At 46.9% G+C, this 57,123-nt stretch carries 58 protein-coding genes and 1 riboswitch; of the genes, 13 read left to right on the plus strand and 45 right to left on the minus strand.

From position 1 onward, the window contains the following. Positions 1–475: 475 nt before the first annotated feature. The gene (locus AC3WQ3_RS16195) at positions 476–1,348 is read right to left on the minus strand and encodes a nucleotidyltransferase-like protein (RefSeq protein WP_246058551.1); all 873 of its coding nucleotides are present in this window, start codon (positions 1,346–1,348) and stop codon (positions 476–478) included. A 131-nt stretch (positions 1,349–1,479) separates the two neighbouring features. On the opposite strand from AC3WQ3_RS16195, the gene AC3WQ3_RS16200 reads away from it, so the two are divergent. Beyond that, positions 1,480–1,878 (plus strand): DUF2614 family zinc ribbon-containing protein, encoded by a 399-nt coding sequence (locus tag AC3WQ3_RS16200; RefSeq protein WP_095292538.1) that lies wholly within the window; start codon positions 1,480–1,482, stop codon positions 1,876–1,878. Positions 1,879–2,022: 144 nt separating this feature from the next. Here AC3WQ3_RS16200 and AC3WQ3_RS16205 read toward each other — a convergent pair whose 3' ends face one another. The 17 genes from AC3WQ3_RS16205 to uptA all read right to left on the minus strand — a co-directional run bounded on the left by AC3WQ3_RS16205 (position 2,023) and on the right by uptA (position 15,599). After that, positions 2,023–3,771, minus strand: a complete 1,749-nt coding sequence (locus AC3WQ3_RS16205) for a glycosyl hydrolase family 18 protein (protein ID WP_492472794.1) — start codon at positions 3,769–3,771, stop codon at positions 2,023–2,025. A 120-nt stretch (positions 3,772–3,891) separates the two neighbouring features. Continuing rightward, positions 3,892–4,314 (minus strand): peroxide-responsive transcriptional repressor PerR, encoded by a 423-nt coding sequence (gene perR, locus AC3WQ3_RS16210; protein ID WP_024631328.1) that lies wholly within the window; start codon positions 4,312–4,314, stop codon positions 3,892–3,894. Positions 4,315–4,485: 171 nt separating this feature from the next. Continuing rightward, positions 4,486–5,889 (minus strand): DUF4097 family beta strand repeat-containing protein, encoded by a 1,404-nt coding sequence (locus tag AC3WQ3_RS16215; RefSeq protein WP_492472795.1) that lies wholly within the window; start codon positions 5,887–5,889, stop codon positions 4,486–4,488. Positions 5,890–5,915: 26 nt separating this feature from the next. Next, positions 5,916–6,509, minus strand: a complete 594-nt coding sequence (locus tag AC3WQ3_RS16220; RefSeq protein WP_154896731.1) for a hypothetical protein — start codon at positions 6,507–6,509, stop codon at positions 5,916–5,918. A 146-nt stretch (positions 6,510–6,655) separates the two neighbouring features. Next, on the minus strand, positions 6,656–7,366 hold the full coding sequence (locus AC3WQ3_RS16225) for an MgtC/SapB family protein (RefSeq protein WP_127539905.1): 711 nt from the start codon (positions 7,364–7,366) through the stop codon (positions 6,656–6,658). Positions 7,367–7,399: 33 nt separating this feature from the next. Further along, positions 7,400–7,864: a GNAT family N-acetyltransferase gene (locus AC3WQ3_RS16230; protein WP_492472796.1), complete on the minus strand. Its 465-nt coding sequence runs from the start codon at positions 7,862–7,864 to the stop codon at positions 7,400–7,402. 143 nt (positions 7,865–8,007) lie between these two features. After that, positions 8,008–9,447 carry an Asp-tRNA(Asn)/Glu-tRNA(Gln) amidotransferase subunit GatB gene (gatB, locus tag AC3WQ3_RS16235; RefSeq protein WP_095292521.1) on the minus strand — a complete coding sequence of 480 codons (1,440 nt, stop codon included), beginning with the start codon at positions 9,445–9,447 and terminating at the stop codon, positions 8,008–8,010. Positions 9,448–9,473: 26 nt separating this feature from the next. Further along, entirely contained in the window at positions 9,474–10,931 is a 1,458-nt protein-coding gene (gene gatA / locus AC3WQ3_RS16240) for an Asp-tRNA(Asn)/Glu-tRNA(Gln) amidotransferase subunit GatA (RefSeq protein ID WP_336783985.1), read from the minus strand. 28 nt (positions 10,932–10,959) lie between these two features. Next, positions 10,960–11,247, minus strand: a complete 288-nt coding sequence (gene gatC / locus AC3WQ3_RS16245; protein WP_095292515.1) for an Asp-tRNA(Asn)/Glu-tRNA(Gln) amidotransferase subunit GatC — start codon at positions 11,245–11,247, stop codon at positions 10,960–10,962. A 220-nt stretch (positions 11,248–11,467) separates the two neighbouring features. After that, complete coding sequence (locus AC3WQ3_RS16250; RefSeq protein ID WP_095292512.1) at positions 11,468–11,851, minus strand: ATPase; 384 nt, start codon at positions 11,849–11,851, stop codon at positions 11,468–11,470. 146 nt (positions 11,852–11,997) lie between these two features. After that, positions 11,998–12,213 carry a hypothetical protein gene (locus AC3WQ3_RS16255; RefSeq protein WP_261780157.1) on the minus strand — a complete coding sequence of 72 codons (216 nt, stop codon included), beginning with the start codon at positions 12,211–12,213 and terminating at the stop codon, positions 11,998–12,000. Continuing rightward, the gene (locus tag AC3WQ3_RS16260) at positions 12,206–12,544 is read right to left on the minus strand and encodes a DUF5345 family protein (protein ID WP_127539900.1); all 339 of its coding nucleotides are present in this window, start codon (positions 12,542–12,544) and stop codon (positions 12,206–12,208) included. The genes AC3WQ3_RS16255 and AC3WQ3_RS16260 overlap by 8 nt, the downstream gene beginning before the upstream one ends. 2 nt (positions 12,545–12,546) lie before the next feature. Then, positions 12,547–13,074, minus strand: a complete 528-nt coding sequence (gene sigY / locus AC3WQ3_RS16265; RefSeq protein ID WP_492472797.1) for an RNA polymerase sigma factor SigY — start codon at positions 13,072–13,074, stop codon at positions 12,547–12,549. 109 nt (positions 13,075–13,183) lie between these two features. Beyond that, a complete protein-coding gene (locus tag AC3WQ3_RS16270) occupies positions 13,184–13,438 on the minus strand; it encodes a hypothetical protein (protein ID WP_336783983.1) in 255 nt (84 codons plus the stop codon). Between the two features lie 335 nt (positions 13,439–13,773). Further along, the gene (locus AC3WQ3_RS16275) at positions 13,774–14,406 is read right to left on the minus strand and encodes an MBL fold metallo-hydrolase (RefSeq protein WP_336783982.1); all 633 of its coding nucleotides are present in this window, start codon (positions 14,404–14,406) and stop codon (positions 13,774–13,776) included. A gap of 6 nt (positions 14,407–14,412) precedes the next feature. Continuing rightward, positions 14,413–14,982: a thioredoxin family protein gene (locus tag AC3WQ3_RS16280; RefSeq protein WP_336783981.1), complete on the minus strand. Its 570-nt coding sequence runs from the start codon at positions 14,980–14,982 to the stop codon at positions 14,413–14,415. A gap of 2 nt (positions 14,983–14,984) precedes the next feature. Then, the gene (gene uptA / locus AC3WQ3_RS16285) at positions 14,985–15,599 is read right to left on the minus strand and encodes an undecaprenyl phosphate transporter UptA (RefSeq protein WP_153979936.1); all 615 of its coding nucleotides are present in this window, start codon (positions 15,597–15,599) and stop codon (positions 14,985–14,987) included. A 161-nt stretch (positions 15,600–15,760) separates the two neighbouring features. On the opposite strand from uptA, the gene AC3WQ3_RS16290 reads away from it, so the two are divergent. Beyond that, complete coding sequence (locus AC3WQ3_RS16290; RefSeq protein ID WP_095292492.1) at positions 15,761–16,108, plus strand: dehydrogenase; 348 nt, start codon at positions 15,761–15,763, stop codon at positions 16,106–16,108. 112 nt (positions 16,109–16,220) lie between these two features. Here the strand turns inward: AC3WQ3_RS16290 and AC3WQ3_RS16295 are convergent, their stop codons facing one another. The 5 genes from AC3WQ3_RS16295 to yyaC form a co-directional block, all read right to left on the minus strand. Continuing rightward, positions 16,221–18,554: an O-antigen ligase family protein gene (locus tag AC3WQ3_RS16295; RefSeq protein ID WP_492472799.1), complete on the minus strand. Its 2,334-nt coding sequence runs from the start codon at positions 18,552–18,554 to the stop codon at positions 16,221–16,223. A gap of 331 nt (positions 18,555–18,885) precedes the next feature. Then, complete coding sequence (locus AC3WQ3_RS16300) at positions 18,886–20,160, minus strand: class I SAM-dependent methyltransferase (protein ID WP_492472800.1); 1,275 nt, start codon at positions 20,158–20,160, stop codon at positions 18,886–18,888. 110 nt (positions 20,161–20,270) lie between these two features. Continuing rightward, a complete protein-coding gene (locus tag AC3WQ3_RS16305; protein WP_492472801.1) occupies positions 20,271–20,960 on the minus strand; it encodes a DUF6483 family protein in 690 nt (229 codons plus the stop codon). 209 nt (positions 20,961–21,169) lie between these two features. After that, positions 21,170–21,964, minus strand: a complete 795-nt coding sequence (locus AC3WQ3_RS16310) for an alpha/beta fold hydrolase (protein ID WP_492472802.1) — start codon at positions 21,962–21,964, stop codon at positions 21,170–21,172. A 109-nt stretch (positions 21,965–22,073) separates the two neighbouring features. Beyond that, entirely contained in the window at positions 22,074–22,616 is a 543-nt protein-coding gene (gene yyaC / locus AC3WQ3_RS16315; RefSeq protein ID WP_492472804.1) for a spore protease YyaC, read from the minus strand. Positions 22,617–22,774: 158 nt separating this feature from the next. Between yyaC and AC3WQ3_RS16320 the strand changes: the two genes are divergently transcribed. Further along, complete coding sequence (locus AC3WQ3_RS16320; protein ID WP_492472805.1) at positions 22,775–22,999, plus strand: DUF1128 domain-containing protein; 225 nt, start codon at positions 22,775–22,777, stop codon at positions 22,997–22,999. Between the two features lie 122 nt (positions 23,000–23,121). Here AC3WQ3_RS16320 and AC3WQ3_RS16325 read toward each other — a convergent pair whose 3' ends face one another. Further along, the gene (locus AC3WQ3_RS16325) at positions 23,122–23,847 is read right to left on the minus strand and encodes a pirin family protein (protein ID WP_492472807.1); all 726 of its coding nucleotides are present in this window, start codon (positions 23,845–23,847) and stop codon (positions 23,122–23,124) included. A 142-nt stretch (positions 23,848–23,989) separates the two neighbouring features. Beyond that, on the minus strand, positions 23,990–25,009 hold the full coding sequence (locus tag AC3WQ3_RS16330; RefSeq protein WP_492472808.1) for an asparaginase: 1,020 nt from the start codon (positions 25,007–25,009) through the stop codon (positions 23,990–23,992). A gap of 179 nt (positions 25,010–25,188) precedes the next feature. On the opposite strand from AC3WQ3_RS16330, the gene AC3WQ3_RS16335 reads away from it, so the two are divergent. From AC3WQ3_RS16335 to AC3WQ3_RS16350, 4 genes are all read left to right on the plus strand, one after another. After that, positions 25,189–25,884: a phosphatase PAP2 family protein gene (locus tag AC3WQ3_RS16335; RefSeq protein ID WP_492472809.1), complete on the plus strand. Its 696-nt coding sequence runs from the start codon at positions 25,189–25,191 to the stop codon at positions 25,882–25,884. A 128-nt stretch (positions 25,885–26,012) separates the two neighbouring features. Beyond that, entirely contained in the window at positions 26,013–26,270 is a 258-nt protein-coding gene (locus AC3WQ3_RS16340) for a GlsB/YeaQ/YmgE family stress response membrane protein (protein ID WP_127539878.1), read from the plus strand. A 63-nt stretch (positions 26,271–26,333) separates the two neighbouring features. After that, entirely contained in the window at positions 26,334–26,741 is a 408-nt protein-coding gene (locus AC3WQ3_RS16345; RefSeq protein WP_154896718.1) for a YtxH domain-containing protein, read from the plus strand. Positions 26,742–26,818: 77 nt separating this feature from the next. Further along, positions 26,819–27,184, plus strand: a complete 366-nt coding sequence (locus AC3WQ3_RS16350; protein ID WP_095292464.1) for a DUF5665 domain-containing protein — start codon at positions 26,819–26,821, stop codon at positions 27,182–27,184. Positions 27,185–27,196: 12 nt separating this feature from the next. Here the strand turns inward: AC3WQ3_RS16350 and AC3WQ3_RS16355 are convergent, their stop codons facing one another. The 11 genes from AC3WQ3_RS16355 to AC3WQ3_RS16405 all read right to left on the minus strand — a co-directional run bounded on the left by AC3WQ3_RS16355 (position 27,197) and on the right by AC3WQ3_RS16405 (position 39,437). Further along, positions 27,197–28,246, minus strand: coding sequence for a magnesium transporter CorA family protein (locus AC3WQ3_RS16355; protein ID WP_492472810.1), 1,050 nt, complete (start codon positions 28,244–28,246; stop codon positions 27,197–27,199). Positions 28,247–28,352: 106 nt separating this feature from the next. Continuing rightward, positions 28,353–29,126 carry a sigma-70 family RNA polymerase sigma factor gene (locus AC3WQ3_RS16360; RefSeq protein WP_095292462.1) on the minus strand — a complete coding sequence of 258 codons (774 nt, stop codon included), beginning with the start codon at positions 29,124–29,126 and terminating at the stop codon, positions 28,353–28,355. Further along, positions 29,123–29,575, minus strand: a complete 453-nt coding sequence (rsbW, locus tag AC3WQ3_RS16365; protein WP_095361786.1) for an anti-sigma B factor RsbW — start codon at positions 29,573–29,575, stop codon at positions 29,123–29,125. Before rsbW ends, AC3WQ3_RS16360 begins: the two co-directional genes overlap by 4 nt. A gap of 18 nt (positions 29,576–29,593) precedes the next feature. Beyond that, positions 29,594–29,932 (minus strand): STAS domain-containing protein, encoded by a 339-nt coding sequence (locus AC3WQ3_RS16370; RefSeq protein ID WP_095361785.1) that lies wholly within the window; start codon positions 29,930–29,932, stop codon positions 29,594–29,596. Between the two features lie 86 nt (positions 29,933–30,018). Further along, positions 30,019–31,692, minus strand: a complete 1,674-nt coding sequence (locus AC3WQ3_RS16375; protein WP_492472811.1) for a response regulator — start codon at positions 31,690–31,692, stop codon at positions 30,019–30,021. A 16-nt stretch (positions 31,693–31,708) separates the two neighbouring features. Next, the gene (locus AC3WQ3_RS16380) at positions 31,709–32,581 is read right to left on the minus strand and encodes a CheR family methyltransferase (protein ID WP_127539871.1); all 873 of its coding nucleotides are present in this window, start codon (positions 32,579–32,581) and stop codon (positions 31,709–31,711) included. 71 nt (positions 32,582–32,652) lie between these two features. Beyond that, positions 32,653–36,372 (minus strand): response regulator, encoded by a 3,720-nt coding sequence (locus AC3WQ3_RS16385; RefSeq protein ID WP_492472812.1) that lies wholly within the window; start codon positions 36,370–36,372, stop codon positions 32,653–32,655. Further along, positions 36,369–37,538 carry a PP2C family protein-serine/threonine phosphatase gene (locus tag AC3WQ3_RS16390; RefSeq protein ID WP_336783970.1) on the minus strand — a complete coding sequence of 390 codons (1,170 nt, stop codon included), beginning with the start codon at positions 37,536–37,538 and terminating at the stop codon, positions 36,369–36,371. The genes AC3WQ3_RS16385 and AC3WQ3_RS16390 overlap by 4 nt, the downstream gene beginning before the upstream one ends. A 334-nt stretch (positions 37,539–37,872) precedes the next feature. After that, a complete protein-coding gene (locus tag AC3WQ3_RS16395; RefSeq protein WP_095292442.1) occupies positions 37,873–38,217 on the minus strand; it encodes a YflT domain-containing protein in 345 nt (114 codons plus the stop codon). A 102-nt stretch (positions 38,218–38,319) separates the two neighbouring features. Further along, positions 38,320–38,853, minus strand: a complete 534-nt coding sequence (locus tag AC3WQ3_RS16400; protein ID WP_336783969.1) for a hypothetical protein — start codon at positions 38,851–38,853, stop codon at positions 38,320–38,322. A gap of 71 nt (positions 38,854–38,924) precedes the next feature. Further along, a complete protein-coding gene (locus AC3WQ3_RS16405; protein WP_492472813.1) occupies positions 38,925–39,437 on the minus strand; it encodes a DUF948 domain-containing protein in 513 nt (170 codons plus the stop codon). A 217-nt stretch (positions 39,438–39,654) separates the two neighbouring features. Between AC3WQ3_RS16405 and AC3WQ3_RS16410 the strand changes: the two genes are divergently transcribed. Both AC3WQ3_RS16410 and AC3WQ3_RS16415 read left to right on the plus strand, forming a co-directional pair. Further along, entirely contained in the window at positions 39,655–39,819 is a 165-nt protein-coding gene (locus AC3WQ3_RS16410) for a DUF1328 domain-containing protein (protein ID WP_082704249.1), read from the plus strand. 409 nt (positions 39,820–40,228) lie between these two features. After that, entirely contained in the window at positions 40,229–40,693 is a 465-nt protein-coding gene (locus tag AC3WQ3_RS16415; protein WP_154896712.1) for a hypothetical protein, read from the plus strand. Between the two features lie 90 nt (positions 40,694–40,783). On the opposite strand, the gene AC3WQ3_RS16420 is transcribed toward AC3WQ3_RS16415, so the two are convergent. Continuing rightward, positions 40,784–41,671, minus strand: coding sequence for a cation diffusion facilitator family transporter (locus tag AC3WQ3_RS16420; RefSeq protein ID WP_127539862.1), 888 nt, complete (start codon positions 41,669–41,671; stop codon positions 40,784–40,786). A gap of 291 nt (positions 41,672–41,962) precedes the next feature. Between AC3WQ3_RS16420 and AC3WQ3_RS16425 the strand changes: the two genes are divergently transcribed. Continuing rightward, complete coding sequence (locus tag AC3WQ3_RS16425; RefSeq protein ID WP_095292429.1) at positions 41,963–42,151, plus strand: hypothetical protein; 189 nt, start codon at positions 41,963–41,965, stop codon at positions 42,149–42,151. A gap of 110 nt (positions 42,152–42,261) precedes the next feature. Here the strand turns inward: AC3WQ3_RS16425 and AC3WQ3_RS16430 are convergent, their stop codons facing one another. From AC3WQ3_RS16430 to AC3WQ3_RS16455, 6 genes are all read right to left on the minus strand, one after another. Next, entirely contained in the window at positions 42,262–43,887 is a 1,626-nt protein-coding gene (locus AC3WQ3_RS16430) for an ABC-F family ATP-binding cassette domain-containing protein (RefSeq protein ID WP_336783967.1), read from the minus strand. A 205-nt stretch (positions 43,888–44,092) separates the two neighbouring features. Continuing rightward, entirely contained in the window at positions 44,093–45,133 is a 1,041-nt protein-coding gene (locus AC3WQ3_RS16435; RefSeq protein WP_492472814.1) for an MBL fold metallo-hydrolase, read from the minus strand. A gap of 67 nt (positions 45,134–45,200) precedes the next feature. Beyond that, positions 45,201–45,353 (minus strand): cytochrome bd oxidase small subunit CydS family protein, encoded by a 153-nt coding sequence (gene cydS / locus AC3WQ3_RS16440; protein ID WP_170948273.1) that lies wholly within the window; start codon positions 45,351–45,353, stop codon positions 45,201–45,203. A gap of 5 nt (positions 45,354–45,358) precedes the next feature. Then, on the minus strand, positions 45,359–46,393 hold the full coding sequence (locus tag AC3WQ3_RS16445) for a cytochrome d ubiquinol oxidase subunit II (protein WP_336783964.1): 1,035 nt from the start codon (positions 46,391–46,393) through the stop codon (positions 45,359–45,361). Further along, positions 46,390–47,736 (minus strand): cytochrome ubiquinol oxidase subunit I, encoded by a 1,347-nt coding sequence (locus AC3WQ3_RS16450; protein ID WP_492472815.1) that lies wholly within the window; start codon positions 47,734–47,736, stop codon positions 46,390–46,392. Before AC3WQ3_RS16450 ends, AC3WQ3_RS16445 begins: the two co-directional genes overlap by 4 nt. Positions 47,737–48,097: 361 nt before the next feature. Next, entirely contained in the window at positions 48,098–50,944 is a 2,847-nt protein-coding gene (locus AC3WQ3_RS16455) for an ATP-binding protein (RefSeq protein WP_492472816.1), read from the minus strand. Between the two features lie 341 nt (positions 50,945–51,285). On the opposite strand from AC3WQ3_RS16455, the gene AC3WQ3_RS16460 reads away from it, so the two are divergent. Continuing rightward, the gene (locus tag AC3WQ3_RS16460; protein ID WP_127539850.1) at positions 51,286–51,984 is read left to right on the plus strand and encodes a response regulator transcription factor; all 699 of its coding nucleotides are present in this window, start codon (positions 51,286–51,288) and stop codon (positions 51,982–51,984) included. A gap of 15 nt (positions 51,985–51,999) precedes the next feature. Here the strand turns inward: AC3WQ3_RS16460 and AC3WQ3_RS16465 are convergent, their stop codons facing one another. After that, positions 52,000–52,464: a hypothetical protein gene (locus AC3WQ3_RS16465; RefSeq protein WP_492472817.1), complete on the minus strand. Its 465-nt coding sequence runs from the start codon at positions 52,462–52,464 to the stop codon at positions 52,000–52,002. A gap of 225 nt (positions 52,465–52,689) precedes the next feature. Here AC3WQ3_RS16465 and AC3WQ3_RS16470 point away from each other — a divergent pair, with 225 nt between their 5' ends. Together AC3WQ3_RS16470 and AC3WQ3_RS16475 are read left to right on the plus strand one after the other, a co-directional pair. Beyond that, entirely contained in the window at positions 52,690–53,832 is a 1,143-nt protein-coding gene (locus AC3WQ3_RS16470; protein WP_492472818.1) for a virulence factor, read from the plus strand. A 145-nt stretch (positions 53,833–53,977) separates the two neighbouring features. Beyond that, positions 53,978–54,199: riboswitch (Lysine riboswitch) on the plus strand. A 117-nt stretch (positions 54,200–54,316) separates the two neighbouring features. Beyond that, on the plus strand, positions 54,317–55,795 hold the full coding sequence (locus AC3WQ3_RS16475) for an amino acid permease (RefSeq protein ID WP_492472819.1): 1,479 nt from the start codon (positions 54,317–54,319) through the stop codon (positions 55,793–55,795). A gap of 99 nt (positions 55,796–55,894) precedes the next feature. Here the strand turns inward: AC3WQ3_RS16475 and AC3WQ3_RS16480 are convergent, their stop codons facing one another. Then, positions 55,895–57,022, minus strand: a complete 1,128-nt coding sequence (locus AC3WQ3_RS16480) for a transglutaminase domain-containing protein (RefSeq protein WP_336783959.1) — start codon at positions 57,020–57,022, stop codon at positions 55,895–55,897. Between the last annotated feature and the right edge of the window lie 101 nt (positions 57,023–57,123).

The raw sequence follows: 57,123 nt of genomic DNA on the forward strand, positions 1-57,123 counted from the left end.
AGGATCAAACTCTCCAATAAAGTATTGAAAAGAGCGATTAGCTCATTTTGAATCTGACGAGATTAAAAATCTCATTTTTGCTTCGAAATCATACAGTCAGATGACTTGTACCAATTTCTCAGCTTTTCGATCTTGCAAGCAAGATCGTTACTCACTCGTTGTTCAGTTTTCAAAGATCAAACATTGTTTGTGATTCTTCTTTTTGTCAACCGCGTTTTCGGCGGCGACTTAAATAATGTATCACATTCAGTATCTTTTCGTCAAGAACTTTTTTTGATTCTTTTTTTTCAAATCATTAAGTTCTCAACTTGTCCCTCACAAGTCTTTTTTCAAAAAGCCCGTTTGGGGAACGAAATATAATGTATCACATTCCATAAGTACGAGTCAACCTGTTTTTATTAATTTTTATTACAAACAAAAAAGGAAGGTTTCCCCTCCTTTTGCCAAACCAAATCATTGAACTATACGGCCTTGTTCAGGCTTCAATCCAATATCGTATCTCCCGCCCTTCGCCTCCTATTAAGGATGGCCAGCCGGCCGATTCCTTTACAATAGAACGAAGAACTAGTTTGCGTAGAATTAAAGGGAGATCTTCTCCTACAAATCTTAATTGAGGATGATGGACCAGTTCGTCCACGCTCCATGCTTCTTTTCGACTTCTAATTACCCGCAGAAGCAATTCCGAGCAATCACCCATTTTGGACATGACCGAAAATTCACAGGCAAGAAGAACAAGTTCCACCCGCTGTTCCAACGTCTCCGAGCTTACCGTAAGCTCCTGATAGAGCTTCCAAAGTGCCCGATCCATACTCTGCACATGTGTCCAAACAGCATGGTCAGGGTATACTCCATGTTCTATCAATACAATCCTGGCCCAGTTACCCAAAGCCTCCAGTACACTGTAATAAGCATCAACTACGTGTCCTTCCTGAATGTGCCGCTTGGCCTCCACATACATTCTCAGAAAGCTTGCGAATTCATGCAGCAGCTTTTGTTCCCGCATCTCCAATCCAAAGGCGGATAGCTCTTCCCTCAGGGCACTCAAGGCGCCTTCTGATTCCCATATGATCTCGCCCTCAATCAAGCATTGCATGAGATTGTTATTATCACCCGTAATTACACTGCTCTGCAGTTGATTACGCCCCGCATAGATGATTTGATAGCGCAAGTCCCCATAACGGTAATGACCAACGTCCGACATACTTTGATCCGTATCACAGACAATGAGAACAAGCAATTCGAAATCCTGAATCAGGGAGCCGTGGAATCGCTCACCCGGATGGGAATAAGCGATAGCCCCAACTGCCCCCGACTCTTCCGACTGTCCGGATAAAAAAGCTAGGTTCATTAATTCCACGATTCCCTCCATACATTTCATGGCAGTTAAACGCCAAGTCAGTTATAATGTAATTCTACATGCAGACTAAAGTTTCCTTCTTTTCCAGGTCCAATACTACTCATACGATAGGAGCATTTTTCATGATTTTTAAATCAGCTAAAATTAATGCTTTTCGCACTTGGGGATTGTTACTCACCATGCTAGGCATGGGGCTAATGGTACTGGGAACTGCCGGAATCGTGTTTTGGGGACATGCAGGCAAAGTGTTTGCAGCCGTGGGACTTGTCATCGGACTCGTTGCCATGATGGCTAGTCTGGCCATCTACTTCTGGGCTGGAATGTTGTCTACAAGTGCTGTTCAAGTGGATTGCCCTGAATGCGGTAAAATGACCAAAATGCTCGGCAAAACGGATCGTTGTATGTTCTGCCATACCATCCTCACTCTGGATCCTAATCAAGCGAACACAAACCGTCCTCATCTGAAAGCGCCTTCTCCATCTATTTCTGATACGGATCACCGTATTAGTCCAAAAGGCTAGTATCACTCATTCACTTCACATCTAAGATCAACGAGTAAACAACAAAAAAGGCCCGGTATCTAGACCGAGCCTTTTTTGCGTTTTTTTCAAACAATGAATGGATTCGAATCATATAAAAAAGATAAGTTCAGTAACCGTTTATCTCTAACGACTTACCTGTTGCAACGTCTTCCATGCTGATGCGTTAGCAAAACTGCGATTCCAGGCAGCTACACCACCCAGTTTGAGTGATTCAATGAGTTCTACACGGGCCTGTAAAGAAACGGCATCTTCTATCCAGATTTTCTTGGTCGCCCCATCCTCAGTAAATTCCACATAATTCTGTCCACTTTGAGAGTCCAACGCAGGTTTGAGTTTCTTCTCTTTGATCAAATCAGCAACAGTATCCATTCCGACCGCTTTGGAAGATACTTTAATCTCTCCCTGTTCGTCTGCTTCCTCTGTCCAGATTCGCGTATACAGTGGAACAGACATAATCAATTTGTTAGAAGGCACTTCATCTTCTTCAAGAATTTTTCTCATAGAGGCCTCTGTCCAAGGCAGCGAAGCAACCGAACCGGCCTTTGGACTGGCAGCCCAGTGCTCATCGTACGCCATAACCATCATGTAATCGACAAAGGAACCGAGTGAACGTCGATCCAGAAAAGCAGACCACATTTCACTATTGGATTTTGGAGTTACATCAATGGAGAGCATGAGTCCGTGGATGCGTGCCATCGCTTTAATCTCACGAACAAATTGAGTAATATTGGGTCCATCATCGGTATATACGTTCTCGAAATCAATATTGATGCCATCCAATTGGTAGGTCTGCGCGTATTCCAGCATCTGTTCGATGATATGCGTGCGGGTCTCGTATGAGGCTACAGCCTCTTTTGTAATATCCGGGTCGAAACTGTTATCCATCAGTCCCCATACTTCCATACCGGAACGATGAGCCCAGTTAACATACGCTTTATCGGCTTTGCTCTTCACATTGCCCTGGCCGTCCGTAATATGGAACCACGTTGGACTGACCACATTCACACCCGGCATCTTACCTATGGAACTGACGTCAGGCTGACGGTTGTATACCGCCTCCCACACTAGATTTACCGTTTTACTCTGCCACTTCTTCTCAGCAGCCGTCAGAGTGAATTTAGGCTTGTCCAGCTCCTTTTTCTCTGTAAGGGAAACGTACTTATTATCCACATAACCGGCATAGCCGTTATCCAGCTGAACAAAACTCTGCTCATCACCTGTCTGCCATACCCGTACCCGGGCATTCTGTTCCATATCCGCAATAATCGGGGAAGACTCTCCTCCACGTTTGTACAAAGGAATGGTTTTATCCGCTTTGGATGACAAGGTATCAATCTCCGCATATTGAATGCTGTCTCCTCCACGCATCAATATAACTGCACCCGTAGATGTATCTTCCTGTACGGCAATCCCGTAAACTTCCTTCAAGGGTTTAAGAGGGATGTACGCCTCTCCTCCGATAACCTCAGGCTCAACTGACATTGGATAGTCCTTATGATTGAGCTCTGCCTTGGTGCTGCCTTCCTTCATATGAAGCACGCGCTGTGGAGTCGCAATAATGATATCACCTGTGTCCGCTTCGTAACGTATGCCCGGATCAATCGCCTCCTGCAGCACCTTTACAGGCAGCTTGAGCTGTTCCCCTGTTCCCGAAGCTTCACCATCCATCAATTGACCATCCACAAAAACAGGCTGATTCATTCCGATCCAATCGGGGTCCTCGTGAACCTGGTTCAGCCAGACATTCGTTATAAACAAGTAAGCACCGCCTGCAATAAGACAAGCTCCCAAAAAACCAGGCCAGAACGAACGCCTCTTCTTCTGCCTTGTATATCTGCTTTTTCTACTCAAACGCCTACCTCCGTTAATCATGCTGAATCATGAAGATATCATTGCCGCGTGAAAATCATGCATGTAATCTTTGATTAAAAAAACAAAAAACGTGTAGAATCCAAACTGAATTCTGCACGTTAATATTGTAATTCATCTCTCTTAATCCCTGCAACTTTTACAAACACCATAAACTTCCAATCGGTGTCCGTGGACTTCAAATCCGGTACTTGATTCCGCCTGGAGCTCAACGCTTTTGAGCGAAGGATAACTGAAGTCTTCAATTTTACCGCATTTATCACAAATGACATGGTAATGATCCGTCACATTGGCATCGAAGCGGCTGGAGTTATCTCCGTATGTCAATTCCCGAACCATGCCGGCCTCCAGAAACATCTTCAGATTGTTATATACAGTCGCCACGCTCATACTGGGAAATTGGGGTTCAAGCGCACGGTAAATTTCATCGGCAGTCGGATGCCCCATGGATTCCATCAGATAATTCAATATGGCATGGCGCTGGGGTGTAATACGGACACCGGTCGTCTTCAGATGCTCCAACGCATGTTGGACACGTGTTGCCATAAAACCCACCGCCTTACCTTTCATTCTCCTGAAAAAACAAGATCCATTATCATCTTATCCATCGGAGTTGATTCTTGACAAAGAACAGGACGTTTAATCTTTCCTTCCATGTTACCTTGCCTTTTATTATTTTATTGTACGGCGATTGTAAGTTTATTGTCAACGCGGCAGTTACGGAACTTCAGAGGTACTATCCTGGGAATTCTCCCCGTTATCTTCGCTCTGCTCCAAATCGCCATCCATGTCTTCCGGATTTGAACTGTTCGTATCAGCCGAAGGCACATTCGGGTTGCGATTAATGGTAAGGTCGCTGTTCCCCTCAATTTTAACCGTGTATTCCCCTTCACCAAGCTGGCCTTCAATGGTTTTATTTTGCACTTTAAATGGCAGGTCAGTCTTCAGATCACCGTAACTGCTGGAGCCGCTCAAACTGTAATCTCCCTGATGAGGCAATAAAATGCTGATTGCACCAACAGCACTGTATACATCCCAATCCCCGCCTATTTTGGAGGAAATGATGCTAATGCTTCCATTTAGAGACTGAGCCCTGATACCGAGATTTGCGCTATCCAGCGTAATATTTCCGTTTCGTGTTTCAGCGGTAAATTCACCAATTGAATCCGTAATGCTTATGCTCCCCACCTGTGTGGTCAGATCTACATCTCCTGAAACTCCGCGGGCCTTCATATCTCCACGGTTGCTATCCAGATCAACATTACCCATCGCATTGGCCACAATCACATCGCCATTTAACGTTTTGCCCGTAATGTCACCTACCGCATTCGTAATCCGGATACGTCCGTTCCCCGTTTCAGCCACAATAGTACTAATTGCCTCCGGCCTATTTAACAATATGGCTCCATTGGATGTGCGAATGTCCAGATTGAAACGCCGGTCATCCGGGATCGTAATCGTCATATTCATGCGAGGCTGTGTTTTATCGTTATCTCCATAAGTTTTGCCCGTTGCGGTAATATGAATAACCTTGGTACCGTCCGTTTCAACAAACGATGCATCTGCAACAGCTTTTGCCTCTACCTTGGATGTCTTATCCACCCATACTACAGTGCGCACCTCTATCTCTTCCGTATCTCCGCGCTGTACCGAGATATCTCCATTAACCCCCTGCACGACAAGATCGGAAGTATCCATACCAACAGGCACACGAATCGTACCCTTGTCCTGCATGTACCCTGCCGCCTGGCTATAGTCCATGGAGGCTGCTCCCAGATTAAGGCTCACCCTGTTCCACAAGTGCATATAGTGGTCCTGTTCTGTCACAATAAATACCGCAGCCGTTAGCACAAGGGAAGCCAAAATGCCTTTGGCATCGGGTCTGAAGCGCATCTTCACTTTCTCATCCTGCAGCTCATCAGTTGATGTCCTTTTCTTGCTGCGCGTCCACAGGAACAACAGTATGTATTCCACACCCAATGCGATAAGCAGCAATGGCCACCAGTCGACCATATTATATACGTAGTCAGTTCCCCACCGTTTATCCAAAATCAACAGCACACCGACCGCTACGATTAAGGCGGCAGCCGTATAGCGACCGACCCGGACTTTACGGTTCATTATGTTCCCTCCTCAAATCTCCTAATCTAACCTTTTTTCTTGCGCAGCATGACCCAAATCTCACGGCCGAACAGGATCAGCCCTATAATAATGAGTACACCAGCAAAAACATATCCACCATACAGAGCGAGCATTTCCTGAAACCAGCGAGGTTTGCGGAAGAATAGCACCATCAGCCCGCCACCAACAATAAGCAGCAGCCCAAACGAAATGCCTCGCTCCCATGCCATAAAGGCCTCACCAACAGCCCGCTCGTTCATTAGAGGCTTGTCCGTATTTCCATGAGTTGCAGCTCTGCGCCTCCGCATCATGACCCAATCCGCAGATTGCAGTACATCGAATACATTGTAAAAGTAGATTACTGGAATGAACAAAGCGAGTAAAATTAAAAGGGGCACATTAATCTGTATACCTATAGATGAAAAATACAAAAGCGCTGACAGGTCGAGTAGTACAAGCAGCATGAACGTCAGACCTCTCATATACAGCCGCAAATAGATATGACCCAGGCCAGGAATGATCGCACTGAGCAATCCGGCAATAAATTTATGTGTCCGATTTCGGAGCGGCTTGGTTCTGGCCGTTTGTCTCCTTTTTCGGGACAGATGTTTACTTTTCATGACATGCTCCTTTCTTATGAAATAGCATTCCCGCTCTTCATGCATTTGGTTAGATAGTACCCTAAAGAGCCCGGAGAGTAACTGGAAGAAATATGGATATGGTTAAAAACCCTCCGGCACAACAGGCCTAAGGAGGGTTTCACGATTTATTCTATGGATACTTTGGTCACATGCTCCCACTGCCTAAGCTTAGTTACCAGCTGCACTGTATTAAGTTCATGTGGTACATGCACGTGGAGGACAATCTCAATCTTCCGTTCAACTGAAATGACCTCGGCAAAAGCCAGATCCTGCTCATTGACTGTAATTTTGCGTATTTTAATCTTCTCCTGCTCCATGAATGAAGACACCTGCTCCAGGAAGCCGGGTTCAGACAACGTATGCAGGGTGACGACATGCAGCTTGTTTCCTCGTATATACCTTAGCTCCAGCTTGTTGAACACCCACAGATTGAGCAGTACCAGAACCGTAGATACGATGGAGGCAAAAAAGAATCCCGCGCCTGCTGCCAGTCCAATGGCGGCTACAACCCAGATCGAAGCCGCGGTGGTAAGTCCTGTAATGGACTTTCCGGTAAACAGGATCGTACCCGCTCCCAGGAAGCCGACACCCGTAATAACCGCTGTTGCCAGACGAGCCGGATCAATCCGCACATTTAATTCATTGGCAAAATCCTTAAAACCATAAACAGACAACATCATGATCAGTGCAGACCCGAGACAGACCAGAATGTGGGTACGCAGACCAGCAGCATGATTGGAACGTTCACGCTCCAGACCTACAAGTCCTCCAAGCAGCATGGCTAGTAATAATCGCAATAAAATGTGCCACTCATCGATAAACCAAGGATTGCCCAAAACTGGTATTCCTCCTTCAAATAATTCACATAATTAATGTTTATTCTTATGAAATGTCGTTAATTCCACACCTGGTGCAATCGGCGTAACCTCTACCGGTATGAAGCCGAATTTGGTATATAAATTGACAGCCGGTTGGTTCAATGTACCTGTTGATACGATATACCGCGGAAGATCCCGGTACTGCTCGAACACATGTCTCATCAATGCGGCTGCAATTCCTTTGCGGAAATGCTCGGGATGCACCATCATGCGTGTGATCGTCAATGTGTCCTTCTCTTCCTCCGCCACTGCAACCGCACCCAGGATTTCTTCGTCATCATCCAGGCAGCCGTAAAAGGTCTCTCCACAGCTTTGCAGGGATTCTATCGTATCCATCAATGGCGGAATCTCCTGAAAACCGATCATTTCTGCTTCCATTCGGTAGGCTACATGCTGAAGCCGCCATAGCTGCCCCACCGTCTCCTGATCATTCAATGACAACAATTGAATCTTCATATCCGCTCCCTCTCCTTCATACGCAACTGAATTCGATTACACCTGTACATGATTATTTACCACATGTGTTTGCCTTATAAAAATAAGAAAAGAGGCTGTCACAGGGACGAGCCTCTTTCTGTCCGGCCTCACCGGCGGATGGATTAGCGGTTCAGTACATCTGCAAGCAGTTGATTAACCAGACCCGGATTAGCCTTGCCTTTACTTTCTTTCATAACCTGTCCTACCAGGAAGCCGATCGCTTTCTGTTTGCCTGCCTTGTAATCTTCCACGGATTGAGGGTTGTTCGCGACAACCTGCTCTACAATGGCAAGAATGGCACCTTCGTCACTGATTTGCACAAGACCTTTTTCCTCAACGATCTGCTGTGGAAGCTTGCCGCTCTCCAGCATTTCCTTAAAGACGGTTTTGGCGATTTTGCTGCTAATCGTGCCTTTCTCCAGCAATCCGATCATCTCACCCAGTCCCTGACCCGTCAGAGGCACCTGAGACAATTCCAGGTTGCTGTTGTTCAGATAACCAAGCAGGTCGCCCATAATCCAGTTGGATACGGCTTTGGCATCCTGCGTATATTTCAGGCTGTCTTCAAAAAGATCAGCAACCGCTTTGGATGAGGTAATCACCTCAGCATCATAATTAGGCAATCCGTAATCAGCAGTATAACGTGCTTTGCGCTCGTCAGGGAGCTCCGGAATCGAAGCTTTGATTCGCTCCTTCCAGGCTGCATCGATATGCAGCTTCACCAGATCCGGATCCGGGAAGTAGCGATAGTCGTGCGCTTGCTCTTTGCCACGCATGGTCAGCGTTTTTCCTTGCGCTTCATCCCAGCGACGCGTCTCCTGAACCACTTCGCCGCCGTCATCCAAAATTTCAGCCTGACGGAATTGCTCATATTCCAAACCGCGCTGAACGCCACGGAAAGAGTTCATGTTTTTCAATTCTGCTCTTGTTCCCAGCTTCTCCTGCCCATGCGGACGCAAACTGATGTTGGCGTCACAACGCAGGGAACCTTCTTCCATTTTCACATCCGACACATCGCAGTACTGCATGATCGCACGCAATTTTTCCAGATAAGCACGGGCTTCCTCCGGCGAAGAAATTTCAGGTTCGGATACAATCTCCACGAGAGGTGTACCCACACGGTTGAAGTCAACCAATGAAGCATAGCCGCCATCAACGTGAGTAAGCTTACCTGCATCTTCTTCCAGATGAAGACGGGTAATCCCGATTCGTTTCGTTTCTCCGTTTACTTCAATATCAATCCACCCGTTCTCACCAATCGGTTGATCGAATTGTGAGATCTGGTAGGCTTTTGGTGAATCCGGATAAAAATAGTTTTTACGATCGAATTTGCTGACATCAGCAATGGTACAGTTGAGGGCCATCGCCGCTTTCATGGCATAATCCACAGCCTGACGGTTCAGTACAGGCAAAACGCCCGGATGTCCGAGACAGACGGGACAAGTATGGGTGTTTGGTGGTGCTCCAAAGGCCGTAGAACAGCCGCAAAAGATTTTGGAGTTGGTATGCAACTCCACATGGACCTCAAGTCCAATGACCGTTTCATATTTAGATGCAGACATTTCAATATTCCTCCGTTCCGGGCAGTCTACAGCTGCGGACGCTGCTTGTGGAATTCTGTATTTTGTTCAAACGCATGCGCAACGCGCAGTACAGTCGTTTCATCAAAGGCTTTACCAATAATCTGCATGCCAACAGGCAATCCATCCGAGAAGCCGCATGGGATGCTCACTGCAGGTACGCCTGCCAGACTGACCGGAATGGTCAGGATGTCATTGAGATACATGGTGAGTGGATCATCCACCTGGGAACCCAGTTTAAATGCGGTTGTAGGCGCAGTTGGTCCAATAATGACATCATATTTGGCAAATACGTCATCGAAATCCTGTTTGATCAATGTACGTACTTTTTGAGCTTTCAGGTAGTAGGCATCATAGTAACCCGAGCTCAGCGCATACGTCCCAAGCATGATACGACGCTTCACTTCCGGACCAAAGCCTTGGCTGCGGGATTGGTGATACAGATCAAGCAGGTTGTCCGGGTTATCTGCACGTACGCCATAACGTACGCCGTCAAACCGAGCCAGATTGGAAGAAGCCTCAGAAGAAGCGAGCAAATAATACGTAGCCACCGCATATTCGGTATGCGGAAGGGATACCTCTTCCCAAGTGGCACCGAGTCCCTCCAGCACTTTCAAGGCAGAGAGAATGGTCTCTTTAATTTGCGGATCAACACCTTCTCCAATGTACTCCTTCGGTACGGCAATGCGCAGACCTTTGACATCACCTGTCAGTCCACTCAAGTAGTCCGGGATCTCCACTTTTGCAGATGTCGAATCTTTGGCATCATAACCGGCGATTGCTTGCAGCACATAAGCAGAATCTTCAACATTTTTCGTCAGAGGTCCAATCTGATCCAAAGAGGATGCAAATGCAACCAATCCAAAACGCGAAACGAGTCCATAAGTCGGCTTCATGCCGACCACGCCGCAATACGAAGCAGGCTGTCTAATGGAACCACCCGTGTCTGATCCAAGCGTGAAGTACGCTTCGCCTGCAGCTACTGCGGCCGCAGAACCACCACTGGAGCCACCTGGAACACGATCCAGCGCCCATGGGTTGCGCACAGGATAGAAGCTTGAATTTTCATTCGAACCGCCCATGGCGAATTCGTCCATGTTCAGTTTACCGATCGTCACCGTATCTGCAGCTCTCAGCTTTTCGACAACCGTTGCATCATACACCGGGTCGAAGTTGCGCAAAAACTGGCTGCCGCATGTCGTGCGCAGTCCGTTCGTAACGATATTATCCTTAATACCTACCGGTAATCCAAAGAGCAAACCTTTCTCCTCGCCACTGACGAGCCGGTCATCCAGCTGACGCGCACGGGAACGAGCCTGTTCCTCATCCAGCGCAAGATATGCCTTAACTTTGTCTTCACGTGCACTAATGTTCTGATATGCTTGGTCCACCAGGTCGCTGACCGACAATTCCTTGGCGTGCAGCTTGTTATGTAACTCAGGCAACGATTGTTCAAATAAACTCACGGTATTTCGTCCTCCTTCCGGTTATCCGTTATTCCATTACAGCAGGCACTTTAAACTGCCCGTCTTCTTCTTCCGGTGCATTGCGCATCACCTGCTCGATTGGCAGGCTTTCCTTCGTTTCATCCTCACGCATCACATTGCTGACATGCAGAACGTGAGTCGTTGGCTCAATGTTCTCTGTATCCAGCTCATTCAGCTTCTCTGCATATTTTAAAATTGCGTTCAGCTGTCCTGTAAGCGTCTGTTCTTCTTCAGAAGTCAAATTGAGCCGGGCCAGCTTGGCCACATGCTGAACGTCATTATTCGAAATACTCATTTCCGGATGCCTCCTTCATTTCGTTCAACTTCCCGAAACTGCCTGAAACGAATCGCTCGTTTAACGGGCTAAAGTCCCAAGATAACTTTTTTCATTATAGGGGAGATGGTTCGACAATTCAATGCAAATGACCTGACTTGTCTAATAAGCAAAATAACCCCAATCCACGGAGCTCATGCAAATATCAAAAAAGAGCCGGCATCAGCCGACTCTCTAGATCTTAAATCCATGCACGCAGATTAACCTGCTTTATAAAATCCGCCTGTGACATAACATCGTTCGCGGTTTCCTCTTCCTCTTCCACAGCTTGAATATCTCCGTTCATCAGATGATGAAACAGTTTCTCGTTGTGTGTCGCAAGGGCGTAATCTATCAACGCTTCTCGCTCGACCCGCTCAGCTTCCTGCTTCAGCAGAACCTCTTCCAGATCGACGTCGCCGGATGGAACAAAAAAGTTCCGGTTCACCTGCGGCACTCGAAGCACGTAATCGAACGCATTGTCCGGATTCCGGTCATAAGCGATGATGTAACCATATTCCCCCACAGGAAGATTCTGCTCAAACGCATCCGCGACGATGACAACCTTTTCTCCTAATCGCAGCATCGTCTAACCTCCTGGTAGTCTATCTTTCATATTTATTTGTATAGTCTACTAGAAAAGAATTACGATGTCTACGATTACTAGAATTAAACAACATATTTGTGCAAAATCTTTTTTAATCACCAAATTATCATTCGCCCATTATAAGGTTAGGAACGTCTGCGACCTGATCGAATAACTACGAACCAATATACAATGAGTGGTGTCGGGAATCCGGTGATCCCCCATAATCCCCATAACCAGGGGAAACGCCCACGTTTACGTGCATCCTGAAAAATCCATGTCCCTTGCACGAACAATAGGATTGCGATCAATACCATCCAGATGGGAGAAATCTCATTCAACGAATAATGCATATTATTCATGAGAAGCCTCCTCCTTCCGATGTTTGCCCGCCCATATGATTGCTGCTGTCACTGCTGCTGCTACACCAACAGCCTGGATACCCACATAAAGAGCTGGAGCAGACAGGAACAGCAGCGCCCCAGAAGCAATGACCATCAGCCCGATTACCCAGAACAAAATCATCTCGATCAGATTCTTACGGCGTTTGATTCGTCTTCGTTCTCTGACCTGCACTTCCAGCGAGGCCAATGAAGGTACACTCACTGGCTCATATGCGTCATCCAGCACTTTCATCTGCTGCTGCAGTCGTTCGAGGAGCTCTTGCTCATCTTGTTCATCCGTCCTGCTCATGCTTATTCCAACTCCTTTCTCAATTGACGAAGGCCATAGGCCGTTCGTGATTTCGCCGTTCCGGCTGGAATACCGAGCATTTCTCCAATCTCATCATAGCCATAGCCATAATAGTGCTTCAACAGTACAGCAACACGGTGTTCCGGCGTTAATCTGGTCATGGCATCCATAACATCCGTCCATTCTTCATTCCGGCTCTCAAACTGCCATCGGAATCGTCTGATGGCTTCACTACGGATCATATCCAACCAGCCATTTTCTCTTTTCTTACGCCTTGTCTTGTCAATATAGATGCGTGTAGCAATGGTAATCATCCAGGATGAAAAGGCAGACGAACCGTCATAACGATGAATGTTTTCCATACATCGAATCATCGTATCCTGAACGGTTTCTTCAGCAGCGTTTGAATCCATCGTAACCTTGACCAAGTATTTGTACACGAAAGCATAATGACGTTGAAGCAGCGCCGCCAGCGCAGCATCATCTCCTGCTGCTGCCCTGCGGACCTCTTCCAGTTCGGCTGCTTCCATCTGGTTCTTCACCTCTGCTTCCCATTCATTCTTGTGTTAATACGACAGTCTCTGCATAAACGTTCAAATGAATTACAAAAAAATCTGAAGCCGACAATTTCCCGGGCAATCAGACTTCATTCCGGTATTCCTGCAGCTTGTCGAACCACGGCTGGTTGCGGGCTCCGCTGCTCAAAACTCGACTTCTCCATATATTTTGCTGCTGTTCCAAAGGTTCATTCATTGCCTTGCTTCTGTAGCTATGTAGTTGAGGACGATTCGTTGCTAATTCAAGCTTGCCCGTATCCATCATCACCCGGCGAGTCTCTTCCAGTGCTAAATACTTGGCACGGCGTTCAAAAGGTATAACGCGCTTTTTCTCCACTTCTTCTCCCCGCTCTCTTGTTCCTCATGCTTCACCAATTAAATACTACGTTCTAAGGTTCCGTTCCATGTACTTGCTATTCAGATCCAAACCTGTCTGCATTACAATGACTTTTCTTATGTAAGTTGTATCTGGATGACTCTTCCCTTGCCAATATTTGCTGAAAATAAAAAAAAGAACGCAAACCGGGTATAGACCACAGTCTGCGTGCTTCGCAAGTTAGGGTACTGCTATTTAAAGCTTTAGTTAGATGATGCCTTAACGCTTGTAACAACTAATTGCTATTCTAATGAAAAAATTGTCACTTGTCCAGACTTTCTTCACTTAAATGTCGATCATCTTGCAGAAACGTAAGGATTATTCTGCTTCTCATAACCGATGGTTGTCTTAGGACCGTGACCTGGGTATACCTTCACTTCATCCGCAAAGGTATACAGCTTGTTTTGAATCGAATCGATCAAGTCTCGTTCCCGTCCACCCGTCAGATCCGTTCTCCCTACGCCCATACGGAACAGAACGTCTCCTGCAAACAAATCATTACCACACAACAGGCTTACGCTGCCTGGGGAATGTCCAGGTGTATGATATATCTTAAAAGTATGCCCAACAAACTGGAGGGTCTGTCCTTCATCCATCGCATATTCTGCAGGATCTGTCGAAAGAGGCGGTGAAGCCTGCGGCCAGTTCAACGATCCATTCAGTTTGGGAGAGGTGAGCCAGTCACTCTCCAGATCATGCAAATAGACTGGACAGCCCTTCAATTTGCGAATTTCGTCCACACCGCCCATATGATCAAAATGAGCATGTGTCAGTAAAATCGCTTCAATTTCCAGGTCTTGAATGGCTTTGAGCAGCGGACCGGGGTTCATGCCCGGATCAATGATAACGGCTTTCCCCGGATCTTCCCCTTGCAGCAGATAAGCATTCGTCTGGAGCGGACCGAGTGTAAATGTACGAATGTTAAGCATCTTGGATTAGTAACCCGAAATCAGTTCACGCAGCTCACGAATAATGACTGCATGCGACTCCGTTCCTTCCCCATAGCGTTTACCGATTTCCTGACGTACAACAGCCATCTTCTCCTGATAATCAGCTGCATCACGATCTGGGTTCTCGCGTTTAAATTCAACCATGACTTCCTGTACATGCTGAGGGCGTGGTCCCCATTGCCCCAGCACATGTCCGCCTGTATCGGCAAAAATAACGATAGGTACGGAACGGCCGCCCATCGTAAGGAATTCATCCATCACTTCAGGATGATTTTCCATAATCAAAACTTCGGTTGGAATGCCCGAGATCTCCAGCGCCTGGAATACCACTGGTATGTTGCGAACAACATCCCCACACCAGTCAGCTGCCAAAATCAAAACACGCAGATCATCGCGGTGGTTCAAGCTCTCGAAAAACTCGCGATCCTCTTCGCTTGGCCATATGAAGCTGTCATAGTTCTTTTGAAATTCGCTTTGGTTTTTGGTCATGCTCTCAATGAATTCCTTCGGCGGCAGACCCTTACCGAATTTGTGAGACAAGTTTGGTTTACCCATAACTAGACACTTCCTCTCTTTTTTCGAACATTCATCCATTTAATAAGTACATAAATAATCATAAGTGCGAGTGCAACGAGCAGAATCGGCATAATGTAAGGTGCTGCTTTTTCGTTAATATGTTCCCATTGGTCTCCGAGTACCATCCCTAAATATATAAACAATGCAGTCCAAGGTATAACAGCAAGTGTTGTCAGCAGAATGAACCTGCCTGTATGCATTTTAGATATGCCTGCAGGGATCGAGATGGCATGACGCACAACCGGAACAAAACGCGCCGTGAAAATGACACCTGTTCCATACTTGCGAAACCACTCCTCGGAATGGTCGATGTGTTTTTTCTGGATCAGTATGTATTTTCCGTAACGTTCCAGCACAGGTCTGCCGCCATAACGGCCAATCCAGTAAATAAAGAGCTGGGCTACTACACCGCCCACGGTACCGAATATCATTGCACCTAAGAAATTGATATTGCCCTGTGAAACGAGAAATCCTCCATATGCCAGTACAATTTCACTGGGGATGACTTCGAGCATTAATCCCAGCATAATTCCAAAGTATCCAAGGCTCTGAATCCATTCGAACAATTGACCGACAATGTTATGAATAACGTCCATCTCGACCCTCTTTCTTCATCCTGATTGGCGGTGCTCCGCAGCACCATGGATGTTCGTCCCTATTTTAGCACAGGGCTGCAGTTTGTTGCTACTTGATCGACCCGGGTTAGTGTCCTGCAAGTCATCCTTCGCATATGGTATCGGGAGAGGAGCGTGAGAGGATGTCACCCAAATCAACACCCGGTACTCCCCCGGTCAAACATAGCAACCCTAGCCAGAAGTTACCTTCCGCGAGAGGGATTCGCAGAGCTTGCAGTAAGGAGCTGTACCGGACAGCAAAACGGCTGAAGGTCTACATTTCTCCCGATCAGATGAAACAGGCGGAAGAACTCTATTATGGAAAAGTGATTGCCAATCTGCTCTGGATCGGTGAAAACCGGGACAATCGAAAGAAATTATGCGAGTGGTGGAACAATGACGTCAGTGCAGATATAGCCTCTCTGTGGAATGTGGACATTGAACCCCTTCAGGCTGCATTTCAGCAGGCATTTGGCGGATATCGTCTGTAGAATACAGAGGATTCAGAGCATTTCCTTCAGGAAGAAGCACGCACAGAAACAAGCAAATGTTCCTTGAGCAGACCCGCCATAATTCATGTTTAAGAGAAGCAAGAAGCAGGTGTTACCCAGGTGGTTTGTTGGTCTGTCTGGTCCATTCCTGAGGAACGGCAGTTAATGCAAGAATACGTAAATGAATGATGTAAATGGCAGCATCGTCATCTAAGGTAAACTGGCGATCATTACGTGCCTTTCCTGCAGCCACTGTGGCACTCAACTGTTCGTAATGCTCATACATTCGCACCCCTGCAGCGGCAGTCTGCCTGGCTCGGTTCGTGTAACCGGCAGCCCATTCCTGACGTGATGCATGAATCATCCAGTACAAAGCTGCGGACTGAAAATGGGTATCATACCGATTCAATGTAACTGCTTGTTCAAAGTACTTGCCAGCCTGCACTCCCTGCCCTGCTTGGGCTGCTCGTTTCCCCAGCTCCTGGTAGAGCCGCGGCTCTGCCGGGGAGTGGGACAAGCTGCTCATCAGCAGTTTCTCTGCATCATTGGCTGTAAGAGTACGTGAAAGAGAGATGGCAATCTCCGGCCGGTATGGATTTGCGTGAAATGCAGCTGTCAATTCTGCCCTATGCTGAATTAATTCTTGCGGCGCAGATTCAGCCAAACGATACTCTACTTCCGCCACGGCATTATGCCCCGCCAGCCAGACTGTCCCCCCAAGCCAAATCAGGATGGCCAGGGCAGTCAACCATGGTATTGTCCGCATTGTTGGCATAGCCTGATATGAAAGCCCTTTGGACAGAAGCGATGGTTGTACTGAGCGTTCGTTCGTAAAAACGGCTGGGTCCTCTCTCGCCTGGATTACGGCATGCTCGTCCGCAGTGGCTATACGCTGTTCATTTTTATATGCGTATGACCAAGCTCCCAGCCAGATAAACAGCATCCAGACCAATGTGAAGCTCCAGTCAAAATCCATTATCCCATGCAAAACAAAAACAAGCACGGAGGGCAGTAAGTGTGCTGCGTATTTCACGATATTACGAATGGTAAAAGCAAACCAGGCACCGATCATTATTAGGCCGATCAGGCCCGCATCAAGGGCAATGTCGATCAGGCCGTTGTGGACCTCGCCTCCGACATACGGCGAGGATTGGATGGCGCGGAACATGCTGCGCCATGTATCTCCTCCGTGGCCAAGCCATGCGGCCCCGGACCAGAGCTCCAGGGCGTCCCGCCACATACGGAGGCGGGACAGCCCGGTGCCGACACCTGCCGCGAGTCGTTCGGCGGTGGAGGCCACGGCCAGCATGGCGGCGGTGGTAACCGCCAGTGCCATGGCCGTCAAGGCAGCGGCGCGTGCCCTAGCGCCGCTGTGCCACAGGCGGCACAGCAGCAGCGTGCCGAGCAGCGCAGCTGCCCATGCCCCGGCCAGGGCCAGCAGGCCGGGCACGGGTGCAGGCGCCAGCTGGGCAGCAGCCAGCTGGCGGTACAGCCAGGCCGCGCTCGCCAGGGGCGCGGCTATGGCCAGCAGCAGCGGCAGGCGGTCTCCGCGCCGCTGCCAAGCGAAAGCGCTGGCGGCGGCGATGCCTGTCGCCAGCCAGGCGCCGCGCGACTCGCTCAGCAGGAGCGCGACCTGCGCGGGCATAAGCGGCAGCGCTGCCGCGATAAGGCGCCCGGCCGTCACGGGACGGGCCATGGCACGCGCGACTGCAGCCAGCCGCTCCAATGCGTACATGCCGACAACGGCGCCGAACGCATTGGGGTACTGCAGCAGTCCGCCGAGCCTCGCACCGGCGGAGCTGATCTCGGGGTCAGCGGTTCGCATGACCGCGAAAGGCAGCGGCAGCACGCCGCACACCGCAAGCAGGCCGCTGAACACAAGCAGGCTCCCTACAGCCTGCCATCCAACGGCGAACCATCGCACACCGTGAGCACACGAGGCCAGCATCCCTGCGAGCAGGGCAAAGATAGCCAGCAAACTCCACCGCAGCATTTCATCCATGCTGCCCTGTGTGCTTACAGAACCCAAACAGGCATGCAGGCCATAACAAACCATCATAATGATGGGCCAGATGATCCAGCCATTAAGATTCATATGCCAATATCTTATTTTCATTTCTTCATCACTGTGTATATCGTAACTTAAGCGATTTTTCAGTGCGTTATTTTTCTTACTCCGCAATATACGTAAAAGAAGAAGCATGATCGCTCCCGTGAGAATGCTCGCCGAAGCGAACAAAATGACCCCGTACACATCGAAAGGAAAATATAGCCCCCGACCCAGACATGCAGCCAGCAACATGATCGTACCCATCACGCCCAATATGATCGTTAATGCCGATGTATCCAACCCAAACGTCTTCGTCTTCGCTTGTTTAAACTCGCAACTCAAGTTCAGATCTCCTGCATCCGTAGCGGATATTGGCACAGCGCTACATACATTCATCTTTATTTCCGCTCGATTCTTACCCTTCTGATGCTCAACCATGTGATCGCTGTATCTCTGCTGCTGCAACTGCCTACCTCCTTCCCAACTTCTTTTATGGAACAAACAATGAAAATCTCCCATGCTGGATTTCATTCGCACTCGGCACGCTTGACATACAAAAAAAGACAGAAGATCCTCATAGGGTCTCCTGTCTTATGTCTCACCGTCATCCTTTTCATTCATATAAAGCACAATCGTTTATTCGTTTCCATAACGGGACCCTCATACCAGTATGTCCATTCCTGGACATGGCAGACCACCTGCCAATTAGGATTAGCGCTTGCGAAATTTAGCAGTGGTCACAAGAGTCTGGGCTGGTTGTAGATTTCCCGTTTGAACGACCTGTATTATTTTCCGTTACATCGCCTTCTGCTGTTTCAATCGGATTGGCACCACCTGGCAGCAGGTCTGCACAAGCCCGTTCCAAGTACGGATCCGCATGTATGAAATCACGGAACTCTGTGTATTCCTTCCACATATCAGCCGTTTGACCCGCCTGTCCACGCACAGCACGAATCAGAATATTTTTGGGTGTATGCTCCATATCAATGAATTCCAGCAGTTGCGTTTTGTAACCCATCAGATCCAGAAGCTTCGCACGAATGGCATCTGTTGCCAGTGCGGAGAAGCGTTCCTTCAGAATACCATGAGACAATAACGGATTCATTACCGGAGATTCGATCTGGTCAAACAGCTCATGCTGACAGCACGGTACGGACAGTATGACTGAAGCGCCCCAGCGAACAGCTTTCTCCAGTGCCGCATCAGTCGCCGTATCACAGGCATGCAGTGTCACGACCATATCCACTTCGTTCAGCTCGTCGTAGTCTGCAATATCACCAACCAGGAACTTCAGATCACCATAGTGCAGCCTCTGTGCAAGAGCGTTGCAATGTTCAATGACATCCGCTTTCAGGTCAAGACCGATGATCTTCAGCGATCTGCGCTGTTGTACCGACAAGTAGTGATACAAGGCAAAGGTCAGATAGGACTTGCCGCAGCCAAAATCAACGATGGTAAGCGGACGTCCCTCAGGCAGATACGGAATGACATCCTGTACCATTTCAAGAAAACGATTGATCTGTCTGAACTTATCGTACTTGCGTGCCAATACCCGGCCCTCTTCATTCATAATGCCCAGTTCAACCAGGAACGAGACAGGGACTCCCTCTTCCAGCACGTATTGCTTCTTGCGGTTATGCGAGAGATCCACTGACGTCTTGGATGGAGATTTGGTCAGAATGGATACTTTATATTTTTTGCTGATCAAAATTTGATAATCTGCCTCTGTCGTACAGAGGAGCCCTTGACGAAACGTCTCTTCGCACAGCAAAGTCATGCGTTCTATCGCTTCAGCCGGAGTCAAATTCTCGTGCAGCACTTTGTTGTTATAATGAAATGCGAATTGATAATGCAGCTGATTCTTCAGCGTTACCGGCTTGACTTGCACTTTCGTATACGAGACATTGTCCCGTCTGCGCAGCTGGCTCCAGGTCGCTGTAATCAGCGAATTCTGCTCAAAGATGTCTTGTATAAGCTTTCGCAATGAATCCACGGGGTACATCTCACTTTCGATTTGGTTTGGTCAACCGTAACCATACCACAATTCCGGTGCCGCTCCAAGTGAAGACACCTAACAAGCCTTATTCATTTGTGTCCTGGTTTGTTCTCCGCTTATTGGATGAGTTCGGCTAGACCTTCCTCCACTTCCTGGCGTGGCAGGCCGCCCTGTTCCAGTTGCCCATCTTCAAGCTTGCTCAATCGTTCATAAAAGGCCTTCACATCTTCGCGATAATTCACGAGCTGCCCCTCGCCTACCCGCAGAACGCGGTACCAGCTGTTCTCGGCCAGATCATATCGCCCATGTTGTTCTTGATACAGCGCAAGCTGTTTCTCCGTACGGGCAGGAAGTTCGTATTCTTTCGTTTGTTCCAATATCGATTGCACGCGTTCCGGTGCATCCAGCAGCTTCGGGTTGGCACCATGATTCAGGGCATACAGATAAAAGTGCAATGATTTCATTAACCGGATAAGTCCTTCATCCTCTGAATCCTGTTTCTCTTGATCATCGATGCCTTCCACTCTGGCCTTCTCTCCATAAATATAACCTTCCTCTTCGATCAGCCGCGCGGCTTGCTGCAGATTGTCCACTTCAATGACTCCGCGAAAACGAAACATTTCAATGACATCCTCTGCAGGGAGAGAATTCAGCAAAGACAAATTCATGCCAAACTGCCTGCGAAGCAGTTCGTCCAATTCTGAAAGTGCCTCCGTATGTTTCCGCTGTTGTCTGAGTGTAAATGCTTTGCCAATCGCCTCGGTCATTTCCTCCATCATGCGGAGCAGATAGTCTTTTCTGAACATCAAATATGCCCCCTCATTCGCTCATTCGGATCATCATCCATTATTGCTAGTTTAATTCATGCCCTATCAAAAAGCCAAAAAGGACATCCTCTTGGCTTCCAGGATGCAAAAAGAAACCCCCGTGTCTTTATAGAGACGTCTCAGGGGTTTCTTAGGATAACGATATATGCTGAATGATCCACTCTGCTGAGAATAAAGACTTCAGAGATTTACGCCTTCGGTAAACCGTTCATAAATTGACTAATGACCTGAATCAACTGTTCCGGTGCTTCATACATGCTCATGTGGCCTGCTCCGGCAATGACCGCTTGTACAATATGCGGTTTATCACTCGTAAACGTGCGTTCCGGCGGGATCACAGGGTCTTTTTCACCTGCGACCAGCAAAACCGGTAACGGTGTAGCCGATAAAACATCACGGCGATCCGGACGTTCCCGCATAGCCAGTGCGGCTCCAACTGCACCCTGAGGTGCGGTCTGGTACCCGATTTCCTTGACACATGATACTTTTGCCGATAACCGCTCCACATGTTCAGGAGCAAACAATCCCGGAACCAATCTATCCACAAAGCTTACAATACCATCCGTCTGAATAGCCGATACTGCACGAAGACGCTTTTCCTTGCCCTCTTCGCTATCCGGATATGCGGTAGAATGGATCAAACCAAGGGCTTTTAGTCGTTCCGGATGGCGCTGAGCGATGGAAAGGGCGATATATCCTCCCATGGAGTGTCCAAGCAGGACAGCCTTGTCCACATTCAGCTCATCCATTAATTGCAGAACATCATTGCCCATTTGATCTATTGTGTATGTTCCCATAGGGGCGTCCGTCTTACCGTGTCCACGCAGATCGGGTACGATGCAGCGATAATGACGTGCAAGCTCCGGCACAACTTCATCCCAATATGATGAACTGCCGCAGTATCCGTGAAGCAAAATAAGTGCTTCTCCCTTGCCTTGTTCGGCATAACATATCGTCGTTCCATCACATATCACTTTTTCCATATGAATCCCTCTCTCTGCGCGAATTGAATTGATTATATTCATTGTATATAACCAACTTCTTGTCATTCAAGTTGTATATTATTAAGCTTTCATCACATGAATGAAACGTTTATCTCATTTTCCTCGCCGCAAACGCTGCGTCAGCGATCGTTCGGGACATGTTCATGACGAGATGAAGCGAAGTCATCTGCAGGATGGAATAGGGCCTGGGACCATTGACGTTTACTACAGCTGCCACACTATAATGCCCAACAGGCTGCAGCTTCCCCCCTACGGACTGTGCCGGATTCAACGCATGATGGGAAAGATAATATGTACCTGTGGCATGTTTTGGACCCAGACAGGCATCAATAGCAACAATGGTATGATGTGCCGGGATTTGAGACATCCGTTTCTCCAGTGTATCTGCATCGCAAGGTGCTGCTAGCGTTCCTACAACATAACCCACTCCGTGCTCCTCCAGCAGACTTCCTGTCAAAGGCCCGAGTGCATCTCCCGATGAACGATCCGTTCCAATGCAGACAAATGTTATTTCATCAGGTGAATGCTGCTCATAAATGTGTTTGAAAAATAAAACCAGGTCTTCTCCAGGCACACCTTTTGGCGTTTCTCGACTCTGGTGGCGCACCATTTCACGCTTGTATGCTGCCAATCTTTTTCCCTCCTTTACACGCACAGAAGCAATGTGAATGAGTATTGTTTTTTTACATTTTATCCGATACAGAGTGATTCCCGCAAAACATTGGCCTGTGCCTGTCCAATCATGATACAATGACAACAGTTTCCGATACGGAAGGGATGGACATAACGATGGATTTGACACAACCGAACGCGGCCAACATGGAATATATGATTGAAGCGATCAAAACCAAGCTGCGTATGGCCAGCGGTGCGGCTATGCAGGCTTCGGCATTCACCCTCGATAAATACGAGGATTTGCATGATCTGTATGAGATGGTGATGAGCAAGGAGCATCTCAGTATTTCTGAAGTGGAAGCTGTTGCATCCGAACTGGGGAACCTGCGTAAAGCTTAAAAGCAGCCCATCTTCGTTCACACAAATAAAAAGGGCCTGCCTCCACCAAATGGAGAGCAGGTCCTTTTTATCTTTTGCTTACTTGATACCCTCAACTTAGCATGACTTGTCATTTAAGCAAGTTAAGGCAAATCTACCAGTACGAATTCCGCTACTTCGCTTCCTGTACTCGTAATCTGCAGATCACAGCTTTTTCGAATACGGGCAGCATCCCCTGGCTTCAGATTGAAATTACCATCCGCACAGGCGATATCCACATGACCACTGATCAGAAAAAGATGAGTGCGTCTGTCTTCATGCTGTGGATACATGATTTTTTTACCGGACTCCAATTGGGTCAGATAACAGGTCACATCCTGTGCAATTGGAAGCGCGCCTTCGGCACCTTCCCCTCCCTGTCCGGATACAACGGGACACAGTCGGTTCAGCTGCTCCTGCGGGTCAAATTGCCGATTCGTATACGATGGTTTCAGCATGCGCTGGGATGGCAGGAACCACATCTGCAGGAAACGTACCGGTTCATCCTCGGACGGATTGGTCTCGGAATGTTCCACACCAGTGCCAGCACTCATTACCTGTACCGTTCCCGGCTCAAGTACCTGTTCTGTTCCCATGCTGTCTGTATGCTTAAGATTACCGGATATAACGTAACTCACAATTTCCAGGTCATGATGTGGATGTCGTTTAAAGCCTTCCTGCGGCATCAGCGTGTTATCATTATGAGCCAGCAGGCAACCAAAATGCGCATTGCTTGGATCGTCATAATCTGCAAAAGAAAAGCTGAACTCACTGTGTATCCAACCTCGATCCGACGTGTGCCTTTCTTCCGATGTCACTACTTTAATCATGTTCATCCACCTCCAAGGGTTTAGAGCTGCTGTCTCCATCTCACAGCAGGTCTTGCGTGTATATGAATACTTAGATGAATACCAGTTGGTATCTCATCTTTACCCGGGGTCCGGGGATTCTAATCACGCCCCTAGCTTATGGTTATACGCTTTCTTCAGGTGAGTGAAGCACGAATTCACAATCCGCATGTCCCACGATATTTCCGGCATCATTGCGAATTTCAGGAGGGAAAACATTAGCCAATCGTTCGATGGTTGTCCGATTGGAATATCCAATCTGCTCTAAGATCGATTTAGCAATCCATGCCCATTCTTCCTCAGATCCGTCAAGCACCTTAAATGTTATCCCGAGCCTTTCCTTTTTCAAGGCAAAACCGAATACCCCCTTGAACCCGCCTTTGGCAACAATATTACTGTCTTCCAGAAGCACCGAATCAACCCGTCCGGTTCCACCAACCATAAGAGGCTGATCATTCATGGCAGACGTGATGGTTGTCACTGCCGAGCGTGTCGGTTCATCTTCAATTAAATCCGGGCAAGCCAGCTTCAGATACGCATTCGACAACGCCGATAAAGGCAACGAAAATACCGGAAAGCCGCAGCCATCCGTCCCGAGTTCAATTTCCTTCTGATCAATTCCTGCCATCGAAGCCATCGTTTCCAGAATTTCAAGCTGCACCGGATGCTCCCGCTCCGCGTAACTGTCCAGATCGAAATTTTTCATCTGACTGTAACCCAGGATGCCAAGGTGTTTCCCCGAACAATTATGCAGTATTCTACGCTTCTCTCCTTGATTGCGCAGCCATTGATTTCGGCTATCATCATTCAATGGATAACTTGCCGCGCAAACCAGGCATTCTTCTCCCAATCCAAGTTTGGACGATAATTTCTCCAGCACTTTAATATGCTCTGGCTCCGAACGATGGGAAGATGCCATGATCGCAATTTCTTGGGAGGTTAACCCATAGTGGGCTGCAATTCCTGCACGAATGCCTGGAATGGCCTGAAAAGGCTTGGCAGATGAGCGGGTAAATGCTCTGAAATGTGGATTTCCTGCCGAATAAACGACATCTCCGTTTTCATTCGTGATGCTTATGTGTCCAAAGTGGGCGCATTCCATCACGCCTGCACGGTATTCTTTAACTAACAACGCACTCTCCATGCGAGTTCTCTCCTTTATGCTCCCAGTCTCATCTCTGCTTTGCGTCATTACGCCGCATGGGATATCTTTAAATTATAGTACAAATGCGATGTTTTTTCAGTTTTTTCGACATGATTTTCGGGTAAGCCTATAGCAATCTGGAATGTTTAACCAATCCTATCTTGAAGGAGATATCATTTATGCTGCGTGAAAGCAATTCCTCTATGTTCAGAAATTCTCCGCGTTTACCTTGGCGCTCCCTTTTTGTCTGGAGTGGAATAGGCGTTCTGCTCAGTTCTGCTCTAGTCATTGTTTTGGCCATATTAGGTGCATGGCTGGGTACTCATTTTATCATTCAATTGGACGATCGGATTCAACATTGGTTTTATCTCCATTCTGAATCTCGTCTTGCACTGCTGCCTGTCATTTCCTTCATTACTGCCATTGGTTCTTTCAAGATCTCGGCATTAGCCGCAGTCTGTGCAGCGGCCCTCTTCTTTATACACCGTAATTCACGATACTCCATCTATGGCTATGTAGTTCTGGGCAGCTTTGCAGTCATGTGGCTGCTTAACGTTGGATTGAAGGAAATTTTCCGTCGAAGCCGGCCTGAACTGGATCACTTAATGGTGGTCCATGGATATAGCTTCCCCAGCGGTCACGCCATGATTTCTATGGGGTTTTACGGCATGTTTTTTGTCATCTGGGCCATTGAACGACAGACGCGGTCTGCCTCCATTATGCTGCCTATTGTGTGCGGTATAGGGTTTATCGGTCTCATCGGAATCAGCCGGATTATGCTAGGTGTGCACTATCCTACAGATGTATTTGCCGGATTCGTTGCCGGACTTGCCTGGCTTGTGTGTATGATTGGAGCAATCAAACGAATGATCTGAAATTCCTTCAAATTCCAGGATGCCCATATCTGCTTCAGTTGTTTCAGCTTGATGCACGACGTTTATATACGAAGTAAGCAAACGCGAACAGACAACATCCTGCATCAAGTGTAAAGGAGGCGGTTGTTATGTGGGGCATTATTCTCAGCATCATCTTGGCAGTTATCATCGGCCTCATCGGAGATGCACTTGCCGGTCACAATATGCCTGGAGGCATCATTGGAGCCATGGTTGCCGGTTTTGTGGGAGCCTGGCTGGGTGCACTGTTGCTTGGTAATTGGGGACCTGTTATCGGTAATTTCGCCGTGATCCCTGCCATTATTGGTACAGCACTCTTTGTCTTTTTGCTGGGGCTTGTGTCCAGGCTGTTCAGACAGGCTGCCTGATCGGTCAACAAGGTGTTCGTTGTTTCGTAAACGTTTTTTAATTTAAAGAAGGAGTGATTAGACATGAATAAAGCAGAAGATCAATATCCTGTACAAAGCGGTTCAACTTTCGCAAAAGGCATTTTCATCGGTGGCTTGCTGGGAGCAGCAGCAGCATTGCTCTTCGCCCCTAAACCAGGACGCGAACTTCGCGGCGACCTTTCCGAGAAGGTTGGTATGGTTACCGACCGCACCAAGGAAGTTGCTGCCGTTGTCAGTGACAAGGCTACCGAACTGGCTAAAACTGTTTCGACCAAAACTTCGGATATCGCAAAAACAGTGAACCAAGGCCGTAATGACGTAATGGATTCAGTAAGAAAAGCTTCCGCCGATGTGGCTGAAGAAGCATCCAAGGCGACCAGCGAAGTGGCTTCTGCTTCCGAGGAAGCCAAGGAAGATACACGAAAAGAGCTGAATTCGACCAGCCTGTAAGGCTTGAGCGAATGGTCAATAGCCAGCTGAGTTTCAGCTGGCTATTTTTCATCCATTGTAATAGGAGGAGGACTCACATGAGCAAAGTCACATTAAACGGAAATACCCCCGTTACTGGAAGCAAACCATCGCAGCAGTATGATACGGCAGAGCATCCTTTTGAATTGCGCCATGAAGTCAAAAAACTGAACACACGCCTGGATCAGCTTGCGGACAGTTTGGAAAAGGCACAGATCAAGGATATTATCGAGAATTACACCAGTCCCAAAAAACGGATCATCACCAATTTTACTGCGGGTATGGCGAGAGGACTTGGACTTACCCTCGGAACCTTTGTTGTCCTTGGTCTCTTAGGTCTTATACTCAGTCAATTTGTGAACATGCCGATTGTGGGGCAATACATTGCAGACCTACTTGGGTATATCGAAGATTACAAAAGCTAGGGCTAGGCATTATCACCCCTTCCGCACGGATTCGCCTCGTTTCCCGGGGTCATCAGCCGGTCGCTTCGTGGGCTTCAACTTCAACAGATCTCCGGTCCAGCCTTTCATCATCATCCATACATACATGCTAGCCATGCTGGCGAGGATGAGTGCGATGACCAATACAACTCCCCATGTCTTGTCTATCAAAGGCAGGTTCTCGAAGTTCATCCCCCAGATTGCACCGGCAGCCGTTGCGGGCGTACATACCGAAGTAACGATGGTTAGTGTCTTCATAATCTCGTTACCACGAACCCCGGAAGTCGCGTTATCTATAGAAATGAGTGTATCAATTTCTTTTTCATAGTGCTGAAAGAGACGCTCCATCCGCTCGATCCGGTGCTGCAGCTGCTTGAAGAAGCGACTGTCCTCAATATCATCCAGATAGGCCTCCCGCGCTGCAGCCATTAATTCAGAATAAGGGATAAACAGATTGCTCCAATACAAAAGCTCAAACCGCGCTTCAAGAATTTGGTCCATCAATGTACGAGCATTACGGGATTCCATCTTCCGTTCCAGTTCACGCAAATGCATTTCAAACTGATCCATGCCCACATGATAGTAGTGCAATATGGCCCGGAACAGAACAAACATCCCATCACGAGCTGTGTTACACTGCTGCAGCATGGCAGAGCGTTCTCCCGTATTCATAATTCCTCTGGTGTTATCATCCAAATTAATCGTTACCAAACTTTTTTGGTCGACATAGAAAAACATCTGATTATCTTTGCGTGAACTATCTTTCTCATTTTTGACTGCATATAAAAGTGAACCAAATATAACCGGATCTGTCCCGTTTAAATATCGTACAGACAGATAATTGGAATGCACCTCTGGGATCTTACGAAGGAAGTATTGCATCTCAGGGAACTCTTCAATAAGCCCCTCTATAACTTCGGCCATCTCCTTATCTTCTGGTGCGACCCAGTCCCACCAATCCCACTGCTCCGAAAATGATAATTTGTCACGCCTGGCTGCCAGCTTGACCCGATCCACCGTCACAACATCACTCCTGGATTTCATAATATACAGCACATCCAAAACAAATTTCAAAAAAGGACACGTATGTATTCCAGTGGAATCACGTGTCCTTCTTATGCCGTACTTAACAACATCAGGGATTCACATCTCATAACATCGAAGCATTAGACATGATCTGTTTCAGTTTTTCAGTAGCTCTCTTCTGAATTCGGGAAACACTCATCTGGGATACACCCAATTTCTGAGCTATCGCCCGTTGAGACTGACCATCCTGGAAGGCCAAAATCAGCACCTTCTGCTCCTGTTCCTTCAACTGTCCCAATGCCTGCTGCAAGTCCATCCGCTTCTCCACCGAATCAAAGTCATTTACGTCTGCACTGATGAGTTCACCAAGCGTTGCTGCACTTTCATCCTGAGATAGTGGAGAATCAAGTGAGACGTAGTGGTAACATTCCCGACCAGCTAACACTTCGATGGTTTCCTCTGGGGTCAGGTCAAGGTATTCAGCAATCTCATCCACACTTGGTGAGCGTTCAAACTTCACCGTCAATTCATCAATAGCATGTTGAACAAGTGCACCTTTTTCCTTGATTCGTCGAGGTACCTGAATATACCAGGATTTGTCCCGAAGATAGTTTTTCATATGACCGATCATGCTTTTCATGGCGTAAGGTTCGAACGGAATGCCTAGATTAATATCGTACTGCTGCAGAAGGCGAATCAGAGCCATTTGGCCAGTCTGATACAGATCTTCGTACAGATCCGGACGATTCCGGGCAATCTTGCCTGCTGCCATCTTCACCATCGGTTCATACTTGCGGATAAGCACTGTTGCAATTTCATTATCCTTGGTTTGCTGGTATTCCCAAATCAAACCCACGGATTCAGACATGGACTCTGGGGGAGTCACTTTTTCGTTCATACTTTCTCCTCACTTCTTGCAAGACGTTTTACGAGTACAACTTTCGTACCTTTGCCCGTCTCACTTTCCACACTGACATCATCCATCAGGGCTTGCATCAGATAGAATCCAAGTCCACCAATTTGGGCATCTGTCAGCTCCGTGTCATGAAGGCCTGCGCGTGATACTGCCGGGTTGACGTTTTCGAAGCTTGCACCTTCGTCCTTGACTGTAATAGCCAATGTTTCGTTGTCCACTTCAAAAACAACCTCAACCATACCGCCTTCGTGTGAGTAGGCATATAATACAGAGTTGTTACAAGCCTCGGATACAGCAACTTTCATGTCCTCAATGTCCTCATAAGAAAATCCCATTTTGGACGCTACACCATAAAGATTCAGTCTAACAATATCCACATAATCAGCTGTCGCCGGTAAGTTAAGGGTGACTCTTTGAACTTCTGCATTCATTCCTTTTTCGATCCTTTCCTATTGGGAATTCTTCTGTGAGACAAAGAATTTGGCAATACCCGTCATATCAAAAAGCTTCTGAATCTGCGCAGGAACTTCTTGTACTTCAAAGCGTGCTTCCATTCCATGTCGTGCCTTCAAAACAGATAACAGGATTCCAATCCCTGTGCTATCGATATACTTCAGGTCCTTCATGTTAATAATCAAATCCTGCTCCTTGTTGTCCACAAGTGGCTCCATGACCAAACGAAATTCAGGAGCTACCGACAAATCCAGTTCGCCGGTAAGATATACCGTGCACACGCCGTTTTGTGTTTCGGTCTTTGCATTGAATTTTTCATTTTTATTTGTATTCATTAGACATCTCTCTCCTGATCAATGGTTTCCTTACCTAATAACCCAACTTGTGCCCAGGTGAAACAAAATCATAATTAGCAATTATTTCAATTTGCTCGATTCATGGGTGAAGAGGCTGATTTAAAGCCCTTGCGGTCTTCCTGAAATCGTGACAATTTTTGTTTCACACTGCCCATCTTGACGGGTTTACTGATGTAATCATCCATTCCGACAGCAAGGCATCGCTGCTGGATGCCCTCCATTACATTAGCAGTCATGGCCAGTACAACAGGCTGCTTTTCCTTCGGAAGACTTTCCCGAATTTTACGTGTACATTCCAATCCGTCCATAACCGGCATTTGCAAATCCATAAATATATAATCATAGCCTGGGTTCTCTAGAACCATATCCAGCGCCTTCTGACCATCTTCTGCGGTATCTGATGTGAAGCCCAGCTTGCTCAGCATAATCGACATCAACTTTTGGTTAATGGGGTGATCATCGACAATTAATACGGAAGGCTGCATTTCATAACGTTCCATATTCTCCGGCTGCTCTTCCCCATTACCGATGATCAGTTCCGTCTCCACATAGCGTTGAACCTGAATGGTGAAGACAAAGGTAGCACCACGCTTCTCGCTCGTATCCAGATGAATGCTGCCACCCATCATTTCCACTAACGTCCGGCAAATGGCAAGTCCCAAGCCAGTTCCACCGTACTTGCGTGTCATCGATGTATCCAACTGAGAAAATGGCTGGAACAGACGATCCACTTTGTCTGAGGATATCCCTATACCTGTATCCTTTACTGCAAATTCCAAGGTCATTCTACCGTCTTTTTCTTCGTTAACAGAAACGATCAGGTAGACTCCACCCTGGTCCGTAAACTTGATGGCATTGGCAATCAGATTCATCAGGACCTGACGCAGTCTAGCCATATCGCCGTACACCAAGGCAGGAACGGAATCCTCGAGGAAATAGTCCAGCTCCAGATTCTTTTTACCTGCTTCCACAGCGAACAGGCCCAATACTTCTTTAATACATGTAACGAGATCAAACGGATGCTCCTCAAGCTCCATTTTCCCCGATTCCATTTTCGTGAAATCAAGAATATCGTTAATAACCGTGACAAGTGCATCTGCGCTCTTTCGCACGATATCGATATATTCCTTCTGCTCATCCTTCAATTCCGTCTCCATCAGCAAATCGACCATCCCGATAACACCGTTCATCGGTGTACGGATCTCATGACTCATCATTGCTAGAAATTCGGTTTTGGCTTTGGCTGCGATTTCCGCTTCCTCTTTGGCCTGAATCAGCTGCTGATTCATTTTCTCGAGTTCCTGCGTTTTCTGATGAAGCAGCATGGTTTGGGTTTTCAGTCGTTTGTTCGTGATGAACATCTCGACAAAACCCTCAATTTTGGATTTGAGAATCTGGGGAATAAACGGTTTCACCATATAATCGATGGCACCTGCCGAATACCCGGCAAATAAATGTTCTGCTTCCCTGCTGTTGGCAGAGATAAAGATAATGGGTACATCCTTTGATTTATCACGCGCTTTAATTAACTTCGCTGTCTCAATTCCGTCCATTCCAGGCATCTGCACATCAAGCACAATGACCGCAAATTCGTCTTTAAGCAAGCATCGAAGTGCCTCTTCTCCAGAAGTTGCCTTGACGAGTTTATACTGTTCCGATTCCAAAACTGCTTCTAGAGCAAGCAGATTCTCGGGGCGGTCATCTACCAATAATATGTGGATTGGTTCATTGAGCCCCATGGCTAACCCTAACCCCCTATTTGATCTTCCGGTATATTTTTTCCGTCCGGTCTAACGGCTCGTAAGCATCGCTAAATTCTGTGAAATGGATCGATTCCTTGGATCCCAGAACAAGAATGCCAAAATGGCTCAAGCTCTCATGAAATAGCCCATGCACATGGTTCCTTAGTTCATCATTGAAATAAATCATAACGTTGCGGCAAAAGATAACGTTAAATTCGTTAAATGACCGGTCTGTTGCCAAATTATGCTCTGCAAAAATAATGTTTTTTCGCAGATAAGGGTGAAACATAACGGAGTTATACTTCGCTGTATAGTATTCGGAGAAGGCTCTGGTACCCCCTGCCTCCAAATAGTTTGTGGTGTATAATTTCATCTTTTCAATACCATATACGCCTTCCTTGGCCTGCTGCAGGGAGCGATCATTCATATCGGTGGCATAGATCCGTGCCTTGTCATACAAACCTTCCTCATGCAGCATAATCGCCATGGAATACACCTCTTCACCCGTGGAGCAGCCTGCGTGCCAAATCCGAATATAAGGATATGTCCTTAACACAGGTATGATCTTTTCACGGAATGTCCGGAAGAGCGCAGGATCACGAAACATTTCGGTCACCGGAATGGACAGATTCTGTACAAATCGTTCGAATGCTGAACGTTCATGCAGAACCTTTTCCTGAAGCCCGGATATCGTTTTAAGACCTTCCGAATGTGCGTAGTGCCAGATTCTTCGTCTCAAAGATGGCAATGCGTAATTTCTAAAGTCATATCCATATAGACGGTGCATACCTTCCAATAACAACTCAATCTCAATCAATTCGCGTTCTTCATCTTGCGGCATGCGGACCGATTGTTCATCAGCCTCGGTAGGTTCCCACGGTGTCATAGATTCTCTCCACTTCTTCATTTGTTTCTTGCGTAATCGATGTATTGTTGTTCATTACCCAAACTATTGGGTTACGAATACAGCCACACGCGCATTAATGATAACAATTGATCTGTTTGAATCGGTTTCTTCACATAATCGGATGCACCAGCTTCAATACACTTGCCCCGATCATCTTTCATGGCTTTGGCCGTCAGTGCAATAATTGGTAATTTCTCAAATCTCGGAATCTGCCGAATACGTGTCATTGCTTCGTATCCATCCATTTCCGGCATCATCATATCCATTAACACCAGGTCAATATCCGGGTTCTTATCCAAAATCTCAAGAGCTTCACGCCCGTTCTCAGCAAATGTAACATCCATTCGGTAGCCTTCAAGCACACTCGAAAGGGCAAATACATTTCGAATATCATCATCCACAAGCAGTATTTTCTTACCTTCAAACAAGGTTTCCTTGTTATGCAGCTTCTGCAGAATTCTGCGCTTGTCTTCCGGCAGATTGGCTTCTACCCGGTGAAGGAACAAGGTTGTCTCATCCAGCAGACGCTCAGGTGATTTCACGTCTTTGATAATGATGGACTCTGCATATTTGCGCAGCTTCATTTCTTCCTTGCTATCCAGCTCTTTGCCTGTGTAAATGATAATCGGCAGGTCATTCAGATATTCATCGTCCCTGATCTGGTCAAGCAACTCGAATCCGGTCATGTCCGTCAACATCAGATCCAGCACCATACAATCGTACCGCTGGCTATGGAGTTCGGTTAGAGCCTCGCTGCCTGTAGACACAGCCGTTATGGCAACATCATCATGCCCGATAAGTTCAATGATTGCTTTGCGCTGTACTTCGTCATCTTCCACAATTAGCAAACGTTTCAACTGGTTCTCTGTATAGGATTCGATATGCGAGAAAGCTTTATCCAGCGAATCCTTACTGGATGGTTTTTTCAGGTAGGCAATGGCCCCCATCATCAATCCTTGCTTCATATCATCAATCACGGATATAACATGAACCGGTATATGGCGTGTTGCCGAGCTGCTCTTCAGTTCGCCCAGAATCGCCCAACCATCCATGACCGGAAGCTGAATGTCGAGAATAATCGCATCCGGCAAATATTGACGCGCCATTTCGAGCCCTTTGTCTCCTTGAGTGGCCACAATTGCCTTAAATCCTCTTCCTCTCGCCATATCCATCAAAATGTGAGCAAAATTCACGTCATCCTCAATAATAAGCAGGATTTTGTCACCATCCGTTAGATTGTCCTGATCATCATCCATCTGAACGGATACAGCCGTGTCGTTTGCTGGCATGTTCATTAGGGAAATACTGTCGGGTTCTGGTGCAATGACCGTTTGCCTGCTTGAACGTATTGCCCCGGATCGGTTTGCAGACGAATCATACTCGGCAGATGCGGCCGCCAGGGAAGCACCTTCCTCTTCTGGAGCTGCTTCTTCATGATTGTCTGGAAGGTATAACGTAAACGAACTACCCACACCTTCAGAGGACTCGACCTGAATCGCTCCGCCAAGCAGACGAGCAAGTTCACGGCTGATGGATAGGCCTAGTCCGGTTCCGCCGTATTTGCGACTGGTAGTTCCATCGACTTGCTGGAAGGCTTCAAAGATCAAATCTGTTTTGTCTGAAGGTATCCCAATTCCTGTATCCTTCACGGTAAAACCGATATATTCCTGATTGGTGTTCAGATACCCCGGAAGTTCTTCCGGTTTCATCTTCCGTCCAATAATGCTCACGGATCCCCGGTTGGTAAATTTGAAAGCATTCGACAACAAGTTGCGTAAAATTTGCTTCACACGATGGCCGTCGGTATACACCCATTCCGGTAGATTACTTTCAAATTCAATGTTGAGATCCAATTCTTTTTTATTGGCCATGGGGCCAAAGTTTTGTTTCACAAAAGCGGTCAACTCATCCATTCGAACCGTCTCATAATTGATATCCATTTTTCCTGCGTCTACCTTGGACAGGTCCAAAATTTCATCAATCATTTTAAGCAGATCCGCACCGGACATATAAATCGTTTGTGCATATTCCTGCTGTTTGCTGCTCAGATTGCCTTCCTTGTTTTCAGACAGTAATTGAGACAGGATCAGCAGACTGTTCAGCGGTGTCCGAAGCTCATGCGACATATTTGCCAGGAATTCGGACTTGTATTTGCTGGTCATCGACAGCTGCATGGCTTGCTGTTCCAGCTGCGTTTTTGTTTTCTCAATTTCGTCGTTCTTCTCTTCGACCTCACGAACCTGCTCTTCGAGTGCACGCGTCTTGGCAATCAGTTCCGTATTAAAATGTTCGAGTTCTTCCTGCTGACGCTGCAGCAGTTCTTCGGAACGCTTGAGGGCATCTGTCTGTTCTTCCAGATTTTCATTGGAACGACGCAGTTCTTCCTGCTGTGTCTGCAGTTCCTCGGACTGTACCTGAAGTTCCTCTGTAAGGGCCTGGGATTCACGCAGCAGCTCCTCCACACGCAGACGGCGGCGCACGTTATTAAGAATGACACCCAGATTCATAATGAGCTGAGAGAATAACTGCTTATGCAGATCATTAAAACCTTCAAAAGAGGCCAATTCGACAACACCAATGAGTTCATCTTCAAAAACGACAGGGAAGATCATAATGCTGGTCGCGCGGGTAGAACCCGATGCTGAACCAATCTGAATGTAATCTTCAGGCGTATTTTCAAGAATAATCGGATTCATATCCAGGGCTGCTTGACCAATTAAACCTTCGCCAACCCGATATACTTCCTTGCCGATGTCCTTGTTCTCCTCAAAGGCGTATGCCCCGTATCGTCTCAACTCATCAGGGTGCTTCTCTTCATCAATCAGATAAACCACGCCGAGCTGTGCTCCAAGGACCGGAGTAAACTCACTGATAAACATTTGCGAGATCTGGCGAATGGAACCTACACCACGCAGCAATTCAGGCACTCTGGCTATGTTGGAGCTCATCCAGTTCTGATCCTGCTGTGCCTGCATATAAGCCTTCTCGACTTCCTGTTTTTCCTCCAGGTCTGCTGATACCTCTTTAAATACATTCGCAATCTGCCCAATTTCGTCCGTAGACTTGACCTGAATGCGTCTGATGGTACGATACCGGCCTTTGCCAAAACTTGTAATCATCATCGAGACTGTATTCAGCCCTCGTGTAATACTTGGGAGTACCCATAAAATCACACCAAGTGCGAGCAGCAAACCACCAACCATAATGCCTACTGTAATCTGGACGGCACGGTTATACTCCTCGTTCGCTTGCCTGATTTCCGTATCAATCTCCTGATCCTGAAAACGGGAAAGCGCGTTTAGACTCTCTACAGCTTCCTTCTGCACGGCAAGACCCGTTGAATTGCGGTAGTTGTTCCCATCTTCCGCACGTCCCTGGGCCATCAAATTGATCTGTCTAGTCGCATATGAATTATATGAATCCCAGGCAGCATTTACACGGTCGACCAGCTGATGCTCGCCTGCACTGTCCGCCCGTTCACGAACTTCCTTGAGGTAACTCTCTCCCCGTTCCTGCATTTCCTTAAGCTCATTTTCTGCAGCATTCGTTGAGTTATTTGGGTTTAGCAGCAAGTTAGCCAGCACTTTCGCTATATCATTAACTTCTCCGCGTACAGACGAAGTATATCTAACCTTTAAGTAGCGCTCCTGATACATCTGATCAACCTGTTGATTGCTGCTATTCAGCCGTTCATAGCTTACAAATGTAAGTACAATCAAGATGGCCATGAGAGCGGTAAAACCAATCAGTAGCTTATTTCTGATCTTCATTCCGTTTCCGCCCCTTTATTTAACGTAATCCACACCAGGCATTTATCATCATCTCGCTCTTGGGGAATCTCGTCGTCAAAGAACACCGCCTGCATGTGACCTTCATTCCATTCATGTGAGCCCTTCAGCTGCTCTTTCAGGAATTCCAGTTGCTCCTCCTGATCCCCTTGAACGGCCTCCAGCAGTCCATCGGTATAAAGCGCAATATGTCCATCACCCTCGTAATGGATGGTCTGTGGTTCAATGTCCATCTTATCGAACAAACCTACCGGACAGCATACGGCATCAAAAGTCGTTACACTTCCATCCTCCTGGAAAAACAATGCCGGCGGATGTCCCGCGTTGACATAGTCAATACGCTTCATTCGGGTATCTACAACCAGATATATAGCTGTAAAATAGTACTGTACCAACTGCTTTTCCAGATGCAGCTGATTAAAGCGACGATTCAACTCCTGTATTACCTTCTCGGGATCTACGTAGGTCGTAACCGTATCCTTTAATACCGAAGCGATAAACATGGTAAACAAAGAAGATGAAATACCATGCCCCATCATATCCAGCAGCAATACGCCATATCGTCCTTCACCAAGCGGATACCAGGAGTACAGATCTCCCGCAAGTTCAAAAGAAGGTTTATAGATGGCATTCACATGGAACAACGGATCCTCAATCGCCGGGCTTAACACCGCATTCTGCACCATGGCAGCCAGCTTAAGCTCATCCTGAATGCGCTGATCGCGTTCCTTATGCCAATCCTTCTCCTGCTTCAAACGGAGAGCAAGCCGAATTCGGGCCATTAACTCCACCTTGTTAATTGGTTTGGTTACATAATCTGACGCTCCTGCATCCAATGCTTCGGCAAGTTTCTTGGAGTCGCCGATTGCTGTAACCATAATAATAGGTATATCCTTAAGATTTTCGAATTTTTGCACGACACCGCAAGCTTCAATTCCATCCATTTCAGGCATCATCATATCTAGCAAAATCAGGTCAATATCCGACGGTCTGGGACGCAGTTCGTTATTTTCCTCCCCGATTCCCAAAACTTCAAACATTTCCATGGCCGAACTCGCGGTTATAATGTCACGATAGTTCTCTTTTTTCAGAATCTCTCGAATAATAATGACATTCGTCGGATTGTCGTCAACAATAAGTATTTTCATTTCTATCTCCCTTATCTGTGGCGTTCCGTTCCGGGTTTGTCGATTTTTATCAAGTCGTGTAACAACCCAAAATATACATTTTTCGCAATCAATACAGCGGTAGACATAACATTTCCTACTATAACTATAATCGTAAAAGCAAAAAACTTCTATCAGTAAATGGCACCACTACAGGAAAAAACACCTGCTCGCTGCCCTGTTTTTGCCGCGTTCTGATCCCGCTTCCAAACTCGCAAAAACATAGATAAGGAATGGGGATATCCCCATTCCTTATCTATGTTTTTGAATCTGAAGCTCGTCTAGTTCAGGATGCTTCAGTTACCATTTGAACCAATTAATCCTTCTTCTTGGCAATCACAAGCACTTTGCCTTTATCAAGTTCACTCTCGTAAAAGTCTGCCTCAGCTTCTGTAAAGCCCATGGATACTATTTTGGCCCGGAGTTCATCACCACGTGATCGGAACAAATTCGCCATGGAGTCGAATACGCCTTCTTCCTTGATACCTATTTCCTTGGCATCCGCTGTATCGGCAATTCGGTCCGTACGATCCTTCTCGTGGGCTAGAACGAAGATATGATCAGCAAGGTAACCAGTATTCTGCAGCTCTTTCACCGCTTCTACCGCTTGAACTCCGTTTTCCACCACTTTTGCATAAGCTTGCGCATTGGTTGAATTCATCGTCTCCACTCTCCTCTGATAATCTTCTTTTCGAGCTACTTTTAATATATAACCTTGCTCTCTTGGTTTGAAACGCTTCTTTAATAAGAAACCATTTCTCCTCTACTGGAGATGATCTTCAAACAGATCGACTCCGTCAATCTGCTCGGTGCCGGGCTTGAAATAAATCTTAATGGCTTGAGTACCCCGCAGATACACTTCTCCATCTTCAGCTACCACATACGGCTCACCCAAAACCTGGCGAATGGATTCGACATTCATGTCTATCCACTGCTGGTTGAGTTTCAACCGCTCCTCGGCTCCATCAATGTGGATATACTGGATCTCTCCGGTATCCTCACAGAGTCCAACCTTGACATCAGCAAACTCATATTCGGGACAACCCAGATACGGATCTGCCTTTTTGTGAAGGGGCTGACCCTTCTCAGATATAATATGACCTTTGCTGTCATCCAGGGAAATGCCATTCAGAGTCTGAAAATGCCGAACCGGTCCGGATCGATCAGCAGCCAGAGTAACCTCTGGCACTTCTTCTTCCACTACCGTCCATTGCATATCTTGAGCAGCAGGTACCGCTGCCGGTTGAACGGAAAAGGGAGAAATTACGCTAAACATAACAAGCAGTAGTTTCATCATGATTCTCACCCTTTCATCAAGTTCAGTTCATCACCGCTCTGAAAGACATTCAGGATTACACAGCGGTCATGTTATTTACGCATACGTTGCCACACATTAGCCGCCAGATCGATGTACTTCACCCAATTTTTCCCGCCCTTTGCCGTATCATTATATGTAGCCTGATAACTTTGAAGGGTCCGATCCGTAGGTGTTGCAGGCGTTGTCTGTACTTTAGCTACCTCTGCACGTTTGTTTTGCGACTCTTGATTGTTGCGTTTGGTTTGAAATTTGGCGATCATCGTCGTGGATACCTGTTTGGCCGCCTCGGTCACCTCATTCAAAACCTCTCCCAGATTTTGTACCGATTCCATTACAGGATCAATTTGTTTCATCTTGTGCTGCACATCAACCGTAATATCATTGGCATGCCTTACCGTCTGCTTCACTTCATAACTCAGTTCATCAATCGTTTTCTGAACCTCCTGAAGTGTCTTGGACACGTTGTCCAGGGAGCCCTGAGCCGATTTCAATGTACGAATCAAAAAGAAAACTAATACTGCAAAAGCCACCGCAATCAAGGCCACACTAATTTGATAGATCATAGAAGAACCTCGCTTTCTCATATACATCGTTTTGTTATTGCTATAGTTACCCGACCATTTCAGGCGCGAAACAAAAATAGAACGGACTTCAACCTTCCCTTTTTTTGGAAAATCCATGAATGTTTCATTACAAAACCCCCAGGTTAAAGAACAAATACACACGGCAGCGGAATGAACATCGCTGACCCCATACTCCCAAACGAAAGGATGAATACTCATGTTGAAATGGTCTGTACTATTTCTAGTTATTGCTCTTGTAGCAGGGATTTTCGGATTTTTCGGTATTGTTGAGGCAGCTGCTTCGATTGCCAAAGTCCTGTTCTTCATCTTTGTTGTATTGTTCGTCATCTCCCTGATTACCGGACGCAGCCGAATGCGATGAATCAGGCTGCTTTGGATAATTTCTTCATCAGATTACATACAAAAGCCTAGCGTGCTTGCAAAAGCCGTTAGGCTTTTGTTATGTGTCTGTCATTTTTGAATCGATTGTCCCAGGGTATAAGGTCCCCCCATCTAATTATTATGTATTACACTCCTTTCTTCCCTATTCCATCCGCACTTCTCTTTAAACCGCATTTTTATTCACAAACAGGACTTTTTTTACATAGCCAGCCCGGTTTTCTCCCACTGTGGTCTGATATTTACAAGCTTCCCATATACCCACAATTGCTCCAGTTGACTCTGGAGAATAAAAGAAAATATTGTTAAAATGTTGATTCACAAGTGAGGTCGCTTGGTTACTTTTAACACAGAACAACAAATTACATACTTAACCCGAGGAGGAAAAAACAATGAAAAAAATCGTAAGTTTTGCTGCTGCTTTGACTTTGATGGGTTCAATGGCTGCTGCTGCCGGTGCTGAGGAAGCGGTTACTGGAACAGTAACTCCGGAGACAGGAACCCAGGCAACAAAACCTGTGGAAACAACACCTGCTGTTGAAGTAAACAAACCGGTTGTTGAAACCGTTGAAGGTACAACAGAAACGGTTACTGGCGCAACATATGGCACGGAGGATGACAAAATCTTCGATGAGCCTGTTGTAAAACCAGGTGATGAGGTTCTTGTACCTACTATGCTGCTTAACCTTCTGGAGCGCACTTGGTTCTACGATGCACCAAACGGTAAACCCATCGGTGCATTGAGTGCCCAAGTAATCGATACAACTGGTGAAGTTGTAGACGGTTTCGATGGTGGCGAATGGGTTCAAGTGTACACTTGGAAAGGCAAAGCGTGGATCCACGTTGCCATTAAATAGTATCGTATAATCGTTCTAAACATAAGTAAAGAGGACAGCGCTCATAGCGACTGTCCTCTTTTTTTTAACAAAATATTTAGCTCAGATCATTCATGTAGGTTCTGCTAAGTCTTCCATTCTCGGCTCAACATGCACGTGAACATGCATAATATTGTGTGAACGCTTCAGACGTTCCTCCACTTCATCACAGATCCGATGACCTTCAATTAAACTAAGCCCGCCATCCACTTCAATGACTACATCCACAAGCACATGACTCCCATGTACACGTGCCTTGACGTCCTTAATCATCTCTACTCCAGGAACCCGCGCTACAGATGACCTAAGATCCGTTAACTGATCTTGATCGAACCCATCCGTTAAGCGATGTGTGGAATCCCGGAAGATCTCCCAGGCGGTTTTGCAAATCAGAAGTCCTACAGCAATTGCAGCTACCTTGTCCAACCACGGTAAACCAAATTGGGCCCCTACAATGCCGACTGCCGCTCCGATACTCACCCAGGCATCTGACCGATTATCCTTGGCCGCGGCCATAAGCGCCTGATTGTTAATCTGCAGTGCCAAGCGATGATTATATCGGTATACGCCCAGCATAACCACCGCACAGATTCCAGCGACGGCAGCAGACCATAAGTTAGGTGCTGCAAAGTCCCCTTCATACCATGAACGTACGGCTTCAACCAAAACCTGAAGTCCAACCATGGCCATAATAAAGGATGCAATCAAAGCAGCAACGGTCTCTGCTCTGAAATGCCCATAAGCATGATCTGAGTCGGGCGGTTTCTGGGAAATCCGTAGTCCAATCAATACGGCAACCGAAGCAACAATATCCGTAAGGTTATTAAAACCATCTGCCAGCAATGCGCTGGATGCGAATAAATATCCACAGATTAGCTTGAAGGCGGACAAGATTAGATAAGCTGCGATGCTGACCCAAGCCCCCCGCTCCCCTTTACGTATTTCTTCATAAGCGTTCAAACCGGGCGACACTCCTTTTACGTTTCGTATTACGGTTTTTACATGGTACCAAATGCCACCCTTGTGGGTCTATAGAAACAGTGTTGCCAAGTTACATGGCTGTAGGGAAGCCGAAACAAAGTTGCCAAACCGCATGGCTGTAGACTTTGAGAAAAAGTGTTGGCCTAGTCAAAAAGTGAAGGATCCCCGCTTATTATCAGGTTGCCCTTGTGGGGCTTTTGCAAAACGTATAAAATAGGTACATCCCGTCCAATTCGGACGGCTTACTGTAAGACCGGGAGGGAAACAATGATGAGCGAAAACACTGAACCGAAAAAAATCAGTTTGCAGGATGCGATACGCCAGAAACTGGCGCAGAAGAAACAACAGGCGAACTCTGGTAACCAATCCAGCGCCTACTTTGAAGGCGGACCAAAAGCGATGAAGAGCCAAAACAATAAAAAGCCTAACAATCAGCGCCGCCGTACCGGTGGATCCTAGAGAAATCTCGGATCTGCTTATGCAAGAAAAAAGAACCGCAAGCTCCTTTCAACAGGGCTTACGGTTCTTTTTTTATTACAGTGGAGCTCTGAACCCCAACCTATTTTAAATTAAGCTTCAACCGGGTACATTTTTTTACGCAGATCTTTAATTTCTTCGCTTTCCAGATATTCATCATAGCTCATTTGGCGATCAATAATGCCATTTGGCGTAATTTCGATAATCCGGTTCGCAATGGTTTGGATGAACTGATGGTCATGGGATGTAAACAGCATTGTGCCGTCAAAATCGATCAGACCGTTATTCAGTGCCGTGATGGATTCGAGATCCAAGTGGTTCGTTGGCTCATCCAGGATGAGTACGTTGGCTCCCGTTTGCATCATCTTCGCCAGCATACAGCGAACTTTCTCTCCCCCGGACAGTACACTCGCTTTTTTGAGTGCTTCTTCTCCGGAGAACAGCATACGACCCAGGAATCCACGCAGATACGTTTCATCCTGATCTTTGGAATACTGGCGCAACCAATCTACCAGAGTCATCTCCACGCCGTCAAAGTATTTGGAGTTATCTTTCGGGAAATATGCCTGAGTTGTCGTTACACCCCAAGTATATTCACCGCCTTCAGCCTCTACTTCTCCCATCAGAACGTCAAACAGAAGAGATTTGGCATTTCCGTTAGGGCCAACAAAAGCAATTTTATCCCCTTTGTTTACCACGAAGCTGATATCATTCAGCATGTTCTCGCCTTCAACCGATTTGCTTACACGATCGACAGTCAACAATTGCTTGCCTGCTTCACGCTCAGGTTTGAAGTTGATGAACGGATATTTACGGTTTGATGGACGAAGGTCATCCAGCGTAATTTTGTCGAGTTGTTTCTTACGCGAAGTTGCTTGCTTCGACTTGGATGCATTCGCGGAGAAACGTTGAATAAAGGCTTGCAGCTCTTTAATCTTCTCTTCTTTTTTCTTGTTCGCATCACGCTGCAACGCGAGCGCCAGTTGGCTGGATTCGTACCAGAAGTCATAGTTACCTACGTACAGCTGGATTTTACCGAAATCGATATCCGCAATGTGTGTACATACCTTGTTCAAGAAGTGACGGTCATGGGATACAACAATAACTGTACCTTCATAATCCATCAGGAAGTTCTCGAGCCATTGAATGGATTCAAGATCCAAGTGGTTGGTAGGCTCATCGAGCAGCAGATTGTTTGGAGTACCAAACAATGCCTGTGCCAGCAAGACCCGAACCTTCTCGTTACCACTCAGCTCTGTCATCTTCTTCTCATGCATTTCACGATCGATACCCAGACCGATCAGGAGTGCCGCTGCATCCGGCTCAGCATCCCAGCCATTCAGCTCGGCGAATTCACCTTCAAGCTCACCGGCACGCAGACCATCTTCTTCAGTAAAGTCCGCTTTGGCATACAGTGCATCCTTCTCTTTCATGATCGAGTAAAGACGGCTGTGGCCCATAATTACGGTTTCGAGAACCGGGTACTCATCATATTCGAAGTGGTTTTGCTTCAAAACGGCCATACGTTCGCCCGGGGTGATGTGCACCTCTCCCGAGTTTGCTTCAATTTCACCGGACAAAATTTTCAGGAATGTTGATTTGCCGGCTCCGTTGGCGCCGATCAGGCCATAACAGTTGCCTGGCGTGAATTTGATATTCACATCTTCAAAAAGTGCACGTTTTCCGTAGCGGAGCGTGATGCCGCTTGTACTAATCATTAAGCATACCATCCTTTATTTTAATAATCTGCTACTGCATTCATAGCAATCATGGATTCAATATCCCGTAGCCTATTCTGGCACCATATTATAACACAAAAAAACGGCAAATTCGAAAATTAGCCGCTTTTTACTCGTTAAAGTTTTGGTAATTGTGCAATTGCTGCGGGTATACCCTTACCTTAGCATATTTAGCCCGCTTTTGTTAGCTCTTTCTATGATCCTCATGACGAATACGCAGGGTCTCACCGTGTCCGAGCACCCGGATTCGTTCTTTGTGGATTCCGAGTCGTTCACGTTCAACTTCCAGCCGATCCAGCGCTTCCTTAGGCGTATCATCTGCGAGTTTAAACGTACCATAATGCATCGGAACCATAAGCTGTGAACCGGACTCCACAAATCCCTGCAGTGCTTCTTCCGGCGTGACGTGCTGGGACGTCATAAACCATTCGGGCTCATAGGCACCGATCGGCATTAAGGTCACACCGATGTCAAAGCGTTCTCCAATCGTTTTGAAACCCTGAAAATATCCTGTATCCCCCACAAAATACAAAACAGGCGGTCCTTCTGATTGCTGCGATGTCTGCATTGTTGAATCTAAGGACGACTCGTTATGCTCACTTGCAGCCGCACTCTCCTCGGACGAAGTTGTCAGCGCATGATGCTGCTCCAATACATATCCGCCCCAGTGAGAGGTATTCGTATCAAATAACGTCCGGCGGGTCCAGTGCTGTGCAGGGACAAAGGTGATTTTGACGCCGCCGAGCACGATATGCTCCCACCACTTCATTTCATGGCAACGATGGAAGCCCTTGCGCACCATTTTTCGTTTAAGCCCATCCGGTACAATCAGCAAGGTTTTGGCGGTAACCAATTTCCGCAGTGAAGCGAGATGCAAATGATCATAGTGAGAATGGGATATCAGGATGATATCCAGCGGTGGAATATCTTGAATCGGAATACCGGGGGGACCCAGTCTCCGTTGAAATCCCATTTTTTCGGCCCACACGGGGTCAGTTACGATGTTCAGTCCATAATATTGAATAAAAAAAGTGGAGTGACCGATCCAGGTGATGGTTGTCTCATCCCGGTTGGCATGCAGGTAATCCAGCTCAGGCGGGTGTTTGGGCACGGTATACGAATAATCCTTCACCTTGCTCCGCCGCTGCTCCCTCCACTGCTTGAATTCCTTTAACGTTTTGTCCGTACTTACATTATCAATGTTGTTATAACGGATTTTCGGCATGAAAGGGCCCTCCTCCCTTCCTAATATCTTAACCCAACCTAAGCCTTTTTGAAAAAAGAGAGGCGGATTAATCTTTTGGGTTTTTGCATACTGCCAGATACACGAACAGAAACGCAATCGCAGCAACAATAATGAGCGGCGGTGCATACATGATCGTGAATTCCTCAAAGAAGCTCAAACCCGTTATGCCCGGAATGCCTGTTGCCCCTTCCAGATTCATGAGGTTCATCCTTTCTTTTTACCCGATTGGCCACGGACGTAATTCGCATCAAACAGGAACAGCTTCATGATGAGGATTAGCGACGGAATCAGCACCAGCAGACCGAGACTGAATGCCGTGATGAGTGCAATCCCCATCGTCCGGTTGGTAAAGCTGTCATAGATATTAATGTACGGATACAGGATATAGGGCAGATGCGACCTGCCGTATCCATACCAGGCGAAGGCAAATTGAAGCATTACGGCGATGAAGCAAAAGCCGAGGTACTTTCGCTTCCATACAAGAGAGACCGCAATAACAAAACAAATAAACGAAGCGATAAACATCCACGATATATTGACCATTTGCTCAAAGTGCACGGGATTCTGTTTGTTAATCTGCAGGAACGCCAGGAAGCTGGCAAAAATCGTGGGCAAGCTCCATAACAGCGCGTATTCCCTCAGCACTTCAAATGCCGTCTCATCTTCAGCTCTCTTGGCATAATAGGACAGAAACATCGCCGAAATATAAAGCACACTGACGAGCGCGAGCAGTACAACCGACCAGGTATATGGGTTTGTCAGGAATTCACCCCAGCGAAAAAACACCTGCTCACCAACCTGCTCAATAATTCCACCCTCTGAAATGGCCAAAATCGTGGAAAAGACAGCCGGGATCAATAATCCCGTCGCACCATATAAAGCCATGTAGATGCGACTGTTTTTACCATGATTGCCATACGTATTGTACGCGTAGTAGACACCCCGAATAGCTAGCAGCACAATAGCCAGGGAGCCGGGGACCAGAAGAGCTGTTCCATAATAAAAGGCACTATCCGGATAGAACCCTACCAATCCAACCACGAAAAAGATCAGAAACACATTCGTTACTTCCCACACCGGTGACAGGTAGCGCTGAATTATGTTATGGATTTTGTTCTCATGCCCTGTGAGCAAGCTATAAAAACTGAAAAATCCCGCTCCAAAATCAATGGAAGCCACGATCAGATAACCAAACAAAAATGTCCATAATATCGCAATGCCAGCAATTTCGAAGCTCAATGGACAATCCCTCCCTCAAGTCCAAGCGAATCCAGCTCTTTCTCAGCCTCTTTATTGCGGAACAGCTTGCTGAGTACCCGAATGCAAGAAAAACACAGGACCAGATATAACAGGATGAACAGAACCAGCATCCATCCTACCGAGGTCGAGGTAGTAGCCGCCTCAGACACTTTCATGTACCCCCGCAGAATCCATGGCTGCCTACCTACCTCGGCAAACATCCAGCCCAGCTCAATCGCAACCATGGCCAGTGGACCGAGAAAAACGATTCCGAGCAGGAGCCATTTCGGATACGGCTTTCGTCCCGGAAGCCAGCGGCGGAATACATACAGAACAGGAATCAGCAGGATGATCACGCCTGTCGTTACTTTCAGGTCAAACATGTAATGAATGGACAACGGCGGCCTCAGATCAGCGGGATATTCTTCCAGTCCCTTCACTTCCGTGTCCAGCCGATTTCCCGCCAGAATACTGAGCGCATATGGAATTTCAATCGCATATTTCACCTCATTATTCTCATCGAGTATTCCGCCATAGACGAGCGGGGCCTCCTTCATGGTCTTGAAGTGCCATTCCGCCGCAGCCAGCTTTTCCGGCTGATATTTCGCCAGAAACTTGCCCGAGGAGTCGCCGAGCATGACTGTACTAATCGCAAACACTAGGGCACATACCGTGGTAAGCTTTAGTGCCTTTTTGTAATAGACATGGTCCCGGCCACGCAGCAGACTGAACGCGGCGATACCTGCAAGAACACCGGCACTGAGTGTATATGAGGATCCCAGCACGTGAGAAACCTTGGTTGGGGTAGCTGGGTTCAGCATGGCTGCAATCGGATGGATGTCCTTCATGATGCCATTAATCAAGGTAAAGCCTTGAGGCTGGTTCATAAAGGAATTCACGGTTGTAATGAATATGGCCGAAGCAGAAGATCCCAGTGCTACGGGAATAAGCAGAAGCATGTGTGTGTATTTCTTCTTGAACCGATCCCATGTGTACAGGTAGATTCCCAGAAAGATTGCTTCCACGAAAAAAGCGAACGTCTCCATAAATAGCGGCAGCGCAATCGCCTGACCCGCGACCCGCATAAACATCGGCCACAGCAGGCTAAGCTGCAGACCGATGGAGGTTCCGGTGACGACACCTACAGCTACGGTGATGACAAATCCCCGTGCCCATCTGCGTGCCAGCAAGGTGTAATGGATATCGTTTGTTCGCAGCCCCCGCCATTCGGCCAGCGCAATCATGAGCGGAACGCCTACGCCGATGGAGGCAAATATAATATGTACAGCCAGGGTCAGACCGGTTAATATCCGGCTGAGAAGAACAGGATCCAGCGATGACATGGGTGACACTCCTCTTTATCATGATGTACAGCTTCATATATCTGCTTGTCCATATAGCTCAATAACTCATGATACGCATGATACTTTTCACAACGGCATACAGTACGACCACTGCTGCGACCAGGCAGACAATAATGAGCGTTTTCTCCTGCTTGCGAAACATATACCTGCCATCCTCCTTTTGATCCGATGCAAATTATGGCGCTATAGACAGTTTGCAAAAGTTCATGGTTTTTTATCCTGAAAATTTGAAAAACAAAAAAAGCCTTTATCCTTCAGTTCATGGTTTGACTGAAAAATAAAGACTTAGTGATGGTATACAGGCAGTTAGCAACATGGCATCTCTGAACAACTCCCCTGCCTAGAGGAGATCCTCCTGCTTGGGCAAACGTACTTTGAAGGTACTTCCTTTGCCAATTGCGGATATAAACGTAATCGTTCCATGATGATCTTCGACAATTTTACGAGAGATATACAGTCCGAGTCCGGTTCCACCGATCTGTCGGTGATCTGAGTTATCCACACGATAAAACTTCGTAAACAGCTGGTCCTGCACATTCTCCGGAATGCCGATTCCGTAGTCGCGTACATCAATGCATATCCACTCATTTTCTTCCCACATGGTAATGTCAATCCGTTCGGTTCCTGGTGAGTATTTCACTGCATTGCCAATCAGATTATGAAGCACCTGGGTCATCCGATTCTGGTCTGCATAAGCAAAGAAATCGCCGTTAAAGGCATGTACATAGATACGCTGGATGGATTTGATATTCCATTGCTCGGCAACACCCTCCACTAATTCCAATAGCGGTACATAGGTCATATGATAAGTCATGCCGTCGTTGTCCAGACGCTGGATGTCCAGTACATCCTCAAGCAGGCTGCTAAGCCGGCTGCCCTCCGACGAGATCGTTTCCATAAACTCCTGTCGCTGTGAAGCAGGTAAATCATACATCATCATTAATTCTACATAACCCATAATGGTTGCTACCGGGGTCCTCAGCTCATGGGATACCACGCTTATCAACTCGTTTTTCATTCGATTCAGACGTTCTTCTTCCGTACGGTCGCGGAACACAAGCAGGAACCCATGGTTTTTGCCAGGCACATCCACTTGTTTAATATAGAGGGAAAATACGCTTTTTTCCTTGTTATTAAAACTGAATTCGGTCTCGACAAAAGCACGTTCCCCGTGCAAAAAGGCCTTCGTTTGATCCACCAGATTGAAGTCATCCGTCAGGACAAGCTTATCCATGGCTTGAGCAAATTCTTCGATGGATCTGCCCAGAAAGTTACCAAGGCCGAACATTTCCTCGACCCTTCGGTTAACGATGGTAATCATGCCAGAGCGATCGGACATGACCAGCCCTTCCCGAACGGATTCAATAAAGTGTTCACTGATATCGCGCTGTTCCTGAATCGCAATTTTCTCATTAAACAACTCTGCATTCAGTTTCTCGAGCGCGAGTGCATGACGCACACGTTCTTCCTCTGCTCGTGTTTTATCGGTAATATCTTTGATAAACAAGTTATACAGCTTCTCATTGTTGCCGAGCTGAATTTCCACAATTTTGTATTCTATCGGGAAAACGGACCCATCTCTGCGAATGCCTGAAATCTCCTCGACATTGACATGCCGCTTGCCTCGGATATATTCATATCTCTCCAGCATCTTCTTGATTTCCATACAACTCGCCCCTTGAAAAAGGGATGGAGCATTGGTCTCAAGAACAACCTCTTCCCGTTTAAGCCCAAACATTCTTTCGGCTTCGGGATTGAACTCAATGATCAATCCATTGGAATCCACAGCAATAATGGCATCAATAGATGAATCGATGATGGCACGTTTGATTTCCTCACTATTTTTCAGTTCCTTGGTCCGTGCACGGACCCTGTCCTCCAGTGTTAATTTGTCCTGACGGATCTGTTCAAATTGTTCAAGCAGCACATCTGCCATTTTGCGCAGATTTCCAATCAAAATTTGAACTTCCATAACATGGCTTGTTGGCCAATCCATTTTGCCTTTACGAAATAATAATCTCGGGAGTAAACCAGTCATCCGAGTAAGCCTGATCAGAGGACTCACCACCTTTCGGCTTAATGGGGCAGCCACAACCATCGAGGTTACAAAAATGAGAAACAGACTCTGCAGGGTAGTCAGATAGATTCTTTCAATCCGTGAATAATAATTGGCTGAACTTGTCTCCACATACACACGGTACGAAGTATCTGACTCCACATCTGCTTTATAGATAAATGCAGCATGCTTCCAGTAGGTGAGCGCATCGCTGTAATAAGCGTCTCCCGAACGGAAGATAATGGAGGACTCCCCCTCTTTCAGATAACGATAATTGCTTGTATTTAAATATTCGCCAATAATTACAGTATCCAGCCCAGAAGCAATCACGCGATCATTCTTATCCAGAATAATGACGTTTACATCCAATAGATGATGATAACGCTCCATGCCCCGCTGCATATTTTGAACCGTCAAGAATCGTTCATCCAGATCCTGAGTCACTGCATTCGCTGCGTGTTTCATATTTAATATAATCGTTTCATGAATTTGACTTAACTGTCTGCGGCTATCCGCTGATAAAAGAAATAGGGAGACCACAACAACAAACACGACCACATATTTAAAAGCAATTCGACTAAGCGGGATGGTGCCTGTCCTTTTCGATTGATGCTCGCCGTTGGTGATCCAGAAGTCTATGATGATTCCGGCGATTAGCGCGTTAACCATACTGACTACGGCAATATGCATGTATGCATACTTTACTTCATCCAGATTCATGTTCAGAATATAATGCCCATACCCCAAGACAGGTAATAACATCACGACCCAAAACACGGCGTTGGCCTTCATAATGCTTCCGTTCTTCCAACGCATCTGCCAGCCCAGCATCCAGATCAACTCAATAAAATGACCGAAGACCATGTAGAGACAATGTGAAGTTGGCCCATTATAAAGCAGATGTATTCCACTAATAGCAGCGAAGGTGATAAAACCATATATTCCGCCATGCAAGCGTAGGGCAACAAGGACAGCAGCACTGCCGAACATTAACTGGACGCCATAAAACAACGTAAGTGGGTATATGCTGCCCATGGCTCCAAGCACAATGAGAATCACAGTTCCGATCCAAGCGATTCGCAATTTCTCTACAATCCATACCAGCATTTTGGCGGCCATTATTCGAAGCATGGACTACAATCCTCTTGGCCTAGTTCTAAATCCGTATTCAACAACAACGTTGGTACCTCCTATAAACGAGAGCCGTTCTATCTACTTTTCTTTCCTCAAATCCCCTTGATACATTATACTGTATATATTAAAAGGTTTTTCTGTTGGAAAAATTTGATTTATCGGCAAAATAGCCACAGCTATGGTAAAATACTGAAGCTCTTCTCAAGTTTGTACTCCCCTACATATACATCCTATATATTGGAATATAAACATTAAAAAATTTGTGGTATTTCTACACTAAACTCAGCTTTTTTTTAGTAATTTCTTAACAAATTCTTTTCATCAGGAGTGTGACCTCTATGTCTATCAAAGTACTTCTTATAGAAGATGAGAAAAATCTGGCTGACATGATTGCTTTCTTTCTTGAGGAGGAAGGATACATAACAGAACGGGTTCATCATGCCCGTGAGGCACTTCAACTTTTCCCGCAGTTCGGGCCGGATATTGTTGTGACTGATCTGATGCTGCCGGAAATGGATGGAAATGATCTGGTAGATGCGTTTCGCCAGCATTCCACTGTACCGATTCTCATGATTTCAGCAAGTACAATGCTGAACGATCGGCTCCGAGCATTACATAACGGTGCTGATGATTTTCTTTGTAAGCCTTTTAGTCTGAAGGAGCTGGACGCAAGGATCAAGGCACTGCTGCGCAGATCGGCCATTTCGTATCCTGATAAACCAGCAAAAGAGGATAAACCATCAGAACATACGGGACATGTAACTGTGAATGAATATAGACGGACACTGTTCGTCAACGGAGTAGAAATCGAAGTCACTCATATTGAATTTGAGATCATGAAAGAATTGTACAAATATCCGGGTAAAGTATTTACCCGTAATGAGCTTATGGACCGAATTAAAGGATCGGAACGAGCCTACCTGGACCGTACCATTGATGTACATATCTCCAGCTTGCGTAAGAAAATCGAACCCGACCCCAAAAATCCACGCTATATCAAGACCGTTTGGGGAACAGGTTATAAGTATGTGACTTAATTCAATATTCCTAAACTAGTGGCTATGCCCTCTCCGTGTATATTTCTGTATCGACATGGCAGAGGGCATAGCTTTTTCTTGATCCGGCAGTGTGGAGTACAGCCATTTCTGAATGTCCAAATAAAGCTGTTGTGGCTCGCTCGGGTTCCACAGCAGCATCTTAATAAGGCCATTACCTGTAATCTGCTGCACATGCTGTCTGCGAATCAACGATTGGAAATCGGTAATGACCAGCAGTGGGAGCTGTGGCAAAAAGGCACGAATGGCATTGGATGCCGATACGGCCTGGCTTGCATCCATGTAATCGACAATGCAATAACGGGATCGGCCCCAAGTAGACCTTGAACCCATCTTCTGGTTTTGTTCCTCGCCTCGGATGCATTCTTCCTGCTCTTCCTCCATCCACTCGTTAAACAATTCGATAATATGCTCATAAGCAATACCGCGGCTTCCATCCGAAAGTACTGTTATACGTTCCATAGTTGTAACCTCCAGTTGTTTCATTCTACTTATTGTGCCGATCTTCATTTAAAAATGTTTGTGAGTGAACATGAAAGAAGTGTTAACTATCTTAGTACTTCTCACACAACTATGTAAGGTTTGTCATTCATTTCGCAGTTTGCCTCCATTCATGTAAAATAGGGATATACCCGTTGCTATCACGGGAACTTAAATGATGAATCCGGTACAGGAGGTTATGAACCGATGAATATTGTTTCCATTGAACCAACACCCAGTCCCAATACGATGATGCTTCATCTCGATGAGCGTCTCGAAGACGGGATCCGCAGAACCTACACGCTGGATAATGAACGTTCTGCTCCAGCGTTTATCCGCCAGATGCTCCATATTCCTGGCGTTAAAAGTGTATTTCATACCACGGACTTCGTTGCGCTGGATCGCAAGGGGAATGCCGACTGGTCCGTCATTCTGGGGGAAGTCCAGAACCGTCTGGGCCAACAAGGCATTGACCTCGACTGGATTGAATCCGAGGATGCATCAGGTGAGCACTTTGGCGAAGCACAAGTATTTGTACAGTTTTTCCGCGGTGTTCCGCTGCAGATTCGGGTTAAGGCCGGTGCAAAAGAAGAACGAATCTCTCTCTCCGATCGATTCGTTAAGGCCGTTACCGAAGTGGCCAGTGCAACGCTGATCAAAGAACGTAAATTAAGTGATTACGGCGTACGGTACGGTGAATTGCCGGATATTGCCCGTGAGGTTGAGCAGGAGCTGGAGGCAGCCTACCCTCCGGAGCGTCTGAAGCAGGTCATTGAACAAGCCATTGCGCACGGAACCAATACAGAAGAGTTTGTGGAACGCCGCCGCAAGCTCGAAGGTGCCGAGCTGGAAGAAGCACTGAGCAGTGAGGATTGGAATGTACGCTATGCAGCTTTTGACGGTATGGAACCTACAGAAGAGAGATTGCCGCTTATTGCCCGCGCCCTGCATGACAGTAAAATGCAGATCCGCCGGTTGGCAGTAGTCTATCTTGGAGACATCAAAACGCCGGAAGCCATGGAATTGCTGTATGAAGCACTCAAAGACAGCTCCCCTGCCGTACGTCGTACCGCTGGAGACACCTTGTCCGATATCGGCGACCCGGCTGCAACCGCTGCGATGACAGCTACGCTCACCGACAGCAGCAAACTGGTGCGCTGGCGGGCAGCCCGTTTCTTATATGAAGTGGGAACTGAAGAAGCAGAACAAGCTCTGCGGAAGGCAGCAGACGATCCTGAATTTGAAGTTAGCCTGCAGGCCAAGATGGCGCTGGAGCGAATCGAATCCGGTGAACAGGCTGCAGGTACCGTATGGCAGCAAATGGCCGGACGCAACAAAAAGACGGAATAGACCTTGTTAAGAGAACATCCAACTTTTGTTATTGCATGATGAAACAAGGAAAGGTATACTGAATGTCTGTTTGAGCAACAGAACATGGCATGTAACGTTCTGCTATTCAATAATTTCATAGACAATAGATACACCTCATCCACGATGATGAGGTAGAGGTCGCGGGTGCGATCAGTAAGCTGAAGGAGGCGCTAAGGAGCCGCTCTTGAGATCAGCCGAAAGGTGCACCCGCCGAAGCCTGCTGGACGGTTCCTTACATTTGTCCAGTATGGTTGGGGCTGCTGCCGAAAGGTACAGAACTGTCACAGAGATACACACCAGCCCGCATGGGTGGGTATGAATTCTTCTGTGTTGAGCTATCTTATAACATCTGGGACAGGTGCGGACAATGGATAATAAGACCGCAGGCTGAAGCCTGCGGTCTTTTGTATGTATAGTGCCATTGATCCATATCATCAGTACGCTGAGTGAAGGAGTGTTTTCATTGCAAGACCGCAACAAGCAAACAACAGCAGGAAACGGTTCGCTGAAAAAAGGATTGCGTGCAAGGCATATGACGATGATTGCCCTCGGTGGCTCCATCGGTACAGGGCTGTTCCTCGCAAGTGGTACCGCCATCTCCACAGCCGGACCGGGTGGTGCATTGATTGCATATGCCGCCGTCGGTATCATGGTTTACTTTCTGATGACAAGCCTTGGAGAACTGGCTACATTTATGCCTGACTCCGGTTCATTTAATACGTATGCCGCTCGTTTCGTCGATCCCGCACTTGGCTTCGCCATGGGCTGGAATTTCTGGTACAACTGGGCCGTCACCATTGCAGCCGAACTGGCTGCAGCTACGGTACTCATCAAGTATTGGTTCCCTGACAGCTCGTCCATGTTATGGAGCCTGCTATTTCTCGTTTTAATCTTTGCTCTGAATGTGCTGTCTGTTAAAGGTTATGGCGAATCGGAATATTGGTTTGCCATCATCAAAGTGGCTACCGTCATTATCTTTTTGACCGTGGGTGTACTGATGATCTTCGGTATTATGGGCGGAGAAGCTGTGGGTTTCAGCAACTTTACAGTGGGTGATGCGCCCATCCATGGCGGATTCTTCGCCGTACTTGGTGTATTCATGGCTGCAGGGTTCTCCTTCCAGGGAACCGAGCTCATTGGTGTTGCTGCAGGTGAAAGTGAAAATCCGCGTGAGAATGTGCCTCGTGCCATTCGGCAGGTATTCTGGCGGATTCTGATCTTCTACATTTTGGCCATCACGGTAATCAGTTTGATCATCCCGTATACGCATCCGAACCTGCTCAAAGGTGATCTGAACAACATCGGTGTCAGTCCATTTACGCTAGTATTTGAAAAAGCCGGGCTTGCCATTGCAGCTTCGGTAATGAATGCGGTCATTCTGACCTCTGTGCTGTCTGCCGGCAACTCTGGCATGTATGCTTCAAGCCGGGTACTCTATGCTCTTGCCCGTGATGGCAAGGCGCCGCGTTTCCTTGCACGACTGAACAAAAAAGGCATTCCAATGAATGCCCTGCTTGTAACTACAGCTGTCGGTATGCTGGCGTTTCTCGCTTCCCTGTTCGGTGATGGTATTGTGTATACCTGGCTGTTGAATGCCTCCGGCATGTGTGGATTTATCACCTGGCTAGGCATCGCAATCAGCCATTATCGCTTCCGCCGGGCTTATGTTGCCCAAGGCAGGGAATTGAAGGACTTGCCTTATCGCGCACGCTGGTTCCCGTTCGGACCGATATTCGCTTTTGTACTCTGTATCATCGTCATTATCGGTCAGAACTACCAGGCATTTACCGGAGACCAGATCGATTGGAGCGGAGCGCTTGTTGCCTACCTGAGTGTGCCGCTGTTCCTGATTCTATGGCTTGGTTACAAGTGGATCAAGAAAACCAAAGTGGTGCCGCTGCAGGAATGTGACTTCTCCCCTACGGATTCCTCTGCGCAGTAAACGTATAGAAAATCCCCCTGCTTCTGACCGTTCTCTACGGTTTAGAAGCAGGGGGATTTTGTTTGTATACCATTAAGGCGTTATTACACGCGCCTTGATTCATAACGTCCAATTGATCTTCACACGCAGATCCGTTGTATCTTCCATTTTGGACACATAATACGATATCGATTTCATCCCGAGCTGATACAAATTCTGCAAATCTTCAACCAGACTGGTCTCGGTACCCTTGTATCTGAAAGTCAGTGTGGTTCCACCTTCCTTCAGCACATTCTGCACCTTGGTTTCCAGTGCAGAATGTCCACTAACTGCATCTTTCTCGTCATAGAGTGAATATTCCAGCGTATGGTACAGCTTCTGATACGCAGGTGCCTTGCTGCCGCCGCTTTGTATCAAGGTTTGCAGGGCCTCCCGGTAGGGAGCTGGTGCAGTCGGATATTTGCCTTTGCCCGTCCAGATATGGTCACGTGCCATCTCGTCGTCGCTGAGCAAATAGTAGTTATGGCTAACTTTTCCTTTGCGGTCAGGTGTCGGATCATCCCAGGTCGTGTCCATGTGGTACCATTTGCCGTCCAGCTTCACGATATTCCACGCATGCAGCTGATCACCTGCCGTACCTTCCACAATCCGGTTCTCAATACCTACCTGTTCCAGCATACGGTAAGTAAGCAGGGAATATCCCTGACATACGGTGCTGCCCGTGACAAGTCCATCATAGGCCGTGTATTTCTGTAGAGAAGTATCATAGGCAAGATGGAGAACTATCCAGTCATGAATCGCTTTCACCTTTTCATGATTCGTCATGCCAGGTGTGATAATCTCTTTTAACACATGGGTCACTTTGCGGTTAACGTAATCGGTCTGTTCCTTGGTCTCCCGGTAAGACAAATTCACATGGACCTCGGCCGAAACGTTGGAACCTTTATAATTAAAAGCATAACTTTTGACGGTATATTGGATATAGGGATCACTGGTCATTGCTTCATCAATGGAGCTCTGGAGCTGCTTTTTGAGTCCTTTCACATCACCCTTGTATGTAAATACAAGCTCCTCCGTTCGCTGTGACATGGCTGTAAGCAACGTCTGACGTAAATCCTTGGTTGTTGAAATATCGGATGTGTCCGATGCAGCATACAGTTGATCCAGGTCAACCGCACGAGGTAAAGCCACCGCAATCAGACAGCCTGCCAGCAATATGGTGATCACTCGTTTTCCGTTTTTGCCCATGAAAGGATACCACCTCTCTTTGCAACATTCTCATGCCTCATTGTATCACAAAAGGATCTGACGTCAGGCTTCTAGTTTTGTCGAAAAGCATCAAAAGAGAC

Source organism: Paenibacillus sp. FW104-T2 (genome assembly GCF_058789975.1).

Excerpts from the sequence above, each read along its gene's own strand:
- AC3WQ3_RS16195 (WP_246058551.1), bottom strand. The coding sequence starts at position 1,348 with ATGAACCTAGCTTTTTTATCCGGACAGTCGGAAGAGTCGGGGGCAGTT.
- AC3WQ3_RS16200 (WP_095292538.1), top strand. The coding sequence starts at position 1,480 with ATGATTTTTAAATCAGCTAAAATTAATGCTTTTCGCACTTGGGGATTG.
- AC3WQ3_RS16205 (WP_492472794.1), bottom strand. The coding sequence starts at position 3,771 with ATGATTAACGGAGGTAGGCGTTTGAGTAGAAAAAGCAGATATACAAGG.
- perR (WP_024631328.1), bottom strand. The coding sequence starts at position 4,314 with ATGGCAACACGTGTCCAACATGCGTTGGAGCATCTGAAGACGACCGGT.
- AC3WQ3_RS16215 (WP_492472795.1), bottom strand. The coding sequence starts at position 5,889 with ATGAACCGTAAAGTCCGGGTCGGTCGCTATACGGCTGCCGCCTTAATC.
- AC3WQ3_RS16220 (WP_154896731.1), bottom strand. The coding sequence starts at position 6,509 with ATGAAAAGTAAACATCTGTCCCGAAAAAGGAGACAAACGGCCAGAACC.
- AC3WQ3_RS16230 (WP_492472796.1), bottom strand. The coding sequence starts at position 7,864 with ATGAAGATTCAATTGTTGTCATTGAATGATCAGGAGACGGTGGGGCAG.
- gatB (WP_095292521.1), bottom strand. The coding sequence starts at position 9,447 with ATGTCTGCATCTAAATATGAAACGGTCATTGGACTTGAGGTCCATGTG.
- gatC (WP_095292515.1), bottom strand. The coding sequence starts at position 11,247 with ATGAGTATTTCGAATAATGACGTTCAGCATGTGGCCAAGCTGGCCCGG.
- AC3WQ3_RS16250 (WP_095292512.1), bottom strand. The coding sequence starts at position 11,851 with ATGCTGCGATTAGGAGAAAAGGTTGTCATCGTCGCGGATGCGTTTGAG.
- AC3WQ3_RS16255 (WP_261780157.1), bottom strand. The coding sequence starts at position 12,213 with ATGAATAATATGCATTATTCGTTGAATGAGATTTCTCCCATCTGGATG.
- AC3WQ3_RS16260 (WP_127539900.1), bottom strand. The coding sequence starts at position 12,544 with ATGAGCAGGACGGATGAACAAGATGAGCAAGAGCTCCTCGAACGACTG.
- sigY (WP_492472797.1), bottom strand. The coding sequence starts at position 13,074 with ATGGAAGCAGCCGAACTGGAAGAGGTCCGCAGGGCAGCAGCAGGAGAT.
- AC3WQ3_RS16275 (WP_336783982.1), bottom strand. The coding sequence starts at position 14,406 with ATGCTTAACATTCGTACATTTACACTCGGTCCGCTCCAGACGAATGCT.
- AC3WQ3_RS16280 (WP_336783981.1), bottom strand. The coding sequence starts at position 14,982 with ATGGGTAAACCAAACTTGTCTCACAAATTCGGTAAGGGTCTGCCGCCG.
- uptA (WP_153979936.1), bottom strand. The coding sequence starts at position 15,599 with ATGGACGTTATTCATAACATTGTCGGTCAATTGTTCGAATGGATTCAG.
- AC3WQ3_RS16290 (WP_095292492.1), top strand. The coding sequence starts at position 15,761 with ATGTCACCCAAATCAACACCCGGTACTCCCCCGGTCAAACATAGCAAC.
- AC3WQ3_RS16295 (WP_492472799.1), bottom strand. The coding sequence starts at position 18,554 with ATGAATGTATGTAGCGCTGTGCCAATATCCGCTACGGATGCAGGAGAT.
- AC3WQ3_RS16300 (WP_492472800.1), bottom strand. The coding sequence starts at position 20,160 with ATGTACCCCGTGGATTCATTGCGAAAGCTTATACAAGACATCTTTGAG.
- AC3WQ3_RS16305 (WP_492472801.1), bottom strand. The coding sequence starts at position 20,960 with ATGTTCAGAAAAGACTATCTGCTCCGCATGATGGAGGAAATGACCGAG.
- AC3WQ3_RS16310 (WP_492472802.1), bottom strand. The coding sequence starts at position 21,964 with ATGGAAAAAGTGATATGTGATGGAACGACGATATGTTATGCCGAACAA.
- AC3WQ3_RS16320 (WP_492472805.1), top strand. The coding sequence starts at position 22,775 with ATGGATTTGACACAACCGAACGCGGCCAACATGGAATATATGATTGAA.
- AC3WQ3_RS16325 (WP_492472807.1), bottom strand. The coding sequence starts at position 23,847 with ATGATTAAAGTAGTGACATCGGAAGAAAGGCACACGTCGGATCGAGGT.
- AC3WQ3_RS16330 (WP_492472808.1), bottom strand. The coding sequence starts at position 25,009 with ATGGAGAGTGCGTTGTTAGTTAAAGAATACCGTGCAGGCGTGATGGAA.
- AC3WQ3_RS16335 (WP_492472809.1), top strand. The coding sequence starts at position 25,189 with ATGCTGCGTGAAAGCAATTCCTCTATGTTCAGAAATTCTCCGCGTTTA.
- AC3WQ3_RS16340 (WP_127539878.1), top strand. The coding sequence starts at position 26,013 with ATGTGGGGCATTATTCTCAGCATCATCTTGGCAGTTATCATCGGCCTC.
- AC3WQ3_RS16345 (WP_154896718.1), top strand. The coding sequence starts at position 26,334 with ATGAATAAAGCAGAAGATCAATATCCTGTACAAAGCGGTTCAACTTTC.
- AC3WQ3_RS16350 (WP_095292464.1), top strand. The coding sequence starts at position 26,819 with ATGAGCAAAGTCACATTAAACGGAAATACCCCCGTTACTGGAAGCAAA.
- AC3WQ3_RS16355 (WP_492472810.1), bottom strand. The coding sequence starts at position 28,246 with ATGAAATCCAGGAGTGATGTTGTGACGGTGGATCGGGTCAAGCTGGCA.
- AC3WQ3_RS16360 (WP_095292462.1), bottom strand. The coding sequence starts at position 29,126 with ATGAACGAAAAAGTGACTCCCCCAGAGTCCATGTCTGAATCCGTGGGT.
- rsbW (WP_095361786.1), bottom strand. The coding sequence starts at position 29,575 with ATGAATGCAGAAGTTCAAAGAGTCACCCTTAACTTACCGGCGACAGCT.
- AC3WQ3_RS16370 (WP_095361785.1), bottom strand. The coding sequence starts at position 29,932 with ATGAATACAAATAAAAATGAAAAATTCAATGCAAAGACCGAAACACAA.
- AC3WQ3_RS16375 (WP_492472811.1), bottom strand. The coding sequence starts at position 31,692 with ATGGGGCTCAATGAACCAATCCACATATTATTGGTAGATGACCGCCCC.
- AC3WQ3_RS16380 (WP_127539871.1), bottom strand. The coding sequence starts at position 32,581 with ATGACACCGTGGGAACCTACCGAGGCTGATGAACAATCGGTCCGCATG.
- AC3WQ3_RS16385 (WP_492472812.1), bottom strand. The coding sequence starts at position 36,372 with ATGAAGATCAGAAATAAGCTACTGATTGGTTTTACCGCTCTCATGGCC.
- AC3WQ3_RS16390 (WP_336783970.1), bottom strand. The coding sequence starts at position 37,538 with ATGAAAATACTTATTGTTGACGACAATCCGACGAATGTCATTATTATT.
- AC3WQ3_RS16395 (WP_095292442.1), bottom strand. The coding sequence starts at position 38,217 with ATGAATTCAACCAATGCGCAAGCTTATGCAAAAGTGGTGGAAAACGGA.
- AC3WQ3_RS16400 (WP_336783969.1), bottom strand. The coding sequence starts at position 38,853 with ATGATGAAACTACTGCTTGTTATGTTTAGCGTAATTTCTCCCTTTTCC.
- AC3WQ3_RS16405 (WP_492472813.1), bottom strand. The coding sequence starts at position 39,437 with ATGATCTATCAAATTAGTGTGGCCTTGATTGCGGTGGCTTTTGCAGTA.
- AC3WQ3_RS16410 (WP_082704249.1), top strand. The coding sequence starts at position 39,655 with ATGTTGAAATGGTCTGTACTATTTCTAGTTATTGCTCTTGTAGCAGGG.
- AC3WQ3_RS16415 (WP_154896712.1), top strand. The coding sequence starts at position 40,229 with ATGAAAAAAATCGTAAGTTTTGCTGCTGCTTTGACTTTGATGGGTTCA.
- AC3WQ3_RS16425 (WP_095292429.1), top strand. The coding sequence starts at position 41,963 with ATGAGCGAAAACACTGAACCGAAAAAAATCAGTTTGCAGGATGCGATA.
- AC3WQ3_RS16430 (WP_336783967.1), bottom strand. The coding sequence starts at position 43,887 with ATGATTAGTACAAGCGGCATCACGCTCCGCTACGGAAAACGTGCACTT.
- AC3WQ3_RS16435 (WP_492472814.1), bottom strand. The coding sequence starts at position 45,133 with ATGCCGAAAATCCGTTATAACAACATTGATAATGTAAGTACGGACAAA.
- cydS (WP_170948273.1), bottom strand. The coding sequence starts at position 45,353 with ATGAATCTGGAAGGGGCAACAGGCATTCCGGGCATAACGGGTTTGAGC.
- AC3WQ3_RS16450 (WP_492472815.1), bottom strand. The coding sequence starts at position 47,736 with ATGTCATCGCTGGATCCTGTTCTTCTCAGCCGGATATTAACCGGTCTG.
- AC3WQ3_RS16455 (WP_492472816.1), bottom strand. The coding sequence starts at position 50,944 with ATGCTTCGAATAATGGCCGCCAAAATGCTGGTATGGATTGTAGAGAAA.
- AC3WQ3_RS16460 (WP_127539850.1), top strand. The coding sequence starts at position 51,286 with ATGTCTATCAAAGTACTTCTTATAGAAGATGAGAAAAATCTGGCTGAC.
- AC3WQ3_RS16465 (WP_492472817.1), bottom strand. The coding sequence starts at position 52,464 with ATGGAACGTATAACAGTACTTTCGGATGGAAGCCGCGGTATTGCTTAT.
- AC3WQ3_RS16470 (WP_492472818.1), top strand. The coding sequence starts at position 52,690 with ATGAATATTGTTTCCATTGAACCAACACCCAGTCCCAATACGATGATG.
- AC3WQ3_RS16480 (WP_336783959.1), bottom strand. The coding sequence starts at position 57,022 with ATGGGCAAAAACGGAAAACGAGTGATCACCATATTGCTGGCAGGCTGT.